We start from the raw sequence: 57671 nt of genomic DNA, 5'->3' as shown, positions 1-57671 counted from the left end.
GGCCCATATTGCTAGTTGTATTATGTATATCAATCAGCAGGTCTGTACTGGGCTTGGTTTTCGGGCCGTACCGTGCGTTAAACTCAAGAGCTAAGATGTGCTCTAAATTTTCACCAGATGGTTTGCTAAGTTTATCAAGCGTGAATTGTCTATTTAGGTCTTCCTCAACATAGCGACAGCGGTTCTTAATTGCTAAGTTGTTCACTAAAGTAAACTCGATGTTTAATTCACTCTGCTTTGGAATTAGGTTTGCGAGAATTTGCTCATTGCTTTGTAGGTTTCTCACATACTCAACACCCGACATTTCGTTGCCATGCGTGCCAGCAGTAATAAGGACTTTGTTTATGACAGTGCTTTTGGACATCGGTGATTTCACCTTCAAAAATAATTTGCTGACGAGGAGTTTACTGGAGACCTTATTCTTTAAAAAAGTCTTTTTCTTGCTGAGCTAGCAAAGCCTCAATGTCTTCTATATCAATATTCATAGAGCTTTCGGCATCTTTGTTTGCACCCGATGGGATCGCGTGCTCTTCATTGGCCCATTGGCCTAAGTCGATTAATTGACAACGTTTACAACAGAAAGGTCGAAACACATTTTCAGTTGAATATTCAATTTCTTTCTTACAAGTGGGGCAATTTACAATCATATTCTTTCTTTAATTATTCGTTGAATTGTTGAGTCGTGCTTAGCAACAAGCAATTTCAAATTTGATGTCATGCGGCACACTACCGGATGAACCTTCCTCAGGTACGAGTTGCATAAAACGAATCCCGTAGCGATATTTATTACCACTCAATACTGGATAATAACCTTCACTGTTGACGCATCGAACCCGAATTAAATCTATTTTATCGGTGACGACGCCTTGATAAAAGCCATTTTTACCTAAGACTTCTTCGTAACGGCCACGTTCACGCAAGAACTGCATGACTAAGGTGATATTTTCGCGCACAAGAGCGAGTTGATCTATCCACATCGCTATGTCTTTGCTTCTAACTTCTTTGCTTTGTTTAAGCCAGCAGAATAAATGGGGTAAATCGAAACTCATGGCCCCACCAGGGATGGAAAAACGCTGGCGTATACTACTTAAGAAACGGTCGTCTTTTAAACTTGAACCTAATTTGCTTGTGCGTTTCAACTCGGACAATAAACGATGTAGTTTCTTTAAGGTTGCTTCAAGTGCGGCAGTATCGATATTAGGGTGACTTGACCAGTGAACTAAGTTTTTTTCATGTACATCGATATCCCGAATAAAATCGGTGCGAACGTCAAGGCGTTCAAGTAAATCGAGAAGCGTGAAAAATACATCGAAGAAGTGCAAGCTTTCTAATTCGTTATCGAATGTTGCGGTATGATCCAGTTGATTGAAGAGTTGCTCTAATCGCAAATAGTTTCGCACTTTTTCACCAAGTGGAAATTCGTAAACTGCGATTGGCATTAAGCGCTCCCTATGCTTTTGACTATGTTTTGGATGTAATTTTTTAGTTCGACCTAGTTTACAGGTTTTCGTTCACAATGTTTAGGTACATTTTATGTAATTGCTCAACTTGAGTGTGTAGCCAGTTGAGGTCTTTGTTATTTGATATGACATCGTCGGCAGCAGCGAGCCTCGTCGCACGTGAAACTTGTGAAGCCATTATGCCCTCAATAACAGCTTGCTCGCTCTTATCTCGGCTCATGGCTCGCTCCAATTGACTACTTTCGTCGATATCAACAACTAAGGTACGGTCAACTAGTTCATGCAATTGGTTTTCAACTAGCAATGGAATACTCAAAATACAATAGGGTGATGTGGCTTGAGCTGTTTGAATTTGCATTTGTTCGCGAATAAGGGGGTGAAGGAGGGCATTCAGCCATTCTTTCTTTGCTGGCTCGGAAAAAACAATGTTGCGTAATGTTTGTCTATCGAGTGTCGAATCAGCAGTTAAAATATCTGGACCGAACTCATCCACAATGTCTTGCAAGCCCGGACTGCCTTTTGCAACCACTTCACGAGCAATGACATCGGCATCTATGATATCCACGCCATAGCTTGCAAAGCGATCGCTAATTGTTGTTTTACCCGATGCGATTCCACCGGTAAGTCCTATTACCAAGCTGCTCATGTGTTATTTTCTCGTTGTCTTTACAATCTAGAAATCTTCAATCTAGAAATCTTCAATCTCGTTACAGATATGCACCAAACAGTGCGCCAAGTAAACTAAGTAAATTCTACAGCGTAGATAAGTACCAGTCAGCAATCAGGTCACCGTAGAGCATTGTTAACCAACCTGCGGCTGCTAAGTATGGACCGAAAGGGATCGCTAAGTTACTGTCTTTCTTCTTCACGAACATCATGCTGATACCAACGACAGCACCCACAACGGATGACAACAAGATAATAATTGGCAAATGTTGCCAACCAACCCAAGCTCCTAAAGCTGCAAGTAGTTTAAAGTCGCCGTAACCCATGCCCTCTTTACCGGTTAGTAATTTGAAAGCCCAGTAAATTGACCATAAACATAAATAGCCAACCATAGCACCAATAATAGAGTCGATCGGCGATATCGTGTGTTCGAAACAACTAACACCAAGACCAATCCACATGAGAAGTAAGGTGAGTGAATCAGGGAGTAACATTTTATCAAGGTCAATAAAGGTCATCGCCACTAGCAACCAAGTACCAAAGATGAAAGCGGCACCGGTGATACCAAAGCCAAGCTGATAAGCAACAAGGGCTGACATCAATGCAGTAAGTAATTCGACTGCTGGATAACGTGCTGAGATTGGTTTGGAGCAAGCGCTACACTTGCGCCCTAAAATAAGCCAACTAATTACAGGAATGTTTTCCCAAGCTCGTATTTTATGTTTGCAATTAGGGCAAGTAGAATCAGGCTTCACTAAATTGAAGGTTGGGGCTGGCGCTAACTCTTTATCAGGGTTTTGAAACTGCTCAATATCACGTTGCCACTCTCGCTCCATCATAATAGGTAAGCGATAAATCACAACATTCAAAAAGCTACCGACTAACAAACTAATACAAAACGTAACAATGACAAATGCCAAAGGGGATTCAGCTAATAATTCAAACAACGCAATATTTTCCATGGGGCCGTCTTTTTACCTTTTAGTTTGTGATACTAGATTCGTTCTCATCATATTCTATCGGCTTGTTGAATAAAAGTGTTCAGCTTTTGTTTGCAATGCTTCTGCTCTCATTCATATGCATGAATATTGAAGGTCTGATGGGCATTCTTTACTTTATCTTTATTCAACAATTGCAGATAGTAAAAAGCCAGCATATTGCTGGCTTTCGTATTTTACGGTTTGGGCTTATACAACGTTACCCATTTCGAAGATAGGTAGGTACATGGCAACAATCAAGCCACCGATAACGACACCTAATACTGCCATTATCATTGGCTCTAGTAAGCTTGTTAAGCCGTCAACCATATCATCAACTTCTGCTTCATAGATAGTGGCTATTTTTTCTAGCATACCGTCAACAGAACCAGATTCTTCACCAATAGCAATCATTTGTGTCACCATCGGAGGGAATATATTAGTTGCACGCATTGCAACGTTCATTTGTAACCCGCCAGCGACTTCCTTTTTGACGAATAGTATAGCGTCTCTGAACACTGCATTACCTGATGCACCCGCTGCTGAGTCTAGTGCACCTATTAATGGTACGCCGGCTGCGAAAGTGGTTGAAAGCGTTCGAGTAAAGCGAGCTACGGCTGCTTTCTTAAGTATTTCACCAATAACAGGGATTTTAAGGATTTTTTTATCAACGCTGTCGCGTAGGCTTGGTGATTTTGCATGCGCTTTCTTGAACATGATAGCGCCTATAAATACGCCAACACCAATGAATGGCCCGTAGCTCTGCATCATATTGGATAAGCCAATAACGAATTGAGTGAACACAGGAAGTTCAGCACCGAAGCCTGCGAAAATTTCTTCAAACTGTGGAACAACAAAAACCAATAGTATCGTCGTAACAATAAAAGCAACAACGAGTACTGCGATCGGGTAAAACATCGCTTTTTTGATTTTTGATTTCAACGCTTCAGCTTTTTCTTTATATAAAGCGATACGATCGTAAATGGTTTCTAATGCACCTGATTGTTCACCCGTTTCAACTAGATCACAATAAAGGTCATCGAACTTATCAGGGTGTTTGCGTAATGAAGAAGAAAGTGGGTTACCCGATTTTACTTCGTTAGTAATTTCACCTAACAATTCGCGCATTGAGGCTTTAGAGTGGCCTGAGCCAATCATTTCTAAACTTTGAATTAAGGTAACACCTGCACCAAGCATAGTAGCAAGCTGTCGGGAGAGGACAGCAATATCTTGTGCAACGACCTTGTCTTTTTTTCCAAATAGTGGTTTGGCGAGTTTCTTGACTTTTGTTGCAGAGACACCTTGACGTCGCAATAAATTTTTCGCCTCTTGCAAGGAGCCTGCGCTAATTTCGCCTTTACCCGCTCTGCCGCTTTTTGACGTGCCAGACCAAGTATATGTTTCTGCTGTTTTTGCCATGATAATCTCAATAATTCTCTAGTTTTTTAGACAAAAAAGCCCAGATAATCTGGGCTTTCAAATCAATTTCTATATCTTAGGACTGTATTAGCACAAAGTAGCTGGCTTACATACTGCAGTCCAAGTAACATTACCGTTAGCTGCAACTACAGGAGTTAATGTGAAAGTTGCTGCAGCGTCGTCTGCTGGGTCTGTTAATCCAGAGTTAGTTGATGCAGTTGCAACGATTTGGCCGTTTGTAGTGGCCAAACCAACAACATCAGTACCAGCAGTTACATTAGCTGGGATACCTTTAGCGCCTGCATCACAAGCAGCTAGTTTAGCAGTTGAATCTGCACCAGAAGCAAGTTGTGCACATACTTCAACAGCAGACTTAGCTGCAGCAGTTGCATTAGTTACTTCAGTGAATTTTGCTTTTTGCGTGTAGCCCTGGTAAGCAGGAAGTGCGATTGCTGCAAGAATACCGATGATTGCTACAACGATCATTAGTTCGATTAGTGTAAAGCCTTTTTGAGCTGAATTTTTCATTTTGTCTCTCCGAGCGTGGTCAACGCGTTTTAAAATATTTGATTTAAAGTAAGTTAAAAAGGTAAGTGCGGTAATTGCTTACCTCCTTAACCTCGAGACCAAGTATAAGAGGAGAGTGAAGTTTGTGAAGTATGTGGGCGCATACTTAAGTCTTTGTTTCGACACTTCCTGTCATACGCAAGGGTAGAAAAAGGACGTGCCTCTAGTGCTTAACTTACCGTAACTAGGGATAAATCCACAGCTACTACATTCTTCGTTAAAGCGCCTGAAGACACATAGTCTACGCCGGTTGCAGCCAATTCTATAAGTCTGTCAAAAGTGATATTGCCAGACACTTCAAGCTTACACCTTCCAGCATTAATATCGACTGCCTTATAGATCCGTTCCGTGCTGAAATTATCCAACATTATGGTGTTGACACCTGAATCTATAGCTTCAATTAGTTCTTCTAAATTCTCTACTTCGACTTCTATAGGTAAACCAGGCTGCATTAATTTAGCCTTGGAGACCGCATTTTTAATGCCTCCGCAAGCATCAATATGATTTTCTTTTATCAAAAATGCATCATACAAGCCCATTCTATGATTTTGTCCAAGTGCGCATGCAACTGCATACTTTTGTGCTTGACGCATGCCAGGTATTGTTTTTCGGGTATCGAGTAGCTTAGTTTGGGAGTTTTCTAGATATGTTACATACCTTGCTGTGGTAGTTGCCGTGCCACTGAGTGTTTGTAAGAAATTTAATGCGCTTCGTTCTGCAGTTAAAATTGAGCGCGCGTTTCCTTTTATATAAACAATCGTATCATTTGCTTTGAGCACAGAGCCATCATCACACTGCCAATCAAGTACAACGTTTTTATCAATTTGCTTGAAAACTTCATTTACCCAAGCTCTGCCGCACACTACGCAATCTTCTCTAGTAATTATTTTGGCCGACATCACAGTGTCTTCTTCTATTAGCATTGCGGTAATATCATTCTGCATAGATATGTGTCCACCAAGATCTTCTAATAGTGCATCTTCGACTTGCTTTGGAATATTGAATTGGTATTGATTAAAGAGTGACATAATAATGAAAACTTCTAATTGAATAATGTGGAATGTAGGCCTGCGCTAAGTTTACTGGTTTACGCGCCGCAATGAAACCGCTATTAAACTAGATTTGCCTGTAAAATATAAACAATATATCAAGGAAATTGCTTTGCACTTTGCTTTGTCGCTCATATACTTAAGCTAATATCTTATATAAAGGAATGTCCATGACACTGATCTCGCTATTAATAGTAATGGCCTTGGAACGCGTCACATCAAAATCGCCTGAATGGCATATTCATTCTTTGGTAGGTAAGTATATCCAATTCCTACAAGGCCGCGATTGGTTCAGCGCTAGCGCGTCTATGCTGTCGGTATTACTTATCATTCTAGTACCTGCTTTCTTGGTCTTTTTAATTGAGATCATTTTTAGCAATGGTTTTGTAACCTTCTTGATGCAGTTAACAGTGCTATGGATATGTTTGGGTTGCCCAATTACACGAAAGAATTATAAACGCTATTTGCAAGCAGCAGTCAGGAAGGATTTTGAAGCGTGCTCACTACACAGTCTTTCTTTCGGTAATGAAAGTGGTGACCTAGATAAAGTTGGACAGCAACTAGTTTTCATCAACTATCGTCAATATGCAGCAGTTATTATCTTCTTCATCCTTCTCGGTATTCCTGGCGTTATTATTTATTCCATTGCGAAAGAGCTTCAACTGTTTATGCACAAGATGAGTCAATGTGATGATAAACCTGAAGAAGTTCATGACGAGGTAATGGGGGACTGCGAAGCAGATAATTCTGAGTTGCTTATAGATAAGGTTATGCACGTCATTGATTGGCTACCAGTCAGGATCACTGGTTTAGGCTTCCTGATTGTTGGGCACTTCTCTCGGGCACTCTCTATCTGGTTACCTTCCTTAGCAGATACACAATCAAGTGCGAAACAAATTCTCACTAGTATTGCGATTGCAGCTGAAGAGGTCGAAGCCGATCAAAAGAACTGTATAGACGAACCTTGTATTCTTGTTCGTCTCGTAAAACGTAATGTGCTCTTTATGTTGGTTGCAGTCTCTGTGCTTACAATGGTCGGAGCAGTTGCTTAGTACTTTATCTAGTAAACACTTTTCTAATCTAATTAAAAGCGACAGCCTTCATTAACAAAGGGCTGTCGCTTTTTTTTAAGCTACAGTTCCAAATTTTTGCGATAAAAAATCGTGCTCAGTTTAGGCAAATTCGGCTTTACTAAGCTATCTTGAATGAAACAATACTTGTCGAATTAGGAAAAGTTGCTTACACTATCTTGGTTAATTGGTATTACCATTTTTACAAAAGCGCGAAGTATTTCTAAATTTTGTTAACATTTTAACCAGAATGCGCTTATAAAAAGCACAGTTATATATTAAGGTTTCATGCATAAGCTGTTTCAATATAAATCTAAAGGAAGGCAATTGCAGTGCACGCAAGTATAAAACAGCAAAAGTTGTCAGACGTCATCACTGAACGTCTCGAGTCCATGATATTGGACGGAACGCTGGTTGCTGGTGAAAAGTTATTACCTGAACGCTTGCTAGCAGAAAAATTCCAAGTCTCAAGACCTTCATTGCGTGAAGCAATTCAAAATTTACAAGCGAAAGGCCTGATTGAGCGTAAACAAGGCGGTGGCACTTTTATTACACAGAATTTGAGTGCAAAAATGACCGATCCTTTATTAGCCTTGGTTGCATCGCGTCCTGAAACACAATTTGATTTGCTCGAATTTAGACACGCTTTAGAAGGCATGGCAGCTTACTACGCGGCTTTGCGTGGGCAACCCGAAGATTATGATGCATTGAATAAGGCTTTAAATAGCCTCTCCGCTTTGCATGAACAAAGCAGTCGAGATGAGCAAGGTAAAGAATTAGTCGATACCTCCTTGGAAGCTGAAGCCCTCGTTGAATTTTATCTTACTATGGCTAAAGCCTCACACAATATGGTTTTACTGCATGTCATGCGAAGCATGGAAGGTATGCTAGTTGAAAATATTAAACGAAATTTAGAAATGTTGCGCGATGGAGCTGATGTTGAAGAGAGAATCCGTTCACAACGTCACAGCATAGTTAAGGCAATCATTGCACAAGATCCAGAAGCAGCACGCAAAGCCAGCAATGAACATTTAGGCTTTGTGGAGAGTACACTATTAGACATAAACCAACGCGACGTTAAATTACAACGCGCGATGCGAAGAATGGAAGTAAAAGAAAGTAGCAAGACAGCTTCTTAATTGGCTGTAAAACTTTAAGCAAACAGAATCAGGCGCTATCACTGGATAGCTTGGTCTGATTTATCGTTATTACATAATATAGGAAAGCACCATGACCGATGTGATGCATCCAGATGTGGATCCAACAGAAACGCAAGAATGGTTAGACGCACTTGAAGCAGTTTTAGCAGAAGAAGGCGTTGACCGTGCTCATTATTTACTTGAGTCGTTGATAGAGAAAGCAAGACGAAGCGGGGCTCACTTGCCTTATGATGCAACTACCGCTTATATCAATACCATTCCTGCTGGCCAAGAGCCAACCATGCCTGGTGACCAAACTATCGAAACCAAGATTCGAAATGCTATTCGCTGGAATGCTATGATGATGGTACTGCGAGGTTCCAAGAAAGATCTTGAACTTGGTGGTCATATTTCAAGTTTTGCCTCTTCCGCTATGCTTTATGATGTGGGCTTCAACCACTTTTTCCGTGCACCAAACGATAAAGACGGCGGTGATTACTTGTTTGTTCAAGGTCACGTTTCTCCGGGTATTTATTCTCGCGCATTCATAGAAGGTCGTTTGTCTGAAGGTCAACTCGACATGTTCCGCCAAGAAGTAGGTGGTGAAGGTTTGTCTTCATACCCGCATCCAAAATTAATGCCTGACTTCTGGCAGTTCCCAACGGTATCGATGGGCTTAGGTCCAATGCAAGCCATCTACTTAGCTCGCTTCTTAAAGTACCTTACAAACCGTGGCTTAAAAGATTGTTCAGAGCAGCGCGTATGGTGCTTCATGGGTGACGGTGAAGTCGATGAGCCAGAATCATTAGGTGCAATCGGATTGGCTTCACGTGAAGGTCTTGATAACTTGACGTTTGTTATCAACTGTAACTTGCAAAGATTAGACGGCCCAGTGCGCGGTAATGGCAAAATTATCCAAGAACTTGAAGGCACATTCCGTGGCGCTGGCTGGGAAGTATTTAAAGTTATTTGGGGGCGCTATTGGGATCCATTGTTAGCACGCGATACATCGGGCAAATTACTCGATGTGATGAACGAAACAGTCGATGGTGAGTATCAAAACTATAAGTCGAAAGGTGGCGCATATACGCGTGAGAACTTCTTCGGTAAATACCCAGAATTGAAAGAAATGGTCGCTAACATGTCTGATGATGACATTTGGCGCTTGAATCGTGGTGGACACGATCCTGTTAAAGTTTATGCCGCTTACAAACGAGCGACTGAAACGGTTGGTCGCCCACAAGTAGTATTAGCTAAAACAGTTAAAGGCTACGGTATGGGCGCTGCGGGTGAAGGTAAAAACATTGCCCACAACGTTAAGAAGGTAGACGCTGATGGCGTGAAGCACTTTAGAGATCGCTTTAACATTCCTCTTTCGAATGAAGAAATTGCCGATTTACCTTACTACAAATTTGCAGACGATAGCCCTGAAATGAAATACCTTCGCGAAAAACGTGAAGCCTTACACGGTTATATGCCTGTTCGTTTGGCGAAGAGTAATCATGACTTGCCAGCACCGCCGTTGAAGGCATTTGAAGCTATCACCAAAGGGTCTGGCGATCGCGAAATTTCTACAACAATGGCATTTGTGCGTGTTCTTACCGTGTTGCTTAAAGATAAGCAAATGGGCAAAAACGTCGTACCAATTATTCCTGATGAAGCACGTACTTTCGGTATGGAAGGACTATTCCGCCAAGTGGGTATTTACTCAAACTCAGGTCAAAAGTACATTCCACAAGATAAAGACCAAGTGGCTTACTATCGTGAAGATAAGAAAGGTCAGGTTCTACAAGAAGGAATTAATGAACTGGGTGCAATGTCATCTTTCGTTGCTGCAGGTACTTCTTATTCAACCAACGACTTGCCAATGTTACCGGTTTATATTTACTACTCTATGTTTGGTTTCCAACGTGTAGGCGATATGGCTTGGGCAGCTGGCGATAGCCAATGTCGTGGTTTCTTAGTAGGTGGTACAGCTGGTAGAACAACACTTAACGGTGAAGGTTTGCAACACCAAGATGGTCATTCGCACGTGCAAGCTGGGTTAATTCCAAACTGTATTAGTTACGATCCAACTTATGGTTATGAAGTGGCAGTGATAACACAAGACGGTTGTCGCAGAATGTTAGAAGAACAAGAGAATGTGTTCTACTACATCACAGTGATGAACGAAAACTATGTTCAGCCTGAAATGCCGAAAGGTTGTGAAGAAGGCATCATCAAAGGTATCTACAAATTAGATACGGTAGGTGATAAAAAAGCGAAATTGAAAGCGAAACTGCTTGGCTCTGGAACGATCCTTGTAGAAGTTCGCAAGGCCGCTGATATCCTAGCTGAAAAATACGACGTTCAATCAGAAGTATACAGCGTGACATCGTTCAACGAAGTGACTCGTGACGGTATTGATTGCGAACGTTGGAACATGCGCAACATCGACAAGAAAGCTCGCGTACCTTATATCACTCAGGTCTTAAACGATGGTAATGATGGTCCTACGGTTGTTGCGACTGATTACATTAAGGCTTATGGCGAACAAGCTAGATCTTTCGTACCAGGTGCTTATAGAGTATTAGGAACCGACGGTTACGGTCGTTCGGATAGCCGTGAGAATCTACGTAATCACTTTGAAGTTGATGCAAATAACGTTGTGTTTGCTGCGTTGTATGAGCTTTATAAAGCGGGTGATTTTGATAAAAAGGCACTAGCAAAAGCGATTAAAGATTTGGGTATTGACCCAGATAAAATTAATCCGCTTTACGCTTAATTAGGGAGAATCAATATGGCAAATTTAGTAGATATCATTGTTCCTGATGTTGGCGGCGAAGAAGTTGAAGTCATTGAGGTCTTAGTGTCAGCCGGTGAAGCCGTCGACGCAGAAGCATCTATTGTGACAGTTGAAAGTGATAAAGCGAGCATGGATATCCCATGTGAAAACGCAGGTACTATAAAATCACTTAAGGTTAAAGTCGGCGATAAAATTAAGCAGGGTGATGTGCTTGGTCAAATGGAGTCTGGTGCCGAAGCATCAGAAACAGAGACTGATGAGCCTGCAGCAGAGGCTGAAAAATCAGAGCCTAAAAAAGCAGATTCTGAAAAATCAGAGCCTAAACAAGATGCAGAAGAAACTAAGAAGACTGAAGAACCTGCCGCAGCCTCTGGAGGCACCAAAACGATTGAAGTGACGGTGCCTGACATTGGCGATGCATCTGACGTCGACATTATTGAAGTCTTAGTTGCAGAAGGCGATAGCGTAGAGCCAGAAGATGGTTTAATCACGCTTGAAACTGATAAAGCCACTATGGACGTTCCTGCCCCTGAAGCTGGCAAAATTGTTAGCTTAGCCGTGAAGGTTGGGGATAAAGTTTCAGAAGGTTCTTTAGTATTAACGCTTGAAGTTGCTGGAGCGGAATCAGCTCCTGCAAAAGAAAGTAACGATGCGCCTGCTGACAGTGCTCCGGCACAAGCTGAAAGCGCGCCTTCAAAATCTGAAAGTGCACCCGCAGCAAGTGACTCGGCACCTAAAGCGCCACCAGTACCTCATCATCCTTCAGCCGGTGGAAATGTGAGTACAGGTAAAGTTCATGCGTCTCCTTCAGTACGTCGTTTAGCCCGTGAGTTCGGTGTTGACCTAACGCAAGTTCAAGGTTCTGGCCGTAAAAATCGCGTTCAAAAAGAAGATGTACAATCATATGTTAAGTATGAACTGTCGCGTCCGAAAATGAATCCTGGCAGCTCTGCGGGCACCGGTAGCACCGGTGGTGGCTTGCAAGTACTAGCTCAGCCGAAAGTGGATTTCGCGAAATTTGGTGAAGTGGAAGAAGTGCCATTAACGCGTATTCAGAAGCTTTCTGGTCCGAATTTGCACAGAAACTGGGTCACAATTCCACATGTCACTCAATTTGATGAAGCGGATATTACCGATCTAGAAACATTCCGTAAGGAACAAAATGCTATTGCTGAGAAGCGAAAACTAGGGGTGAAAATCACACCTTTAGTATTCATGATGAAAGCAGTTGCGGATGCGCTTAAAGAATACCCTGCTTTTAATAGTAGTTTATCAGCCTCTGGTGAAACACTGGTAATGAAAAAGTATTTCCATATTGGAATCGCAGTAGACACTCCGGGTGGACTTGTTGTACCTGTAGTTCGTGATGTCGATAAGAAAGGCATTATGGAAATTTCCAAAGAGTTAATGGAAATTAGTGTTAAGGCGAGAGATGGCAAATTAAAAGCGACAGACATGCAAGGCAGTTGCTTTACCATTTCAAGTTTAGGTGGCATTGGTGGAACAGCGTTTACGCCAATTGTGAATGCACCAGACGTTGCTATTTTGGGGGTTTCTAAATCAGAGATGAAACCAAAGTGGAATGGTAAAGACTTTGAGCCTCGCTTAATGTTGCCATTGTCATTGTCATATGATCACCGAGTAATTGACGGAGCATTAGCCGCTCGCTTCGCTGTTCATGTTAGTGGTGCATTGTCTGACTTAAGACGCATTTTGTTATAGTAATAAAAAATTTTGCAGGTTGGCGCGTGAATCGGTAAGATCCGCGCAAAGCATGCTTCTAACCATATAATTTTGAGGTCATAATGAGCGAGATAAAAACTCAGTTGGTCGTACTAGGCGCTGGTCCTGGTGGATATTCTGCAGCATTCCGAGCAGCCGATTTAGGCATAGACACAGTTATCGTAGACGTTCGTGAAACGCTAGGTGGTGTGTGCTTAAACGTGGGTTGTATCCCGTCGAAAGCGTTACTACACGTAGCAAAAGTTATCCAAGAGGCGAAGCATTTGTCTGCTCACGGTGTTACTTTTGGTGAACCAGAATTCGATCTTGATAAAATCCGTGGATGGAAAGACAGCGTTGTTACGCAATTGACAAAAGGCCTAGCTGGTATGTCAAAAATGCGTAAAGTAAAACACGTACAAGGTCTTGGTAAATTCACTGGTTCAAACACTTTGGAAGTTGAAGGTAAAGACGGTAAAACCACGATTACTTTTGATAACGCAATTATTGCTGCCGGCTCTGAGCCGGTAAACTTGCCGTTCATTCCTGATGATGAGCGTGTCATTGATTCAACCGGTGCGCTCGAAATGCGTGATATCCCGGGCAAAATGCTTGTATTAGGTGGTGGTATTATCGGCCTAGAAATGGGAACGGTATATCATGCGCTAGGTTCGGAAATTGATGTCGTTGAATTCCTTGATCAACTTATGCCTGCTGCTGACAAAGACATTGTTAAAGTCTACATGAAGACCATCAAAGGCAAATTCAATACTATGCTTGAAACGAAAGTGACAGGTGTTGAAGCTAAAGACGACGGTTTGTATGTTACTTTTGAAGGTAAACAAGCACCAGCTGAACCGGTTCGTTATGACCGAGTTCTAGTTGCTGTTGGTCGTAAGCCAAATGGTTCATTAGTTGCAGCTGAAAAAGCTGGCGTAACGGTAACTGATCGTGGCTTTATTGAAGTAGACAAGCAAATGCGCACAAATGTTTCTAACATTTTTGCAATCGGTGACCTAGTTGGCCAACCGATGCTTGCTCACAAAGCGGTACATGAAGGCCATGTTGCAGCTGAAGTGATTGCAGGCAAAAAGCATTACTTCGATCCTAAGTGCATTCCTTCAGTTGCATACACTGAGCCAGAGGTGGCTTGGGTTGGTCTAACTGAAAAAGAAGCGAAAGAGCAAGGCGTTAACTACGAGACTGCTGTATTCCCATGGGCTGCATCAGGTCGTGCTATCGCTTCTGCTGCAACTGACGGCATGACTAAAATGATTTTTGAAAAAGAATCTGGCCGTGTTATCGGTGGCGCTATCATCGGTACTAATGCTGGTGAAATGCTGGGCGAAATTGGTTTAGCAATTGAAATGGGCGCTGATGCAGAAGATGTTGCATTGACCATTCATGCTCACCCAACCTTAAACGAATCAATCGGCCTTGCCGCTGAAATATTCGAAGGCAGCATCACTGACATGCCAAACCCAAAAGCCAAGAAAAAATAACCTGGCTTAAAGCGTTAAGAAACTATAGCCGGTACTTCTGAAGTACCGGCTTTTTTTTGCTGTTTGAAAAAGACGTATCGTAGGGCCAGAGGGGAGCCTCCACCACATCAGACGCGCTGTTCGCCATCCCTGGCCGCTCTCTAATGGCGTCCTGCCATTAGAAGGTCTGATGTGGTGGAGGGTCCCCTCTGGCCCTACGATACGTCTTATCACGCCGTGGATCGCTAAAATGCGTGTAAATGTTGATTCATAACTAACCCTTGTGAAAACAACGTGCATAACTAGCAAGCTACACCGAAGAACCCCTCCACCAAAATTTTCAAAGGACAAGGACGTCCTTTGTAAGCGGTCAGGATGACGCACAGCGCATTTTGGTGGAGGGGTTCTTCGGTGTAGATTGCGGCCTACTATCAGCACAAGTTGATTTCGTATGCGGCCTACTATCAGCACAAGTTGATTTTGTTTGGAGTCTAGTAAAAGCAGAAGTCGTTATTACTGGCTTGAGAGAGCGAATAAATAGTAAAATGTACATTGATTTTATTCACATACAGGGTGAACCTGTGTTAATAATGTTTGATGCTACTGCCAAATCGACCCTTAGATTGAGAATTTTGCCATTATGAGCGATATGCAACAGTTAGAATTTTTTGCTATCCCAAGCCCTTGTATTGGCGTATGTCAATCTGGGCCTCGGGGGTATTGCAAAGGTTGCTTTAGAAGTCGCGAAGAGAGGCTGCATTGGTTGCAAATCGATGATCAAACAAAACGCATCATTGTCAAAGCCTGCAACCGACGAAAACAGTCATGGTTGCGCAAGCAAGAAGGGGCGAAAATGGAACAAGGGCGTGGAGAACAACAAGATTTATTTTAACACTGCTTTTATAGCTCAATAAAAGTCTAGTAAAAAAAATAACTTAGCGAGATCAGCACAACTTAAGGTATAGATTATTTAGGCTAGGTATTATCAGTGCAACCCAACAATAATGTGCATTTAGTATACTTATATACATTGTCCTAAACTAAGAAAGAAACCATGCCCATTAAGCCTCTTGTCAAATTTGCTTCAAAATCATTTACTCTGCCAGATACATGCGTGAATCTAAGAGCAGCTCTAGATGATCCGACAAAAGACTTAAGTGACATCGCTAAACTAATTTCCGTCGATCCTTCCTTAAGTGCAAAAATTCTAAAGCTCGCGAATAGCGCACTGTTTAGGTTTCCAAGTCAAATTGAGACTGTCGCAAAAGCACTCAACGTGATTGGCGGTGAAGCAGCTTATAACATTTCTATCGCAGAAACGGCGAATATTGCTTTTAAGACATTTAACTCACCAGTCATCGACTTTGCCAAGTATTGGAAACGGGCGGTTATGTGCGGCATCATTGCAAAAGCGATTGCCCAACAAAAACAGATACGCGGTAGTGAGCGATTCTTTGTTCTTGGTATTCTTCAAGGCCTCAGTGAGTTGATTGTCGCAAGCAAGCATACCGAGGCTTACACCAAATTCAAAAACGATCTGGATGAGACAGCCCCTTTGGCGAAACAAGCTAAGCACTTTGGTTTTACATTCCCAGAATGCAGTGGCTTTATCATTCAAGAGTGGAACCTACCGCAATCACTTGTACTCCCATTACAAAAACTTATTCATCCACCGAAAGGCGATATGAGTTTAGAAGAAAGCATCTTGTATTTTGCAATTTCTATATGCAGTTTTGAAGGTAAGGATATTGAAATTGCAGACCTCCCACAAATTAACCTGCAAGCGATAGAGACTGTTGGATTGAGCGACGAGGATTATGATATGATCATGAATTACTCGCGTTTGGAAACCTCCAAAATTGCGAATTTGATGAGCTCTTAAGAATAAACAAGTAAATACTAGCTCGAAGAAATAATCTCGTAAAAGTAAAAAGCTAAATCACAATATGTCTAAATTGAAACAAACAGCCTCGCTGGGGCTTTTTTGTGTGTGTCTCACTTTGTCTGCCCAAGCAACGGCGTCTAATGACATTCTCAAAAAGCTGTATCTAAAAGAAAGGCAGCAAAAACAAAAACCAGAAGGCATGTCAATGTCTGGTGAGTTTGGCGTTTTATCGGCTAGTGGTAACACAAATACGACGACCTTCAAAGCAGGCCTGACCGCAGATCACGAAACGCTGCAGTGGAGCAATCGTTACTACAGTGAATTAGTTTACAAACAAAATAAAGTCGATGGTGAAACGCTTGTAACGGCGCAGCGCTTGTTAGCTAATGTGCAACTTGATTACAAATTACCCTCTAAGAATAACCGTCTCTTCATATATGCAGAATACGACGATAATCGATTCAATGGATTTCGATATCAAAGCGCGATTGCAGCAGGTTGGAGCACTCACGCTTGGAAAAACGAAGATAGTCAACTTCGCTATAGTGTTGGTCCAGGATACTCATACGCTGAGCGTGAAGTAGTAGATACAGAAAATCACATGTCTTATGAAGTGTTTAAAGAAATGATTGTGCGTGCATCGCTTGATTACCGTTTGGCATTGAGTGATTCAGCAAGATTTCGACAGTTTGTTAGTACAGAAGCAGGACAGGAGACTAATCGCTCACGTGCAGAGACAACATTGACCACAAGTATCCTTGAATCCTTGGCCATGAAGTTATCTTTTGTGATGATATACAACGATGGAACTCTGCAAGAAAATGTAAACTTGAGCACGGAAACTAGCATATCTCTTGTTTATCAGTTTTTTTAGCTTGCGAAAAAAATAAATATCGCTACCATATGAGCGCGCTTTATGGGGGTTATGCTATTCGCTGTTTCTAACCCTCTTCAAATTAGTTAATGGGAAAAAATATGAAACTTTCAACTATATCGGCATTTGTTGCCTTTGGTATTTTTGCGTCTGGTGCTCAGGCTCAAGATGAAGATACATTTACAATGGACGGTGAGCTTGGTTTTATCTTCACCTCTGGTAATACGGAAACTACTTCAGCAAATGGTGCGTTAAACGCGAAGCAAGAGTTGGAGCAGTGGAGTAACGAATACACTTTAAAAGCACTCTACAAGAAAGATAAAGTTGATGGTGTTGAAACAACATCTGCGGACAAAAAGTTTGCTTCAGCTCAGGCGAATTACAAATTAGAGAATAAAGATCACCGTTTATTCGGCTTTGCTTCATATGAAGACGATCGCTTTAGCTCATTCGATTACCAAGCAACAATTGCGGCTGGTTGGAACCAAAAGTTGTGGAGCGACGATACAAGTAGCTTCGAATACAGCATCGGTCCTGGTTATTCATTCGCTGATCGTTTCGTTACTGATAGTGAAGGAAATGTCTCAACGGTTTCTGAAAATGGTGTGGTTGTTCGTGGCGCATTTGCGTACAAATATATAATTTCAGATTCAGCTAAGTTTACGCAATCATTCTCGACGGAAGTGGGTGCTGACAATACAAAATCACGCGCAGAAAGTGCAATAAGCGCTAAAATTGCTGGTGGATTGTCAATGAAAGTAGCTGTTAAGTTTGACCATAACTCAGATGTAACTGGCACTCGTGAAAACTTAGACACAGAAACGTCTGTGAACTTGGTTTACACTTTCTTCTAAAAACGTGTATATAAAGTTACGCTGAACTCTTTCGAGAAAACGGCAAACGACTTTTATGGATGATATAAAAAAGCTCCGCTTCAATTTATTTGAATGCGGAGCTTTTTATTTTTAATTGTTTAATCGCACTAAATTTACTAACGCTAATAAAGCTACTAAATCTACCAATGCCGCTAAAGTTTATTTCAACTAAATTTTTGCCCTAAAGTTTAGTGTAATAAACGCGTTTTGATTGTGCCTTCTATAGCTTCAAGTTGTGCGAATGCATCATCCGCTCTATCTGCCTCTACATCTACCACGACATAACCAATTTCTTCGCTTGTTTGCAGGTACTGAGCCGCGATATTGATGCCTTGATCTGCAAATGTTTGGTTAATCTGAGTTAACACACCTGGACGGTTTACGTGGATATGTAATAAACGCGAGCGATTTATATGCGATGGTAGCGAAACTTCAGGGAAGTTTACGGCAGATAAGGTTGAGCCGTTATCGCTGTACTTAGCAAGTTTGCCCGCAACTTCAATGCCGATATTCTCTTGTGCTTCTTGAGTACTACCACCAACATGTGGCGTTAGAATGACGTTATCAAAAGCTCGTAATGGCGATTCAAATTCTTCACTATTGGACTTCGGCTCAACTGGGAATACGTCGATGGCAGCGCCATTCAGTTTTCCAGATTCCAATGCTTTCACTAAGGCATCGATATCAATGACCGTGCCACGTGATGCATTGATAAGAATTGCACCATCCTTCATTTGCCCAAGTTCTTTACTGCCAATCATATTACGAGTATGAACTGTTTCAGGCACATGTAGTGAGACAATGTCAGAATTTGCTAGTAGCTGTTTTAATGATCTTACTTGGGTTGAATTACCAAGGACTAGTTTGTCTTCGATATCATAAAACTGCACTCGCATACCTAAATGTTCTGCTAAAATACTAAGCTGAGTACCAATGTGTCCATAGCCGATGATACCGAGTGTTTTGCCACGGGCTTCATATGAACCGATCGCTGATTTATCCCACTCACCTCTGTGCGCTTTCGCATTTTTAGCAGGAATGCCACGCAGTAGAATAATGATTTGACCCAACACTAACTCCGCAACAGAGCGCGTATTAGAGAACGGCGCATTGAATACTGGAATACCGCGCACCAAAGCTGCGTTTAAGTCGACTTGATTTGTACCTATGCAGAAACAGCCTATTGCGACTAGCTTTTTGGCAGATGCGATAATCTTTTCGTTTAACTGCGTTCTCGAACGAATACCAATGAAGTGTACATTTTTGATTTTCTTAATCAGTTCATCTTCAGGTAGGGATGTTTTCAAGGTTTCAATGTTGGTGTAGCCATTGGCCTGCAGGGTTTCTAAGGTACTAGGATGTAAACCTTCGAGTAAGAGGATTTTAATTTTTTCTTTGGGAAGCGACACTTTAGTCATGGAGCAAAAACCTTAACACGAGTTAAATACATTCAGACATCTAGACGTCTGCTTTTGGGTGAGCTAGCAATATAGCAAATAAAAAGCAGACTGCACAGAGTTTATTCAAGCTTTGTTAGCTCTTTTTTACGCCCTGTTCTGTGCCGGTTAATACAACATCAGCACCTCGGTTCGCAAACAATCCGTTGGTAACAACACCAACAATGTTATTTAGCTTATTTTCTAGCTCGACAGGATTCAAGATCTCCAGGTTATGAACATCAAGAATGATGTTTCCGTTGTCGGTTACTACACCTTGGCGATACTCAGGATCACCGCCTAATTTAACAATTTCACGTGCAACGTAAGAGCGAGCCATTGGAATGACTTCAACGGGGAGTGGGAAGCTTCCTAAAATCGGAACATGCTTTGTATCGTCAATAATACAGATGAATGTTTTGGCTACAGCTGCAACAATCTTTTCTCTCGTTAAAGCTGCACCACCACCCTTAATCATGTGCTTGTGCTCTGTGATTTCGTCGGCACCATCAACATAGATATCAAGATCGTCTACGGAGTTTAAGTCAAACACTTCAATACCAAGATTTTTTAACCTTTCTGTTGAAGCATCAGAGCTTGAAACTGCGCCAGTAATTTCATTTTTTTTGCTAGCCAGCGCGTCAATGAAATAGTTAACCGTCGAGCCTGTGCCTACGCCTACTATACTGTCGGCTTGAACGTATGCTAACGCTGCTTCTGCGGCTGCCTGTTTCTTCTGATTTTGGTCCATTTTGATTATCCTATTGCGATTCTGAAGGGCAAAAATTGAGGAAAGCTAAAAAGCTTAATTTCTTGATCCAAATTTAATCCTTTACAGGCTCGAATACAAAGGGTTTAAGTAAAAGAATACAGTTTATTTGGTGTGAGTATGTATGGAAGTGGAATATCCCATGCTTCAGTCGGTAGGTGTGGGCTTAATTGTATATCGTGAGCGAGCCCGGTAAGGATTGGTGAAGTCTCGTTTGAACTTGATTGCAAACTAGCAAGCGTGCGGTCGTAAAAGCCTCCGCCCATACCTAAACGATTCCCTTTGATATCGAAAGCGACTAGTGGTGTAAAGATGACATCTAAATCTTGAATTGGGCATAGATATCTAACATCTAACTTCGGTTCTGCTATACCAAAGCTATTCAGCCGCATTTGGCTGTGTGCGGTAAATTCTTGAAACAGCAAATGGCCAGCACAAAATGGATGCAAAATAGGAACAAAGACCTTGCATCCTGCAGACCAAAGATAATCTATCAAGGCCCGTGTGTTCAGTTCCCCATTGAAGGAAAGATATATAGCAATATTGCGAGTGCCTTTAAAAATAGCATGTTGCTGATATTGCTCGACCAACTGCAAGCCGGCTTGATTTTGTTGTTCAGGCGAGAGAGAAAGGCGTTTATCGCGAAACGCCTTCCTTAGTTCATGTCTTGTTGCGGAGCCACTCATTCATGCGTCCCGTAGGTAAACCTGACTATTTAAACAACCACTAACTGCACCTCGAACGCTCTTTACAGAGCGTAGGTGTTGATGAATAGCTCAGTCAACTTTGGATGATCAACTTTGGTAGCGACGTTGATGGTAGACGCTTCTAACCAATCAGGGCTGGCTGTGGTGCCAAAAGGAGCGAAGCTAGTTTGACCTTGATTCAGCTTATCAGTTGAAACACGCACATTCCCCTCGGTCATCTCAAACAGTGAAGGTTCAAGGATGTAGGCAATCGGGAATGCATCGTGAAAATAGCACTGCCTGGTATCTTTGCCTTGCGAGTAAAAATCGGTGTAAAACTGGGATGCTCTATTCACGAAACCACCCAGTGTCGGGTTCTTTTCCGCTAAAATATCAATGAAGTTTGGAGCGAATGGAAGATCGTAAGTCACATCTAAGCCGAACATGTTTAGTTCCCAATCGGCTGCGAACACAATTTCGGCAGCGTAGGCATCATTCCAAATATTAGCTTCAGCAACGGGTGTTACATTACCCGGTACGAATGCTGCTCCGCCCATTACGTTAACCGCTTTCAGCAATTTAGGTAGCTCTGGCTCTAAACGCAGTGCGAGTGCTAAATTACCCAAAGGACCAACAGCAACTAAGGTAATTTCGCCAGGATATTTGCGCGCCATTTCAATGATAAATTCAGCTGAGCTTCTTGGATCAATCTTACCTTTTGGATCTGGTGGATTAATATTACCGAAACCATCATCACCGTGCACAAAATGCGCGTACCCAGACTCTGGGCCAACCCATGGCATTGCTACACCTTTACAAACCGGTATGTCTAATTCCGCTAGTTCACAGAGTATGAGAGCGTTTTTGGCAGCCATAGTGACCGGCACATTGCCAAATACAGTTGTTAAACCTAGTACTTCAATTTCTGGCGATTGAAATGCGAAAAAAATCGCCATTGCATCATCAATCCCTGGATCGGTGTCTAAAATAATCTTGTGTTTCGTCATTTTCTGAGTTCCATTTTATCGATATCTGCACATGGCAAATATTCTTTTTTATTGTTAGTTCTTATCGCTTTTTAATTGTGATTTTTTAAAAATTGCTCAACTTCATTCACACTTGGAATTGAAGGAGCTGCACCGGCTTTCATGACAGCTAATGCTGAAGCGGCACAAGAATACTTGAGGGCATCGGCTATATTAGCGTTAGCTTGATATGCTGCAAGGAAGAAACCAATAAAGGTGTCGCCCGCCGCAGTTGTATCAAGCGCTTCAACTTTAAATGCTGGACAAAACTCTTCCTCATCTCCAGCTACAAACCATACCCCAGCTTTTCCTAGAGTCAGTAGTATCTTAGTATCGGGGTAGTTGCTTGTCAGGGATCGCTTGATTGCTTCGACATCAGCCTCTCCTGTCAACTGCTCAGCCTCTACCTCATTAACTATGAGTAAGGTAAGTTTGTTTAAAGGGAGTTGTTTTACCGAATCCGTCATTGGAGCAGGATTAAATGCAATATTTAGGCTGCGCTTATGCGCCTCTTCTATCACCGTATCAATGGCATTGGTTTCGTTTTGCAAAAGCACCCAATCCCCTGATTTTGCTTTGGCTAATGCGGTGGCAATATGATCATCGCTGAGCGTTTGATTCGCGCCACCAAATAAAATAATGTTGTTTTCTGCATCGGGTGTTACTTGGATTATGGCGTGACCTGAGGCGACATCACTCAACTCACGCACTAATTCACAATTCACGCCTGCTTCAACCATTTGATTCTTGAATGCACTGTCTGTGGCACCAATAGCACCAACGTGGAAAACTTGATTGTTTGCTTTTGCTAATGCAACAGATTGGTTTGCTCCCTTGCCACCTAAGATTGATTGGTAGCCGCTGGAGGATAGAGTTTCGCCGGGTTGTACAAAATGAGGAACAGAATACACGTGATCAATATTAATTGACCCAAAGTTAAACACCGCCATGGTTATACCTTGTAGAATCAAGTGCTGAAATTGAAATGGTGCTTCCCAAAATGTCGCCGTACATTTTTCGTCGTGTGCCGATAAGGACACGGTGGATGTATCTACATTACCTCAGGTTTCTCGATACGGGTCGAGCATACACAATAGTAATAGTGTCAACGTCCGAAGTTTTAAGCATCGGCAAGGAACATGAAATGCACTCGCAAACACCCCAGGAAGCATTGAACCCTACGAAGTTCGTTAGGGGCAGTAGATATTACATGAAATGAGCGATTGATTGAAGTGTTTCTCCGTACAGTTTGATTATCTTTATGCTTTTTTGTTTACATCTGTATGAAAGTTAAACGTAAAAATGTCGAAAAAATTTACACAAAAGCTAAATGTTTTTTTGTAATTTAGATAACTAATTGATTTTATGTGGTTTGTTTTGTTTGCAATGGCCTTTGCAAGAAAAATCAAAACAACAAAATAGAAGCAATTTAAAAAAAACGTAAGAAATTGACATAGGCAAATTTAATAATAATAAAATCTATGTCGAACCATGTTGAATTTAAGCCACCTACTGGGTGGCTTTTTTTTGTCTGTAATAGTTTGCAAGGCCGTGTGTTGAATATATCGGTGACGATTCCACTTTGAGCGCCTATTTGCTAACATGAGCGAATCATCGAAAAAAGGACAATTTTGTGTCAAATACCCCTACAGATTATGAAACTTTCTCTGCCATGCTTTCTCAAGAGAACATTATTGTGGATGCTGCCGAAGTACAAGGTATCTTATGTGGCATGTTAGCTGGCGGTATGACTGCTGACGATCAGTCTTGGATTGAAGCCTTAAGTGATGTTATCAATCAAGGTGATGGTTTTAGTGGAAAAGTGAAAACTCAAATCGTGGCGATGTTCAATGAGATTTGTCAGCAATTCGTTGATCCGGATTTTGCCTTAGCATTATGTTTGCCCGATGACGCTGCGCCAATCAATGATCGAGGCACGGCCTTGTTACAGTGGGTTCAAGGCTTTCTCTTAGGATTTGGCTTGCATCAAGCAGACCTAACTCAATGCTCGGCAGATGTAAAAGAAGGACTGGAAGATTTCACTGAAATAGCTCGCATGGATGAAGAAATGAGCGAAGATGAAGAATCAGAACAAGCCCTTTTTGAAGTGATGGAATACGTTCGCATTACCGCGATGCTGTGCTTCAATGAATTAGGTAAATCGCCTCTTGAATCAGATAACGAAAGCAACTCAGTTCATTGAGTCAGTAGCTCTTTAAAGGATTTCCCCTTAATATGACAATATCACTGTCAGAATTTCAACAGCGCCGCGCTCGATTATTAGCAAATTGCGCTCCCAATAGCATTTGCATCATAGCGGCATCATCCCTAGTAACGAGAAGTAACGATACCGAATATCCTTTCAGACAAGATAGCGATTTTTGGTATTTAACGGGTTTTAATGAGCCAAATGCGTTTCTAGTTTTATCAAATAAATCGATGCCTAATGCAGAACAAGCAACAAGTGCTTCACAACATTATTCAGCAGTTTTCGTGCAAGCGAGCGATGAGAATGCCGAAATATGGCATGGCAGAAGACTCGGTGTGGCAAAGGCTGCGAGCAAGCTTGGTACCGATGCCGCTTTTGATGCCGATGAGATTGATGATCTACTGGTGGACTTAATTGATGGTCACGAGCATATCTATTACTCGCTGGACGCCGAACCACGTGTAGATGCTACGATAACGATGGCCTTATCAGAATGTCGAAATGCACCAAAGCAAAGTAAAATTGCACCTTCCTCAGTGCATGATATTCAACCTGTTCTACATGAAATGCGTTTAATTAAATCCGAAGCGGAAATTGAGATAATGCAGCGAGCTGCAGATATATCCGCAATGGCGCATGTAAGAGCAATGCTTTTCAGTCAAGCCGGTAAATTCGAATACCAACTCGAAGCCGAACTTCATCACGAGTTTACTATGCAAGGTGCGCGTTATCCCGCCTATGGCACTATTGTAGGTAGTGGTGAAAATGCCTGTATCTTACACTATACAGAGAATGCTGATGAGCTTCGTAGTGGTGACCTCGTCTTAATAGATGCAGGGTGCGAACTGGCTGGTTATGCCGCTGATATTACTCGCACTTTCCCTGTAGATGGCCACTTCAGTCCTGTTCAAAAACAACTGTACCAATTAGTGTTAGATGCCCAAATTGCCGCACTAGCTTGCTTAAAGCCTGGAGGGACAATCTCTTCGGCGATGCTTGCCTGCGTTAGAGTGGTGGTGGAGGGCTTAGTGGAACTAGGTATTTTGAGCGGGTCTATTGAGGCGAATATCGAGAAGGAAACATGGCGTAAATATTTCATGCATGGCCTAGGTCATTGGCTTGGATTGGACGTGCACGATGTAGGCATCTATAAAATTGATGGAAAAGATCGACCATTAGAAATTGGCATGGTGATGACTGTTGAACCCGGGCTATATATACCAGCTTCAGCCAATGTCGATGACAAATATAAAGGTATCGGCATCCGCATAGAAGATGATATTGTGATCACTGCGGGCGGAAATCATGTAATGACAAGCAAGGTGCCCAAAGAAATCAAACAAATTGAAGCGTTGATGGCAAAATAAATGGCAAATTCGGACTATGACATAGTTATTGCAGGTGGCGGTATTGTAGGCTGTGCAGCGGCCTTGGCGCTGTCTAATGCAACCTCATATTCCATTGCAGTGATAGAAGCCTTTGAGACCGAAGCGAAAGCTGAAAATAATGAAAAGGTCAAAAAAGGTGAGTCGGCTAAAACAACAATCATGCACCCGAGTTTTGATGCTAGAGTTGTTGCACTCGCAAAAGAGTCCTTTAAACAATTAAACCAATTTGGCATCGGTTTGAATGAACAAGCTGTAGATTGTTGCCCAATAAAACACATTCACGTATCGGACCGAGGTCATTTAGGCCAAGTTCAACTGCAACAATCAAATAATCAAGATACTGAAGATGACCTTGGCTACGTCGTGTCACTGGCTGAGCTCGGTCAGCAAATGCTAGCGCAGTTGAAACACACAAATGTCGATTATCTTTGCCCAGAAAAAATTACTTCACTTGTTCGATCTCAGGACAAAACAGACTTACAACTTTCGAATAAAACGATAAGCGCAAAACTAGTACTTATCGCGGAAGGTGGGCAATCTCCATCACGAGAAATGTTTGGCTTATCGGCAAGTGTTGAGGAATACGCTCAATCCGCCATTATTGCTAATGTGATAACGCAGCTTCCTCATAACAATAGTGCGTTTGAACGCTTTACTTCGCAAGGGCCTATAGCACTGCTGCCAATGCAAACTGATGCCGGTAATCAGATGTCGTTGGTGTGGACTATCGATCAAGATAAAACTGACGATGTGATGGCGTTGGGCGAAGCTGAATTTTTAAACAAACTACAACAGTTATTTGGAGACAAATTAGGTCGTTTCCAAGCCGCATCAACGCGTTATGCTTATCCCTTGTCTCTAATGCAAGTAAAGCAATTTGCAGCCCATAGAGTGATTTGTTTAGGTAATGCCGCACAAAGCCTGCATCCGATTGCTGGGCAGGGTTTTAACCTTGGTATACGCGATATCAAAGGCTTACTTGATATACTGGCAGGCAAAGGAAAAGAGGCTGATCCTGGCGAGTTTTCAGTTATCAACGCATACAAAAAAGTGCGGACTCAGGATAAAGAGAGTGTTATTGCTGCAACGGATGCATTGGTAAGGGTCTTCTCTAATCAGTATTTACCCTTCACCATCAGTCGTAACCTAAGCTTGATTGCATTGAATCATAACTCGGCATTAAAAAATTCATTGGCAAGTTTTGCTATGGGAGAACGCTAAATGAGTGTCGTAAATGTTGATATTGCAATTGTTGGAGCGGGTATTGCTGGGCAAACCTTAGCGCTGGCACTGGCTCAGGATGATTTTGCAGTGGCAGTTATCGATGCCAATAAAATTTCTCAATCGATTAGCGATGAATTCTCTCCAAGGGTGAGCGCTATTAGTAAAACTAGTGAGCGAATATTCAAGAATGTGAATGCGTGGCAACATATTCATCGCATGCAAGCTTATACCGATATGCAAGTGTGGGAAGACCAAGCGTTTGGGCGCATTGCATTTTCGGCACAAGAAAACAAACTCGAGAGTTTAGGTCATATCATTGAGAACAATTGCATTACACAGGCCTTATTCGAAACGGCGAAGGATCAAGAGAATATCCAGTTTTTCAGCGGGGAGAAAATCGCTAATATAAACCGTAGCGATGAGCAGCAATTCATCAACCTAGAGAACGGTGACATGATTGCCGCGAAGCTTATTGTAGGTGCAGATGGTGGTAATTCTTTTGTTCGTAAAACTGCAAAGTTTGCATTGACGTTTTGGGACTATGATCACATTGCCATTGTCGCTAACATTGAAACAGAACGCCCACATGAACTGGTTGCACGACAAGCTTTTACACCAACAGGTCCTCTGGCTTTCTTACCTTTATCAACACCTAAGGCATGTTCTATTGTATGGTCTCAAGATACGCAAGAAGCTGAGCGCTTGTTAGGCTTGAGCGATGAAGAGTTTTGTAAGTCTTTGCAGGTCGCACTAGATAATCAACTCGGTAAATGTGACTTGTTAAGCAAACGCTTTAGTTACCCATTAAAAATGCAATACGCACAGCAATGGGTTGATAATGGGATTGTATTAGTTGGCGATGCCGCGCATACAATTCACCCCTTAGCTGGTCAGGGGGCCAATTTAGGTTTACTGGACGTGGCTACGTTGGCGCAGGAATTGGCTACGCTCAAACAAGCAGAAAAGGCATTTCATACTAAAAAAGCCTTGCGACCTTATGAGCGATGGCGCAAAGCCGAAGCGGCCAAAATGATTGCTACTATGGAGGGATTTAAACGTTTATTTAGCGGTAAAGACCCTGCTCTTAAGCTTGCAAGAAACTTGGGCTTAGCAACAGCAAACACACTTCCCCCCATCAAAAGCTTTTTTATTGAACAAGCAATGGGTAGCGCAGGAAAGTTACCTGAATTAGCTCGTTCGACTATTAAAAAGTAGTCCAAAACAATCGATAGCGGCTTGAAATAAAGCCGCGCATATCAAAACCTCGCAAAACAAATCGGCACTAAGAAATACAAATTCGATGCATATCGTTTATTTTTTTCGTGGAAAAAACTAATAAAAGTCATACGCTTAAAAAATAACCAGCAATAGCTTAAAAAATAAGCTTGCGTAATGCCTGCTTGACTCCTATATTTTTGAATAGTAGTTGTTAATTTTTGTTGTAAGCAACCGCCAAAGACATATGTTTAATTGCTTGTATCAAGCCGTCACAAGCCCAGCTAACTAGATGTTAATCATTTACAGGGAACGTGGTGGCAGACAATGCAACAAAGTGCTCAGATTCAAGTTCAAGGAATAGGTCAAGCAAATGTTCTTGCGATAGCAAAGCATCACGAGCTACTTGGCTTGAGTAAAAGATCCTGCATCGAACTTATCTTAAACGCCCCCAGTATATTCAAAACGAAACTCAATCGTGAGACCGCTGTACGCCTTTCATCTGCATTAGAAGATGTGGGCTTGCCTTGTCGTGTGCTGGACCAAACCAACCCAAACTTGAATGCATCCGCAAATGTAGAAACCACGCAAGATAAATATGAGATTGCAGCTTACATAAATGACTTCAGCGCGATAACGGAGTTTGCAAGCAAAATAGCAGCCTTCACCGGTCAATCTGGCGAAGAGGTCATTAAAAGCCTTTGCAATACTCCAGCAACTCTACTCGGTAATTTATCTGAAACCGTCGCAAATGAACTCGCTGAACGCTTCTCAATTGAGGGTGTTGATGTTTTGGTTTCGTGCCCGAAAAAAGCAAAATATACACTCGTCGCTTTTGCCTTAGATGACTTACAAAGTGTGCAGCAATACTACGCTCAATTGGGTATGACGAGGGAGCGCTCAAAAGAAGGCTTGATGCAGTGGCAAGCTCAAAACATTGATTTTGACAAAGCATATGGTGCTTGGCGTAAAGCAAATGAGTTTCATCTTCCGATTGTTCTGCAAAATCATGATTACATGCGCTTTGATGTTCGTTTATTGCCAACAGAGCAAAGCAATACGGCTACTCTAAACATAGAAATGTTAACTCCAATCCTCGCTGACATGTGTGGTATCCCGGCTGTCGTTCATGAAAAATTATTAGCAAATTTACCGATGCTTATTGCCCGATGTATCGATTGGGATCGTACTCAAGAATTACTCGCGCAATTGCATCAATGCGGCGTTAATGCCGAAGCTAACCTTATATCGAGTAACAGGTTTGATCTTAGTTTTCCTAATTGGGAAGAGAGTTACGCTGGGTTGTTAACGCAATTATGCCAAACCATTATGGGCAAGCAAATTCCTATAAAAATATCTAAGAATCAATCATTGTTACTTCCAGTTAATGCAAATTCACACCAAGCACTATGGCTGCAATACGAATGTAAACGTTCAAACATTCACTGCCTGTTAAGTCGAAGGTAAAGTGAAATGACGATGAAGAAAACACCTCAAGAAAATGTTAAACACACTGGTTTTCAAGAACCAAATCAGATGAGCGTGAAGCTTTATGACGTACTTGAGGAAGTTGCTAAGAAATTACGCTATAGCCGTTTCGATGAAGCAATCAAATTACTACAGATATTAATGCGAGCTAGTATGCAGCAGAACCTCGCCTTAGTTCTGCAAAGATACCTAGCTGAGTTATCGGTCGAGTGTATTGAGCTATCCGGCGACAACAAAACGGCGATGCAATATGTTGAACAGGCACTCAGCAATTACGAAGGAAAAGAATTGCAAAGTCCGGAAGCAAAAAAAGACAGAATAATTTTGATGCTTAAAAAAGCTTATTTGTTAATTAAGTTAGATGAAAAAGAGCAACTTCATGAACATTTAGCAATTTTAAATCAACACCTTATCGATAAAAAAACGAGAAAAATCCAGGCAATGTTGCAACGTATGCAATACCTCAACAGCGCCGCAGAGCAGTCAATTCTCGCGGAACAGCGGCAGTTAGGACTGTTTCAACTTTCTGAACAACTCAAGAAACAGGGCGCAGGCCTTGTATGCGGAGTGAGATAACATGAATTTTGATAATCAAGTAGCACAAATGACGCCTGGGCAGGCTTTAATGGATGTCCCTATACCCAAGCTCATTGAAAACACGGCAAAGGCGATTGCTTCAGCACAATACGAATTAGATTCATCATCCGTTCGTGCGGCAACATTGCTGAGTGAAACGCGCATTACATTCAATGATGCAGATGGCACCTCGCGTGAGCGAACATTGTTAGAGCTAGGCTTCATTCCTCAGTTTTATCATTTCACTGAAACCGAGATGGAATTTAAAGTAACGATATCCGTCAGGGTTGAGTCAGGCATCGATTTTGGTTTAGAAGCGGGCTTGGGTACTGAAGAATCAGCGGGTCTACCTGTTGCCTTTGCGGGCACCATATCGTTCGACTTACATCATAAGTATGAATTTGATATGGAAGCCGTATCACGCATAAAAACAACGATGCGAAGCATACCGCCTCCTCAAGCTTTTCTGGAGGCCTTGCGCCAGCATGCTAGTTCTGGAGGTGGCAGCATTGAAGCACCTGAGCCGCCCGAGCCAGCGGTTGAAGAGCCTGATCCGCCAGCACCAGGACCTGAGCCAGAACCAGAACCAGAGCCTGAACCCGAGCCAGATCCGGAATAGGATGTAAATTATGTCTGAAGCGAAAGTCATGGCCTCATTGGAGCAGTCACCGCTACCTTCTTTGCTAAATCAGCTGGGAGGCGCAATTGCTGGGGCACAACGAGCGTTAGATCTCAATTCAATTCATATGGCGATGCAACTGGGTGATGCTGAGAATCATGGGGTGGATGTCGATAATGAGAAAAAATCCTTAATTGAATTGGGCTTTGCGCCAGTTTTCTATCACTTTACTGAAGCCACTATAGATATCCGTGTTTCGTTGTCGACATCAACGAGCACTGAGGCGAGTTTATCGACATCTGCTACCGTTGGTGGTGCAGTGTATTTTGTCATGTTTGCTGCAACGGTAAGTGCGTCGTTCGCCACAAAATACAGTTTTAAATCAGAAGCAAGTAGCTCGATAGTTGCTCGCATTTCCTCAATCCCGCCGCCAAATGCTTTTCAAAACTGGCTGGCAAGTCGCCAAGCTACTGCGAACAACGATGCAGAAGGCGACGAAAGCTAAACACAAATTTAATTAACAGTGAAAAGGAGTTACATCTATGTCACTTGCTAGAAACTTAGGTAGAGATCTACTCAATGTCCCGATGGGGGAAATGATAAGCAGTATGGCGCTGGCTATTGCAGATGCTCAATACGACCTTGATTCCGCTAGTATTCGAGTTGCTCAATTGATGGGCGGCCGCATGCCAGTATTTGATGACGAGGGTAAGCAAACTGGAGAAGAAGATACTCGTGTGTACTTCGGTCTTAATGACGACGGCGCTCCACAAAAAGTAAGTATGTTAGAGCTTGGCTTTTCACCTACTTTTTACCAATTTACGAACAACATCATTGAAGTGAAGATCGCAATTAAGATGACTTATGATCGTGAATATACACATACGGTGAATACCGTGACCAATTCTAATAAGAAGCGTAACCGCGGCATTTTCAGCATTTTTGGCGCAAGAAATAGCACCACCACGCGCACAACCACAGTTGACGCTTCCTATTCCAGCAAATACAGCTATAGCGCGGAAGGTAGCAGCTTGTTGAGATGTAATTTAGTGCCTATTCCACCGCCTGCGATTTTTGAAGAGCGGGTAAGAGACTTATTTGAAAGCGATGAAGATGATGATGCATAAGCGTTCGCTATAAACAGGAGATAAATCATGCCTAGAGTAAACATAGGTAGAGAACTCAGTGATGTGCCATTTGGTGAGATGATCACAAGTATGGGGCTTGCTATAGCCGAAGCTCAATACGCAATGGATGAGACAGGCTTGCGTTTAGCACAGATGATGAGTGGCGAATACGAAACTGTTGAGTTTGACCCTGAAACGGGGGAGAGCGAAGTTGTCACACACAAGTCGATGGTGAAGTTTGACGGCGAAGAAATGTCGCTCATCGAGCTTGGCTTTACGCCAACCTTCTATCAATTCACTGAAGCAACCATTGAGATAAAGATATCCATTAGCTTTAGTGAATCGAGTGAATTTGAGCGTAAGCGCAGTACAAAAACTGTTTCGGCTGGCGCTATTGGTTTCGGGTTTGGCGGTTACGCGAAAGCTAAAACAACCTCCGTAAGTGCGCGCTATGCCAATAAATACAACTACTCAGCTGAAGGGTCTAGCCTGATGCGGGCGAAAATAATGCCGATACCTGCACCGTCTATTCTGGAAGAGCGCATTCGTGCCATTATCGAGAAAAACAAGCCGGCTGACGGCGGTTAGACGAGCTATGTGATGTCTGATAATTATCTCGACTGGACTTCTTTATTAGAGAAGGAGGATAAGCCATCTGAGCCTGCTATTGCAGTTGACTTCGTTAAGCAGCCATCAAGCGAACAAGCTGAATCTGCAAAAGAGCTAAGTGAATTGCTGCAGCGGGATGATGTGTCCGAGCAAGTAAAAGAGTTAGTGAAGGAGCACATTGAATTAAAGCAAAATTTGGATTCCCTTACAGGAAAAGCGCCTGCTGAAGACAATAAAAATTGGAATGAACAGCGATTTGGGTTTCCACAACATACAGTCCAAAGCCGTATTAAGGATCGAAAGCGAGTGCGTTATGAAGAGCGCCTGCGGATGCTAGATAAACGCAGACTTGAGAACGCTAAATTGGGTGAAAAGCAAGTCTTACGAAATGAACAGTTGAAGCAAGAACGCTTGCGCGATTTAGCAAACCAGCGTTCCCTAGCGAAAAGCAAAACGCTGGAGGCTGAGCTGCAATCAACGTTTCGAAAGAATGAGCAATTAGCGAAACAGAAAGCTAAGGAAAAGGAAGAGCAGCAAAGGCTAGAGTTGCGACAAAGACAACGCTTAGCAAGCATCATGAAAACACATCAAGAGCAAAAGGAAGTATTTGAAAACTTACAAAGGAGCAACACACGAAAGGGCTTACTTCAGAGCAGCGTTAGAAGCGAAATTGAGGAAAGACGCGCCCACGAAGAAGTGTTGGACAATAAGCGCCAAACATTAATCGAGCAAAGCAAAACAACAAAACGTGAAAAGCTAGAGCAAGAGCGCATTGAACAACGAAAGCGAGAGAGTTTAACTCAGGCAAGACTGAATAAACTGAAAAGGAATGCCCAACTCTCTCAGCAGGAACTTAACAAGAAAGAAGACGCATTAAGAAATTCACGTCAAATGCGTCGACAGGAAATCAATCAACAGGAGCGAGAGGCCCGCCGCAAAGCAGAAGCCATACAAAGGCGTCGCGAACAACGGGCCGAATTTGATAAATAAGGAATTGAAAGAATGGCTGACAACATTAAAACAGGTGAGAATCTCGATGATTTCTTAATTAATTTGGCCGACGGACTTGCACAAGCCCAGAACCGCCTTAATCGCTCGCCTGTCTCAAATGCAATGGGTCAGGAGACCATGATTTATCATATTCCAAAGATGGAATTTGAATTACATCTGGAGATGACTGCCACGCAAAGTAGTGAAGGGAGCAACAAGTCGCGTTTAAAGTTTTTACCCAGTGGCAAAACAACAACTAATCAAAGTGAAAGTGCCAGTAGTATTATTAAAGGTACGATGATTGCGACACCAGCCGGTGCTGGGTTGCCCATGCCGAAGTTAACAATAAGTGCTAGTAAAACGACGGCGCGAAACGCAAAAGTGGTAGTGAAAGGCTTCACTTCCGACGGAAACCCGATGTTTGGCGCTTCGGTCGAACTTAATGTGGATAGAGAGTTGTCGAGCAAACTCAATAAACAAGAGGGGCGGGCACAAGAACTAAAGCCAGGTACTCAACTGAGCTTGTCGGAAGTCATATTGAATGAGCAAGGGGAAGCGGAGGCTAATCTCGTCATCTCAGCCCAAGAAACGAAGGGCAACCTGATTGCAATCATCGCTGATTTTTCAAGTGCGACTGAAACCTTACTGTTCAGATTTGAATAAGGGACAAAAATCATGCCGATTACTATAAAAGCGACTTTAATAAACAATAACGATAAAAAGCCCATTGCGAACACATCGGTTGCGCTATTTTTCTATCAACATATTCGTGGCAGAGTTCGTCCAGTGCAGGTGGCGAAAGGCACAACCAATGTTAAAGGCCAGGCTTCATTCACGTCTAGTACTGAAGTCGGTGGTTTTCTACCAAGGGTCTTGTTAAAAGCGATTGTAAACAACAAGTGGCAAAATCTTACGGCTTTACCAAAAACCTATACAGCTGCGTTGATTGACTTTGGTTCAGTCAATATCAATACAGTACAAGCAGTCAGTGTTGGTAGCATGCGTTTTTTCGGTATGGCAAACATGACAGCAGCGAAGCCCGCGGCGGCTGTGGATACGAATAAAATAAAGTTAATTGAAAACGAAAAAACAGCTTTAGCCCTACAACTGAAAACAGTGAACGAAGAAAAGGCGAAACACTTGGCCGAATTAAACCTTAAAAAGAAAGAGGTTGAAAAGGTTCAAACAGAGAAGAAAGCACAACAAGAGAAAAACAAAACTTTGGCTGAACGTTTAGCTGCAAGTGAAGCGCTAAAAGAGACGCAACGAAAAGAGCTACTGAGCGTGCGTGCCGATTTAGCTGGACTAAAAGGTAATGCAACAATTAAGCCTGGAATTGAAAGCCTTGCTCCTGGCAAAAACCCAAAACTCGCTACCACAAGCATGAAAGCCGAGGCGGTATACATGCAAGCCGTTAAAGCCGTTAATAAGGCGGATGAGAAAGGTGAAAGTGAAGGCCGCTTTCGCATTAGTGATGTGAAAATGACATTAAAAGTATTATCAGGCGAAAAAGAGGATGAAGTTAGGCTAATTAAAAACGCCAACGAGTTCAAAGTTATTCAGCCAGAAATGCTGTCGGTTATAGAATTCAATTTAGCAGACCGCGGTAACGCTAGACCGAGCGCTGGCGAGGCAAACGATGCGCCGGTATCGAAAATGCCAAAACTGACTGGCTATACGGAATCCATGGCGTTGCGCAAACTGTCAGAAATTGGACTGCGAGCGAGCGTTTATCAACAACAGCTCAGTCAGGAACAAATTGAAAAGCAACCTAATCTCGCAGGGCAGGTAATTCAGCAGCATCCAGCCTCAGGAAAAAATGTGACTAACCCAAATGATATCTCACTTATCATCGGCGTATTCTCAGGAGAATCGTAAATGGCTTCTAACCCACTATCGCAAGTACTTTCTGCTCCATTGGGCGACATCATCTCAGAAATGGGAATGGGGATTGCTCAGGCGCAGTATGCTATAGACGCGAAAACAATTGAAAATATGAAGATGATATATTCGCTCGAAGACGATGTCGTTAAGGAGTTGCGCAATATCGGATACCGTCCTAGTTGGTACGTCATTCCCGAAGCACATGCCGAAATTAATATCGCGCTCACTGTTGGGCAAACAAACACTCGCTCCGGTACAAGAAAAACTCAGTTATTTGGTGCGACCGTGGATGCCAGCTATCAAAATCAATACGACTATAAAATGCAGGCTAGTAGCACCTTAAAAATTAAATTTGCCCCTGTGCCAGCGCCGGTACAAATGGACAGCATGGAAATTGTGCCGAACATTATTGGCATGAGTTTCGCTTCAGCAAAAATTATTTTAGCGCGTTTAGGACTTGAGTTCACAAGCCCTGCGAGCATGAAAGACAATACGGTTATCACAAAAACCACCCCAGCAGCCGGTGAATTTATTGAATCTGAAACAGCGATAGCCTTGAAATAGTGCAAGTGCTTTTTAGTACTTATTAATGGGGAAAAATAATGTCATCAAGCGGAAGAAGAATATCGCAAGTTATGCGACAAATCGCGAGTAATCAAAACGCACCAGCAGGAAGCGGATTTGGCTTACCTAGCCCTATTGCCAGAGGTTTGGGAAGAGCGGGTGAAATTTCTAGTATGAACAGTAGCTTACCCAACCAATCAGGTTTCGGGCAGATGTTGGCTTCGCTTCAATTGCTTCGAAATATGCCCAATATCAACGTTGGTGAACTCAGTAGCTTGGTGGGGCAATCGCAAGACTTACCTTTAAGAGGTGATTTAAGCGAACCGGATTTAAGTGAATTTGATACTGATGATATCGACGAAGATGATGACTCTGATCCAGAACCTGATCCTGAATGAACGGCTAGGATGGTCCTAATAGATGGTCCCAGTAAGGAAAAATATTTATGTGCGAAACACAAGAGTGTCCAATCACCGAAGAGGATGTTTATAGCCCTGGCGCAGACATAGCGAGTAATTTGGTTTGCTTAGGAAATGGCGTAAACGAATCTGAAATTCTTAATCAGCAAATGGAAGCGGTCAGGAATACAGAGGGAAATCCAAGTACTCATGTCGCGGGTGTTTATTTGCATTCAGTGCCTTATCGACAAGGTTCATTGGCTTTGGTTAGAGTCGAGTTATCAGAGTTTCCACAGACGACCATCGGTGAGCTTGCAACCGCCTTACAAATGGAACGACGTCAAGTGTTCAATTATATTTTGAATTGGCACCAAGGACCTAATAGACACGTTATCGACTACCTTTACCGGAGCATTATCAACGGTAATGAGACTGATAGGGCGCAAAAAATTCTAACATTAAGAGATGTAATGAATGGCTCGCCAGATGAAAATATTCCTCGTTATCATCGTTGGCGTTTGCCTAGAAGGCAAAATAGAAGAGTGCTGCTTCCTCGTTCTCCAGAGTTTCAAGAGTCTGTCGTGAATCGTCGAACTGCATTGGTGACTGGTCGTGTAACTGGCGCGATAGGGCGTTTAGATAGTGCTTTAGACGTGGTGCTGGAGGTTGCTCGAAACTTGAGCCGCATAAGCGAGCGCTGTGGTGAGCTGTTGGTGCCATATCAACAAGAGGCTGGCATTATCAATGTAATGCATAATTTTATGGCGATAGCAGAACGCACGCCTGCATCCTCAATTGATAGTAGTGATTACAACACGCTGCAAGCAAAAATTGTCGCGCTTAAAGATGAAGCGCATGACAAGTTCACTTCAGAACCAACACAGACTATTGCTCAGCAACAACGCCAAATAAGAAACTTAAGTAATAGCCTGTACGAACATCTACAAAATCCAGATAGTGAGTTAAACCAAGCGATTGCTGCGATTGTAGCGCAAGAAAATACTGTACTACCAAGCTATATCAACGAAGCATGCCAAAAATTAAGTGGTTGCTATCGCGTGTTATGTCGCAGTCGTCGTGGGGAAGACTTTATTCGCAACGGCTTAATGCCGGTATTGGAATTTATTGCTCAACAAAATGACAATGAGCCAACGCAAGCTACCTTTGCACGTTTTCGGACTGGTATTGGCGCTGCTGCCGCGTGGTTGAGCTATATCCCTACGATTGCTGGGAATTTACCGGGCCCACCTTCCTTGTTAATGGTTGCAATTGAGTCATCTATTTCCATCACCATTAAAATTGGGGCAGGTCAAAGAGCATTCGCTTTGTTATTCCAAAATAATGCGAGCACGACTTTGGGTCGTTTGTTAGGCGTCACCGACGACAATATGCCTGCATTCTCAAGAATGTTAAGAACTTCTGATGCTAATGAGTTGATGACATGGCGCGCAAGCCTTAAAAGAGGAAGTTCCAATATAGTAAATAGCGAAGTGATGAACTCGCCCGGGTGGGGCGTGTTTATGTCAGTCGTTAGTGGGTTTCTATTCCTAAACGCTGTTTGTCAAGCAAGTCAATGGAATGAAGCAAGTATTAGCACGCGAATACGGCTCGCCGCAGATGTCGCTGGCACCGCAGCAAATACGCTTTTGAGTGTGGGTGTCGCCATGCGTAATAGTGGGCGAATTGCTCAACTGGCACCTGGAGCTTCATTAAGTAATCGCTTAGGGTTGTTTGCGGCAATTGCAGCAACGGTGTCGAGCAGTGCTGTACTTTATGAAGAGTACAACACTCAAGACTACACAGGCGCAACTATTGCCTTTATTGGTGTCGCAAGCGGATTGTTAGCTGTAGCAGGTTGGTTGGCAGTTATGGGGGTTATCACCTCTTGGGCTGGAATTGGGGAGGTGTTACTAGTCTTATCATTTGTACTCGCCATAGTCGCCGGTGTGCTAAGTTGGATTACCGGTGACACAAATAGTGACGCACTATTCGAAGCCTTGGTTCAAAACCTAAAAGAGCAACCTAAGTTTAGTCGTTTTTGCAGAAATGGAAGCGGTCATGGTGGTGTGCTCAATAGGAAGTTTCTTGAAGTTGAGCTTTACCATCATTCAGTGGAAATTCAAGACATGACGAATGCTGCTAGACCAGCATTAGAGGCATTATTTGGTATCGACCAGATCACTGATCGTTCTAATAGAGAATCTATGCAAGAAGCTATCGATAGCGTTATTGCTTAGCGTTAGCTTGCAAAAAGAAGTGCCTTGTTTTGCTTTCAATGTGAGTGCCACTGCCGACGAGCTAAGGAACTAGCTCAACGAAACGACAGTGGCAATACGATGTATGGCTAATTAATAGCTTTGTTAACTATTAACTTCGCTACTTGCTCGGCTCCGTTACTTGCTCTCTTTCGCTGCTTTGACCATTACTTTTACGTCATTTAATAGTGCTTTGGCATCATACACAATGCCATCTTTGATGGTGTAATCAACGCCACCACGGTTAGTAGGCTGGTTGTTCTCATCAAGTTGATAATGACCTGTGCCATAAAGTACCTTGAAGTTGCGTAATGGGTTTTCTTTGATTATGACCATGTCGGCTAGCTTGCCAATACTAATCGAACCAATTTCATCGTCCATGCCGAGTGCTTGAGCGCCATTTAAAGTTGCTGCTTGGATCACTTCATAAGGATTGAAGCCTGCCTCACGCAAAAGCTCTAACTCGCTAATGTAACCAAAGCCGTATATCTTATAAATGTAACCCGAGTCAGACCCTGTAGTCACGCGACCGCCGTTGTTTTTAAAGTCATTTAGAAACTGCATCCAAATACGGTAGTTTTCTTTCCACGCAATTTCTTCATCAGTGGTCCAATCAAACCAGTAAGAACCGTGTGCATAACGACTTGGTGTAAAGAAATCCCAAAGAGTCGGCAGGGTATATTCATCGTGCCAATCAGCATTGCGCTCACGCATCAAGTCACGGCTAGCTTGGTATATAGTCATCGTTGGGTTAATAGTGAAATCTAACTCGATAAGTTCATCACGCACTTCATTCCATTTATCCGAACCGAAGGGTGCAGCTTGTTTCCATAATTTACCTGCTTCTGAGAATCGGTCTTGTTCGTTGTTATAGTTGTAAGTTGCAGGGTAATTTTGAATGACTTGCTCTTCAAACAGCGCCTCTGGCAATCCATACCAATGTTCCATTGTGGTTAGACCTAGTCTAGCTGAATCGACAACATTCATGCTCATCACGTTTAGTTGCGCATGATGCATCATCGTACCTAAGTTTTGTTTCTTCGCTTCATCAAAAGCGGCTTTCATTACTTTAGGCGTTGCGCCAAAGAACTTGATACCTTTTGCGCCTTGCTTGGCTGCTTTCTTCACCCACTCGCGTGCTTGTTTGGCTGTATAAATGGGCTTATCACTGCCCATTCCAAAGCCTAAATAGGGAACAATTCGTGGTGCTACGATAGTGTTCTTTTCACTACGTTTAACGTGGTCAAGTACCCAGTCCAAACCGTTGAAACTACCCGGTTCGCGCACAGTAGTAATACCGTGACCTAACCATAATTTAAATACATACTCGGCAGGAATGTTGTCTGCAGAACCTCCAATGTGACCGTGCATATCAATAAAGCCCGGCATTACGTAGTAACCAGGGAGAACCATTTCTTTGTCGCCGTCACGCAATTCAGGACGATTTTTTGATTTAATGGGTACGCCTGGGTGACCTACATCGACAATTCTAGTAATACGGTTTTTTTCGATCACGATGTCGACAGGACCGCGTGCAGGAGCGCCTTCACCATTCACAATAGTTACTGCCCGCAAAATGAGTCGATTATATGGACCATCTCCTTCACTGGATTGTTTGTTTGGCGCAGAGGCTCCGGGCGCTGCAAATGCTGTGCTTACACTTAGGCTTAATGCCAAAGAAAGAATGCCAGCAATAACTGCTTTGTATGAAAAGAGAGACGTAAATTTAGTTGTCATGGTTCCCTACCTTTTTATTGTTTTTGCTAGTATACGACGAAAAGGCTGAATGGTCATGACAAGTTCTAGAGCCTCTTTTCCTTGCTTATTATCCTATATTTGGCGTATATTTTTGTTTCACTTGAAAGCCATTATCAGTAACTGATCAGTATTAAAGCTGATTTTGCTAGTTTTTTGCACTGTACTTTAGGTTCGTTGCTAGCAATTTTTGCGTTTCTCTTGTGCAAAAATAATTTCGTTTTTAACAAATTTATTTCATTTTCCTCTACAGTTACATATTAACAAGGATGTTTACATGCTTCTCAATAGCAGATATTTTTTAATAATCTTCAGCTTATTTTCTCTACTTTCAATAAACGGCTGTGCAACAAAACACGTCCATGAAACAGCATTAAGAGACGAGGTTTTCACCCTTGCTTTTGCCTCGTGTGCTCGCCAAGATCAGCCTCAGCCTATATGGAACGAAATTGCTAAAGTTAATCCTGAGGTGTTTTTGTATATTGGCGACAATGTTTATGCTGACGTGTATGAGGTTGATGGTAAAAGAAGAATGCAACCTGTTAATTCAAAGGCTCGCTTTGAGGCTGCATATGCAGAGGCCAATAGCATTCCTGAGTTCGCGGCATTCAGAGCCCAAGTTCCGATGATGTTAGGCACTTGGGATGATCATGATTATGGGAAGAATGATGGTGGAAAAGAATTCGTATTAAAGAAAGAAAGCCAAGAAGCTTTTTTAGATTTCTTTGAGTTTGCAAAAGATGACCCAATTCGCCAGCAAGAAGGCATTTACCATTCTCGAATCGTTGAGGACGCGGGACGTAAAGTTCAAGTGATCATGCTTGATACACGTTACCATCGAGACGAGTTAGTGAAAAATCCTGCAGGAAGGCCCCAAAACAAAGGACCGTATTTGGTAAACCAAGATACAAGCTCTACGATACTGGGTGAAAAGCAATGGCAATGGTTGGCGCAAGAGCTAGAAAAACCTGCAGATGTACGCTTTATTGTGACCAGCATTCAAATCGTTGCATACGAACATTCATGGGAAGGTTGGGGATTGTTCCCGCATGAACGTGATCGCATGTATCAACTAATCTCAGATAAAAAAGCGAATGGCATCGTATTTATCAGCGGTGATCGTCATCTAATGGAAATTTCAAAAGATGAAGGTCAACTTGGGCATAGTGTGCCTTACCCAATTTGGGACTTCACTTCTAGTGATATCACTCGCAATTTTTCTGTGGTAAATGAAGATAATAGCTTCAGACAAGGTGCCGTTGTGCGTGACACTAATTTTGGTGAAATAATTGTAAATTGGGCTGACAATACGCTTGATTCAAATATTGTTTTAACAGCTAAAGATCGCAATGGTGATGTGTTGAACCAACAAATCCTTAAATTGCGAGATTTACAGTTGTAGTTTGTAAACATAGAAAGAAGGTTAGATGTAGCTTGTTTCATATCTCCTTCATTTATCCCTTTTAGGTAATTCTTGACCGAATATAGTCTGACAAGGTTTTGCTAACTTGGGGATGCTGTGTATCTTGGTTAAACAAGCAAATTTTAATTTTACCTAACGGCGGCAATCGTTTGTTTTTGAGAATCTCGAGCTCTGGCGGTACGCTACTTTTTGCTAATACCGTAACACCAAGACCTTGTTTGATTGCGGCGATAAGTCCATATAAATCGGCATTGGTATAGCTGATTTTCCATGCATTGGTTTGTTGCTTTAACTGCTGAATAACGCGTGAACGATATACGCAGCCATCTGGCGCAAGCACGAGTGACAAGTTGCTGGAGTTAAGCGCTTGTTTTGCATCGCCGACCCAAACTAAATCATCCTCAATGAGCAATTCGCCTTCCATTGGTTCTTCTGGGTTTACGAGGGCCAAAATTAGGTCGAAGTCTTTTCTGTTGTTGGCGTTTAGCAAATGTCGACTCAGCGCTGAGGTAACGTCAAGGGATACATCAGGGTAGCGAACGCTAAATTCGCCAACAATACTCGGTAATAGTCTGGTGGCAAATTCTCCTGGAATGCCAAGCCTTAGGCGACCTCGTAGTTGCCCATCTTCTAAACGACGAAATACGTCGTCATTAATCGCAAGCATTTGCTTTGCTTGGTCGTAAAGCCATTGGCCATCGGCGTTGGCTTGGTAGCGCTGTCCGACTTTATCGAAGAGTTTCTTTCCGAGTTGTCCCTCTAGCTTTTTAATTTGCAGGCTGATTGCGGGTTGCGATCGACCGAGCAATTCGCCAGCTTTGCTATAACCGCCAAGTTCGATGATGCTGACGAAGGTGCGCAGGTTGTCTAGTGATAACTGTTTCATTTGCTTCTCATGTTGTTCTTTTCCGAAATCTCGTCACCTTTTTTAAACTCGTTTAGTGCATCTATTCCGAACCCCAAGTGCTGGCTTTGAGGGCTAAAAAGGCGCTGCGAGCACGTCCGTGTGGCGCTTGGCAATCGGCGTCCTGCCGATTGACACTTTTTAGCCCTCAAAGCCAGCACTTGGGGTTCTAGTTTTGTGCGCTGGCGTTTGGTTTCGTTTCTTCGAAATTATTTATTTGTTTAAATTTTTATTATCAGCAGTTCAAATGCATTCGCTATAATACATTTAAAAAACAAATGTATCCATTAGGACTTTTAATTGGATATTCTGCTATTGCATTTCTATACTTTGCTCATTGTTTTTTAATTAGAGATACTGCAAATGAATACAACGGCACTTCATGGCGCTCACATCAAAGCTGGCGCAAAAATGGTTGATTTTTTTGGTTGGGATATGCCAATCAATTATGGTTCACAAATTGAAGAGCATAATGCTGTTCGTCAAGATGCTGGTATGTTCGATGTATCTCACATGACAATTGTTGATGTTGTCGGTCCTCAAGCGAAAGAATATTTACGTTACTTGTTAGCAAATGACGTTGAGAAACTTCAGGTTAAAGGTAAAGCTCTTTATAGCGGCATGCTGAATGAAGAGGGCGGTGTTGTTGATGATCTTATCGTGTATCACTTCGAGTCAACTAACTATCGTTTAGTGGTAAATTCTGCGACTAAAGAAAAAGATTTAAATTGGTTGAATAAAATCGCTGATGGCTTTGATGTTTCTATTAATGAGCGTGATGAATTCGCTATGATTGCGGTGCAAGGGCCAAATGCTCAAGCGAAAGCGCAAAGCTTATTCTCTGCAGCTCAAAAAGAAGCGGTCGCGGGTATGAAGCCGTTCTTTGGCGTGCAGGCGGAAGATTTATTCATTGCTACTACAGGCTATACGGGTGAGGCAGGCTATGAAATTATGGTCCCTGTTGCACGCGCTGAAGAATTTTGGGACAGATTATTAGCGGCAGGCGTTGTTCCTTGTGGTTTGGGTGCTCGTGATACTTTGCGCTTGGAAGCAGGTATGAACTTGTATGGCCAAGATATGGATGAAACTGTTTCTCCTTTAGCGGCAAACATGGCTTGGACTGTTACTTGGGAACCTGCTGATCGTGATTTCGTGGGTCGCAAAGCATTAGAAGCGCAAAAAGCTGCGGGCCATGACAAGTTAGTAGGCTTGGTAATGACTGAAAAAGGCGTACTTCGTGCAGGTCTTAAAGTAATTACTTCGAATGGTGAAGGTGTTATTACTTCAGGTACGTTCTCGCCAACGCTAGGTTACAGTGTAGCGATGGCTCGTGTTCCTGCAGGCACTGAAATTGGAAGTACCGTTGAAGTTGAAATGCGTAAAAAGTTAGTGACAGTGAATGTCGTAAAAGCTGGCTTTGTTCGTAACGGTAAAAGCGTTTTATAAGCAATATCTATAGACTGCCAGTTTTTTAGCTGGCAGTTCTTTTAAAAAACTATTGATCGTTCATTGAAACGTGCTCAATATGGCACAGCCAAGAACAGACATTAATTATTTAACAACAGTTAGGAAAGATTATGAGCAATATACCAACAGATTTACGTTATGTTAGCACTCACGAGTGGGTTCGTTCAGAAGGTGACGGTATCTTTACTGTAGGCATCACTGAGCACGCACAAGATTTGCTTGGCGATATGGTGTTTGTTGATTTACCAGACGTTGGCGATGCAGTTATCACTGGTGATGACTGTGCTGTTGCAGAATCTGTAAAAGCAGCGTCAGATATCTACGCGCCACTTACGGGTGAAGTGATTGAAGTTAACGAACAGCTAGAAGACTCACCTGAGCTAATCAACTCTGATGCTTTTGGCGACGGTTGGTTGTTTAAAGTCAAAGCTGAAGATCCAGCTGAAGTTGAAGGATTGATGGACGCTGAAGCATACGGCGCTTCAATCGACGAAGATTAATATTCGCTTCAGGCTATTTGTGATGTGAGTTGAAGTAACTCACTTTCAAGCTAATAGCCACAGCTTTTCATGCTCAAACCGAGCTTCCACACTTTGTTTAATGACATTGTGAGAAGTTCGGCTTTCTTATTTTTAAATTTTTGTTTTTAGGTCGCTTGTTTATGAATAATTCAAATACACCCGCTTCGTTGTTGGAACTTGAACAACCAAACGATTTTATCCGCCGCCATATTGGTCCAGGCAAGGGTGAGATGGAAGAGATGCTGACCTTTGTTGGTGCTGATTCACTTGACGATTTGATGAAGCAAACTGTTCCTGCTGGTATTCGTTTACCTGAGCCATTATCAATTGGTGAAGCGAAAACAGAGGTTAACGCTTTAGCAGAGCTCAAGGCTGTTTCGAAGAAGAACGTGATCAATCGTTCGTTCATCGGCATGGGCTATAGCAATACTCACACTCCTAACGTGATTTTACGAAATGTGCTTGAAAATCCAGGTTGGTATACAGCGTATACTCCTTATCAGCCAGAGATTGCGCAGGGTCGTTTGCAGGCCATCTTGAATTTCCAACAAGTCACCATTGACTTAACAGGCCTGCCTTTGGCATCGGCATCTTTGCTTGATGAAGCAACCGCTGCAGCTGAAGCAATGGGTTTGGCAAAACGTGTTTCTAAAAATAAAAAATCAAATAGCTTTTTCGTATCAAACGGTGTTCACCCGCAAACACTCGACGTAGTTGAAACACGCGCAGAAATGTTTGGGTTTGAAGTCATCGTAGGCGACGCTTTCGAAGCTGCTCAACATGACGTCTTCGGTGCATTGTTACAATACCCAAGCTCGACAGGTGAGATTAAAAATATCTCGAAAGTGATAGCTGACGTGCAAGCCAATAAAGGTATTGTTGCGGTTGCATCTGATCTGATGGCATTAACCATGTTAACACCTCCAGGTGAGCTTGGTGCCGACGTTGTTCTAGGCAGTGCTCAACGTTTTGGTGTGCCAATGGGATACGGTGGTCCACATGCTGCATTCTTCGCAACACGAGACGAATACAAACGTTCTTTGCCAGGTCGTATTATTGGTGTTTCAAAAGACACCCGCGGTCGTCCAGCATTGCGCATGGCATTACAAACGCGTGAGCAACATATCCGCCGCGAAAAAGCGAACTCGAATATTTGTACGGCTCAAGTACTTCTTGCGAACATGGCCTCGTTCTACGCGGTATACCACGGTCCAGTTGGCCTAACGACCATTGCAAATCGCATGCATCGTTTTGCTGATATCTTAGGTGCTGGCTTGGTAAGTAAGGGTATTGAATTAGCACATGACACTTGGTTCGATACACTGACTGTAAAAGTGCAAGATAAAGAAACAGTATTAGAAAAGGCTCTCGCCAAAGGCATGAACTTAAGAGCCGATCTTGAAGGCAGTGTGGGAGTCAGTTTAGATGAAACGACCACTCGTCAAGACATCCTAGATTTGTTCGAAGTCTTCTGTGGCGAAGGTCACGGTTTGGATCTTGAAGCTTTAGATCAGCAAATTATCGAAAACGGTTCAAGTTCTATCCCTCAAGACTTGGTTCGTACAAGCGCATTCTTAACGCACCAAGTATTTAACAGCTATCATTCAGAAACTGAGATGTTGCGTTATATAAAATCACTTGAGAATAAAGATTTAGCACTAAACCACAGCATGATTTCTTTGGGCTCTTGCACAATGAAGTTGAACGCTGTTGCGGAAATGATCCCGGTAACATGGCCTGAGTTTGGTCAACTGCACCCATTCGCGCCAGTTAACCAAGCACTTGGTTACAAGCATATGATTGATGAGCTGAGTGAATGGTTGATAAATATTACAGGTTACGACTCGCTTTCAATGCAACCAAACTCTGGTGCACAAGGTGAATATGCTGGCTTACTCGCTATTTCTCGTTATCATGCAAGCCGCGGTGAAAGCCACAGAAACGTATGCTTGATCCCGCAGTCTGCTCACGGAACTAACCCAGCTTCAGCTCAGATGTTGAGCTTAAAAGTAGTCGTGGTTAACTGTGATGCGAAAGGTAACGTCGATCTTGCTGACCTTCGTGCAAAAGCAGAAGAAGTGAAAGATAACTTAAGCTGCGCCATGATCACATACCCGTCCACTCACGGTGTATATGAAGAAACCATCAAAGAAATTTGTGACATTGTTCACAATTATGGTGGTCAGGTTTATATGGATGGCGCGAACATGAACGCTCAAGTGGGCGTAACGTCTCCAGGCTTAATTGGCTCTGATGTTTCTCACTTAAACTTACATAAAACATTTTGTATTCCACACGGCGGCGGTGGCCCAGGCATGGGTCCAATAGGTGTGAAATCACATTTAGCCCCTTTCTTGCCAAGCCATTCAGTTATTGGCTTGGAAGCCGGTGGAACGGGTGAAAACCTAGGTACTAACGGTGCGGTTTCAGCAGCGCCATGGGGCAGTGCATCTATTCTTCCAATTAGTTATATGTACATCAAGATGATGGGTAGCGAAGGCTTGAAGAAAGCTACGGAAGTCGCGATGCTTAACGCCAACTACATTGCTAAAAAGTTAGAAGGTCACTACCCAGTTCTTTATAAAGGAAATAACGGCCGCGTTGCACATGAGTGTATTATCGACCTACGTCCATTAAAAGAATCATCGGGTGTGACAGAAATGGATGTAGCCAAACGTCTTAACGATTACGGTTTCCATGCGCCAACAATGAGCTTCCCAGTAGCGGGCACGCTGATGATTGAACCAACAGAATCTGAAGCAAAAGCTGAGCTAGACCGATTCATCGAAGCAATGGTGAGCATTCGCCACGAAATTGCAAAAGTAGAATCAGGTGAATGGGACCCAACGGATAATCCATTACACAACGCACCACATACACTAGCTGATATGTGTGATAGCAACTGGAACAGAAGCTACGACCGTCAATTAGCCGCTTATCCGGTTGATGCTGTCGCTAAAGACAAATTCTGGCCAACAGTGAATCGTATCGATGACGTGTATGGTGATAGGAATTTAATATGTTCTTGTCCGGATTTGGATAGTTATAGGGATTTTGCTGAGTAGTTGACTGGTAACATTATAGTTTGGGAACAGTTCACAAAGTTTGGGAATGCCATTAAAGTTTGGGAATGCAACATTAAAGTTTGGGAAATATTGCCACGAATTTTATGAGAAGGGCCGAAAGGCCCTTTTTTAGGTATTATTAGGTGTCGATCTGTTATTAAGATTGTGACTACTTTTTGAAATGGTGCGCTTTAGTGCACCATTTTTGTTTCCGCATTTTCCAAGTGACTACTTACTATTTTCCATCAATTATCTATTGAACATATTCTCCGGATTCATTCGTCACTTTAATATACGAGTGTCCCATTTGAATTGCTCCTTTGAAGTGGCTTTACCAGTAGCTGCTGCGGATGTTGAAGGATTCATTTTCTTGAAGTCTGATATCATCGATGATCTTCTTCCGACTTAGTAGTCATTAAGTGTTTACTAGTGGTAATCAAACAATAGTTAGCAAAAGGTGATGACTATGAGTAAACACTATTTGTTTACCAAGTGAGGATTCATCGACCGATACAGTTGTCAAACTCTATCCGCTCAAACAGGCAGTTACCTGAAGTTGAGTTTGAGTGTGAAATAACTGCAATGCCCTCGATTAGCGATCACATTAGTTTTTTAAGTGTTGTTACCATAAAGCCCCATTTAGCCATTTTGGCTGACCGTCGCTTGCACGGCAATTGCAGACAGTCGCCGAATTTTATTGGAGGGCTCTGGAAAAAACTTAACACGTTGGAGTTTTGAAAACCCTACAACATCAAAATAAGCCACTTAAGCAGAAAAGAGGACATTATTTGAGATACACTTTTCAGTAATCTAATTTCAATACGATTAAAAATCAGCGCTTAGGTCAACTAACCCTCATGTTTACGACGGTTTTGGCCGCCGTTATTACTATGCCGTAATAGTAACCGCAGAAAAAGTGGTGGCAATTATTATCAAAAAGTTGGTAAGGTATTGAAGATAATAAAGTATAGATAGTTTATTTAATGACGGCATCCCGCTATCGCTATGAAGTCCTCATAAGAAGTTATTATCAATAGCTTTGTAGGTGTAAAATCCTTCATTTTTTTGCGGATGAGGATGGCTATATCGATTTATTGGCGCTCGGCTCTGTTTTAGGTTTAGGCCAGAGGAAAGTCAACTTAATCGTAAATTTTGACTACGTTGGCATGGGCAGTCCATCAGGAGAGCCGTTTGTTGATGTATTCCCGGTAGACGCTGATGGTTTTCCCGACTATATCAATAGCCCCATAGATACTTTAGTAACACCCGCTATGGTTAATCAGGTACCAGTGCATGGGAGAAGTACCTTGTTGTTACTTGGGTTCTTAGCTTTGTTAGGAAGTAGGGTTCAACGCCTAAAAAATAAGACGCGGAGCTAAAAACGCAGTTTTAACCAGTAAATCAAACGATATCGTTAATACTCAAGTGTTTACGGTATCGTTTAACATCAAACTGAATATTTATGGTTGAGGTATTGGCTTTTCGGTTTTGACCGGCTTCAATTTAATAGAGTAACCGCTCTCACTGACTTCCCTATTGTCAATTTCTATATAAAAATATTGGTCAAATCCTGTGTTCAAAGTTGGCTTTGCAACGGCTAACTCAGTACCTTGATTTTCTTCTATTAACACGACAGTTACACGTGCCATTTCACCCTCGTCCTCCACGGTTATTTTTAGAATGTGCCCAAACGTAGTGTCATGGATAAAGGTCTCTCCAAAACTAGCCCAATAGCTTAATTTTCCACTTAAATTATTCTCAGTATCCTCGGATAATGCCGTTCTAATATTATAAATTACCTCAACCAAGGTACCGATTTCTCCATTAGCTTTATCTGAAACCTTTTGAGTACTTTCTCTCATCAAATTACTGTTTAGTGACATGGCAATCACGCTGGCAGAGACCAAGGCGAAACCAAATGCTAATATCAAAGAAATTAAGGTTCTTTTTACTGTAGTCATAGCGGATTTTTCCTGTAAGAGTTGTAATCGTTGAATATTTTGGTTTCCTGTCGTTACAGCGGGGCTGACAAGGTGACTCTGTTGATAAGAGTTTTTTAGCATAAGTTTTGCGAACAATGCTGAATACTCGTTAACACCTGTAATTTCACTAGTTTTTCGATCACATTTAGCTTCAATGTATAGCTGATTAATTGCGGCTAGTTTTCTCACAAATGGATTGAACCAAAAAACACACTGGATAAACCGAGTAACGAATAGCTTCAAATTGTCGTGATTTTTGGCGTGACATTTTTCATGTTGTATCACTAACTCACAAAGCTCATCATCACTGAGTGATTGAGCGACAAAGACTTTGGGTGAGAACACCCCAAGTAAAAATCCAGCCTGAGGTATATCGGTTCTAAACACCGGGATACCATGTTTTTCACTTTCTGGTTTTAAGAACCTTGTTGAATTGTGACCTTGGAGTGCTTTGGTGAAAATATAATGGCGGTAGATAATTCGACAAAAATTTGCTAGTCCAATAACACTGAAAAGCCAGAATAAGTTTGAAAACCAAGGAATCTGCAATTCCGCCAAGTGAATTTCTTGCATCACTTGATTGGAGACTATCATTGGAGTTGCAGATAATAATATTGAGTTTGATATCGTGTTTGGTATTGCGTTGCTTATCAACGAAAATGGGACAATCCAACACAGTAAAGCAATTGCGCTCAGTATATAGTTTAAAGTAACTCTAGCTTTCGCAGAATACACTATGGCTATAACGAGCATTGAAATACAAACGTTGATGGTGAAATATTCAATCATCGTTTTATCTCTTTCTTACGCTCTTTAAGTATTTTCTCTAGATATTCAATATCAGATTCAGTGAGTTCAGTTTCACTTATTATATGAGCAGCTAGTGGCTGACTCTTTCCCATAAAAACACGATCGATAAAATTCTTCACCATCGGTAATCTTGCTTTTTGTTTTTCTAATATTGCGTCATAGAATATTGTTTTCCCCTCTATTTTTGTGCGTTTGATAGCATTCTTTACTTCGAGACGATCAATTATTGTTTTAACAGTAGAGTAGGAGACTTCTCGCTTGGTTTTTATTGATCTATGCATTTCTGGCGCTGTTAGAGTGCCTTGCTCCCAAAATATCTGCATGAGTTCGAGTTCAAAATCGGAAAGTGAAATAGGTTTGCTTAACATTGGTCGCCCGAATTGTTGGTATTTTTTAAGTAGTTGAGATTACACTACAACTGTAGAGATCATGTTAATCTACAACTGTAGAGAATGCAACATTGATTCAGAAGGATGCTTTGATTTTATTCATGCTTACTGCCGCGAGCACAAATCCTCACCAATACCTAAATTATCAAAACAACTCACTGGTTGTGGCGAGGTATTAACTGGGGAGTATTTTATGATTACCGTATCATTTGGAGTTGTGAGTGGAGCTTCAAAATTAGTTTCTCGCGGCACACTAAAAATGGCTTTATTTAGAAGTGCGCCATCACTGTCGACTAAAAATAAGATACTGTCCGACATAATGGCTATACGTTTAATATTCGCCCGTATTGTAAATTGCGAACCGCCTGATTGAGCTAGGTCTGAGCCGGTTTTATTACTTAAAAGTTTGTTCAAACAGGCGCGACGGGCGATTTCTGGGGTCTTTCCGGTAGCAAATATGTCACGGTTATTATAGGCGACCATACCGTAACCTTGTAGATTTCCATTACTGTCTTTTAGAATGCTGACGTACGTAGTAACGCCATTTACGTTATAAGGTTGTGGGTTCGAAGCCATGTAGTCTGCTTCTTGCACCGCTCCTTCCATTAGAGTATAAGAAGAAGAAAAGCAGCCTAATGCGTTTGAAAAGGCCGACCAAAAGTTTCATTCTATTATTGCTAACGCCTGTCAAAACAGTGCCATTTCGTCGGTTGTTGATTGGCTATGGCAACTGCGAAATGAGTCTACCTTAAGTACCTCGTTTTTAAAACGTATACGCGAAGAAGGTGTTCACCCCTCAATTAGCGAACATAAACGTATTTTGCTTGCCCTAGAACAACGTAATCCTGAAAAGGCACGTATGGCAATGAAAGATCATATTGATTTGTATGCCGACCGTCACCTTCATGCCTTTTTTGCCTGATTAGGTAAGCTCGTCATATTGTATTTTTTGCCACATTATAACGGGCTCCAATACGGCATAAGGGGACATATGCCGCTCAAAGGTGTTTACTATTAATTGTAGCAATCCATTAATACTCTTAACCATTCAATCAATTGTTTTTAATTCAGCATAAGAAGAAGTAAGTTGTATTGATTCAGCGGTAGTTTTGACCGACATAGTGTTTAAAGATATCTCGAAGTGAGATGTAGTTACCTTCACATCGCCTTCAAAAGTATTTAAGCCGTTACCAACAGTTTGTGAATTAGACTGAATTTCTGTCATTTGACCATTTGGTATTTGGATTATTACATTTCCAAAATAACGATTAATGCCTGTTTGAGAGTTCACTTCCACCCTTTCTGCCTCGATAAAGAATTTTTCATTAGTTGTTAAACTTTCAAATTGTGGCGGATTTTTTGTGCAGGCAGATAAAAGACTTATCAGTGTAAAAAATCCAACAAATAATGCAAGCGTGGTGAATTTTTTGTAAGGTTTAGCGGCGTTAATTTGGTTTATTCTTTCGCGTATCATATTTTTAGCTCCATGGTTTCCAAACGTCAAGTGCGTTACAAACACTGGCTGTCTTTCAAATGTATTAACCAATGCATGTGCGTACTGTTGTTTGTCAAAGGTGGTTTTATCAAGTAAAACCGCATAGTCACAAGAAAGCTCTTGGTCTTGTTTAAATTTACGTAACGCGAACCAAGAGAGTGGGTGAAACCAATACACACTGGTTAAAACGAGTGCGCATAGATTCCAAAAAATATCACCGCGAGCGTAGTGATGACGCTCATGTGCGATGATGAGTGCCTGTTGAGACGGGTTATAAATTGATTCAAAGTTTGCTGGTAAAATGAGCTTTGGTTTAATAAAACCAAGTAGCATTGGCCCTGTTACCTTTTCACTTTTAAAAATAAGCAACTCATTCTCAACCGTCTCATCAACTCTTTGCTTTAATCTTAGAGGTGAAAGTGACGGGCTTATGCGGAGGTGAAAAAGCAAGTGTGATACAATCATCATTGATAGCACTATCGACACGCCAATAATCCATACGATTAAAAACCAATTTGTACCATCAAACGTAGGCACCACAGATGGAAGTAAAGTAACTTGATAAAAGGGATTGTTCGTGTTTACTTCAGCAATAAACATGTTGTTGATAGGCAACAGCGTGACACCAAGCAACAGCGGCACCAATGCCCACATTTGGTAGCAAAAAAGCGCCCCCATCCGCGACAGCAAGTATTTGCGCAAGAGTAATAAAACAATAAGCGAAATCGTTAGTGGAAAAAGACTATGGGCAATCATGCTAGTCATTTTTATCCTCCCACTCTTGAATTAGTTTCTTCAAATCTTCAATATCGTCCTTTTTGAGGATGTCATGAGAAGCGAAGTTAGCGACTAATGGTGAAACTTTTCCATCAAACATTTTGCTCAAAAAGTGTTGGCATTTGCGCTTCACATAATTTTCTTTTTCAATTAAAGGGGAGTATTTGAATGCCCGGCCGTCCTTCTGATATGAAATGGCTTGCTTTTTTACCAAACGGTTTAGCAAAGTATTGACGGTTTTAGGATGAAACTCTTTGGTCGTGTTCAAACGCTCCAAAATGTCTTTTGCGGTAGCTGGATGAGCGTCCCATATTACGCTTATCACTTCATATTCAGTATCTGATATTTCCGCTTGCATATTATATCTCTTACAATTGTAATACATTAAATATTACACATGTAATAGGTTGTGGCAAGTTTTTTATTTTCGCTAGGACAAAATATAGTGAAGTATCTAATAATATATAAATCAGCAGCTTTTCAAACATCTACCTTCAATTAAGGCCCTATTGTCGAACAGCGCTTTAATAAAATGCTAGGTAGCTCCAAGTTACATATTTTCTGAGTGGACAAGTTGTTCGTCTAGGTTCCTTTGAATTATGAAAAACCGATTGAATATGACAAGATTATCAAAATCAGCAACGGCAGGAAACTGCCCTTTTTTGCCTGATTAGGTAAGCTCGTCATATTGTATTTTTTGCCACATTATAACGAGCTCCAATACGGCAAAACGGGTCATACGCCATTACTATCGATATATTTCATATAGTCATAACGCACCGTAACTGGCCTAAGAACTTCACACTTCAGGTAGATACTGAAGAACCGGAGTTCCTAACGTTGGTAAATCTGGTTTCCCGCCAACGATTCCATATGAATCTTTTAAAATGCCGTTTACTTCTGTGACCTTTTCACTATCAGCTTGTTGAATATAAGCTTCCCGCTTTAAATTTAAAGCTTCAATTTTAACGTTTTGGTTTTCACTAACAGAAAGTATTTTGTCAACATTAGCAATCACGGCGCTATAATTTGCAGATGCTAATTGAGCATGCGCAATCAAAAGTAGCGTCCCATCTTTTGGTTTTGGCTGCCGCTGGGCGACATCAACCATTAAGTCTGTCGCTTTCTCAGGCATGCCCATTTTAATATAAGCCAATGCCACATGATGTTTTAAAAATAGTTCTTTTTCAATGGGCCGATCAGGAAATATATCATCATAGGTCTTAGGGATCTCGTCAAAACGCCCTCGTTTATCTAGTAAATATGCAGTAATGGTAAAGCCCATGATTCCTAACGAGCGCTCTAGTTGATTATTTGGGTGCGTTTTCCTTGTTAAGTTCCACTCAGTCAACGCTTGCAAAACACCGTCTATTGTTTCAGGTTCTTCGCTTTTAGCGTTCTGCGCTGCAAGTAGTAGTTTGTCGATTAGTCCGTTATACATTTCATCGTCACGATAGAGAGCGTTCTTTGCACGATGATTTTGTTCACTATCTATTTTAATAGCTTTGTTTGCCGGTGTGTTTTCTTGATAACTGACTGTAGCTGCAACAAAGCTACTCATGCCTAGTGCAATGAAAAGAACGACTAGATACTTAGATTTCATTTGATGCTCCTTGCTCAATGTTTGTAATCTTTTAATATTGAAATTTTTGCTATTTTTTATTGTCACCGTTGCTAAATGATTATTGGATGATTTCACTTCCGTGAGAAAGATTTCGGCCAAATCACGGGGATAGTCTCCGTCCAATTGTTCATTGCATTTCTCATCGCAACTGAGCTCTATTTGCTCTCTCGCAACCTTCGACAGTGTTCGCACCACGGGATTCCACCAAAACAGACGTTGCATGAAGGCAAGACACCACATCCACATTGTATCATTTTGCAGTATATGATTGAGCTCGTGAGTAAGGATCGTCCTAGTTTTCGCATCATTTTGATAGCTTGGATTGAGCCAGACAATTGGCTTGGTAAAGCCTGTGGACATAGCTACACCACAATTATTTAATAAGCGTATTGGCACCCCATGGCTTTTTAAAGCATTGTTATGCCAAAGACTATTATCTTGGTGGGAGTGCTTCGTCCAGAGCTGAAGTTGAGTGCGATAATTCACGATATCTTTGATGAACAAAACCATACCAGCAGCAAATACAAACAATAAAACTGAGATATCCGCGACTAGCGCTTGTATGACGTTTTTAATGGTATCTATTACGGAATTTTCTGATTGCGCAACGGATATGAGGTTGCTTTCCGTTTGCAATGCTCCGGTATTTTCAAGCCAAAATAGTGGAATAATCGTGTCTATATCAATAGGACGAATTGCATCTGACACTATAGTAATAGTAGATACTAGATGCCAAGGAATGAGCCAAGCTATTAAAGCCGTAAGCGCTACGTAAAAACGTATTCTTGCAGGTGAATTCTTCAATAAGACTAACACCAAAAATGCGATAAAGCTCAGGATGAAATTTGTTACAAAGTAATCTGCCATATCTACTTCTGCGCCTCGTTTTTTCGTTCGGCGATAAATTTTTCTAAATCCAGAATGTCCTCTTCAGTCAATTTGTCACTGTTAATTAAATGAGCCATCAAATGGCTTGTATTCCCATGAAAAAATCGCCTTACCAAATCTGGAATTAACCTCTTAGATATATCTTCTTTTTTAATATTCGCGGAATACATAATAGAACGCCCAACCAGCCGATCACGATGTATCGCTCCTTTTTTTTCAAGACGATCAATAATCGTCTTTACGGTGTTGTATGCAACCTTTTTATCCTCGCTCACCCATTTGTGTATAGCTGGTGCTGAGCTAGATCCTTCATCCCAAAAAAATTGCATTACATCCAATTCGAATTCACTTAATTTCATATTGTATAGCGCCTTATAACTACATTTGTAGTAGCTAGTTACTACAAATGTAGTTATTGCTCCCGACTTTGTCAAGAACTTTAACAAAGAGAACTCAACGGCTCCTATTGAGAGATCACGTTCCAGTCACGTTTTATTCAATCGTATAACTATAATTCGCTCATAATGGAAGTCGTTAGTAAAAACAACTATGACCGCTAACTGCCCAAAACGGTCTATCATGCATCAGGTTCTCAAGAGTAAAAAACTTATACTAATTTGCTCGAAATTTTAATAGTCTATGTTGTCTTTAGGCTCACAGAAACTTTTCAGAGAACTTTTGCTCAACAGCTGCAAAAGAAGCAGCTCGGTCTATCAAAACCCAACCAATACCAGTTGTTTTTATCATAGACCAAATAAAGTATTAAACAGAAATAAAGGAAATAATTTATTGAAAATAACATTAAAAATGTAATAGTTATAATTTACAATAAAATCAATAGGGTAGAACATGTTGCATGTAACGACGTATATTTAATTTATGATAAACTTTAGTGATTTTAAGTGTTTAACCAAACCAGATATTCATAATATTATCGATTTAGCAGAAAAAGCTAAGAACTCAAGGTCAATTAGCACGGGTACTAAATCAAATTTGAGTGTTAAAAGAGCGACTCTTGAGGAACTGGATCTATTAAATAAGCTAAAAGGGATGACATTTCAAAAGCGGGTAGAAGTTTGCGCTCTCATGTTATTAGGCCGATCTACAAAAGAAGAAGACACTGAGCCAGTTAGTTTTAAAGACCTCATTGAAGAGTCTGAGCGGGTCGGAAAAGAAGGTATTGTTCATTATTTATTTGAAAAGCCATTAGACGATTATCTCAGGGACGGTCTACTGAAGACGTTTCCCTAATGATTGGCAATCGACCTAAGGTGATCGTGCTTTGCTGGTATCGTTGTAACTACCACCTTAATTAAAGCACCACACTAGCGTTTAAAAGTTCGTGACATGTAATTAGTGCAAGTATAAATATCAGCGCTCAAATATATACTATATTGAGTTTTCGGCACTTTTTGCACGCTACTACTTTTGGCTTATTTCGAATTCTAATTTAAAATATTACAGACCAAGGTAAAAACAAGTTTGATATGAGGCTAAATCATGTTCAATACAACTCAAAAACAAATACTTCGCGGTGTGAACGTTGCTAAGGTTGATGTGCTTGCTAAACGTTTTTCAGTCAGTATAGAGGAAATGGCTAATATTTTGGGCGTTTCTCCGCGCGTGTTACAGAAGAAAAGCGCAGGAAAAACACATATCCTAGATAAAAATCTTTCTGAAAGGTGTATAAATCTTGATAATTTATTCAATCTTGCTGTCAATTATTTCGGGTCTGAAAATAGTGCATCATTGTGGTTTCGTAACGAAAATATAGGACTCGGTTCGGTGACACCATTTTCGCTTTGTGAAACATTTTTTGGTATGCAATGTGTGGAAAATACTATCATTAAATTGACGTATGGGATGACTGCCTAGCCCAAGCTGACTGAAGCGCATATTCCCTTGTTGGGATCTAAACTGTATCCCAAACTTTATCTTGGTGTTAGTGATTATAAATATCAGCTCCCAACGTCGTATTATATTTACCAAGTGCACAATATTACCGAAATACTAATCCTCTAATAGTTGCAACACTCCGCATTCTTTCACCTTATTATTGTCATTGCAGGCCTCAACCATTTCCGCAAGGGTGGACTTCAACTCATTAAGTTCAGCTATTTTCTGGGATACCTCAACCATG

54 protein-coding genes, 1 other RNA gene and 1 pseudogene (1 of these 56 running past the window's edge) are annotated in these 57671 nt (G+C 41.8%); 33 read left to right on the top strand and 23 right to left on the bottom strand.

The window, feature by feature from the left end; translation table 11 throughout:
- The 8 genes from ACKLNX_RS04405 to nadC all read right to left on the bottom strand — a co-directional run.
- A protein-coding gene (locus tag ACKLNX_RS04405) for an aspartoacylase (protein ID WP_412971374.1) crosses the window boundary here: on the bottom strand, positions 1 to 364 show its start. It extends 536 nt beyond the left edge of the window; 364 of the gene's 900 nt are visible here — the first part of the coding sequence; the start codon lies at positions 362 to 364; the stop codon falls past the left edge of the window.
- 52 nt (positions 365 to 416) lie between these two features.
- On the bottom strand, positions 417 to 647 hold the full coding sequence (gene yacG, locus ACKLNX_RS04400) for a DNA gyrase inhibitor YacG (RefSeq protein WP_412971373.1): 231 nt from the start codon (positions 645 to 647) through the stop codon (positions 417 to 419).
- Positions 648 to 686: 39 nt separating this feature from the next.
- A complete protein-coding gene (zapD, locus tag ACKLNX_RS04395; protein ID WP_411693108.1) occupies positions 687 to 1439 on the bottom strand; it encodes a cell division protein ZapD in 753 nt (250 codons plus the stop codon).
- A gap of 58 nt (positions 1440 to 1497) precedes the next feature.
- Entirely contained in the window at positions 1498 to 2106 is a 609-nt protein-coding gene (gene coaE, locus ACKLNX_RS04390) for a dephospho-CoA kinase (RefSeq protein WP_412971372.1), read from the bottom strand.
- 106 nt (positions 2107 to 2212) lie between these two features.
- Positions 2213 to 3088: a prepilin peptidase gene (locus tag ACKLNX_RS04385; RefSeq protein ID WP_412971371.1), complete on the bottom strand. Its 876-nt coding sequence runs from the start codon at positions 3086 to 3088 to the stop codon at positions 2213 to 2215.
- 225 nt (positions 3089 to 3313) lie between these two features.
- The gene (locus ACKLNX_RS04380) at positions 3314 to 4522 is read right to left on the bottom strand and encodes a type II secretion system F family protein (RefSeq protein WP_412971370.1); all 1209 of its coding nucleotides are present in this window, start codon (positions 4520 to 4522) and stop codon (positions 3314 to 3316) included.
- Between the two features lie 87 nt (positions 4523 to 4609).
- The gene (locus ACKLNX_RS04375; RefSeq protein WP_412971369.1) at positions 4610 to 5050 is read right to left on the bottom strand and encodes a pilin; all 441 of its coding nucleotides are present in this window, start codon (positions 5048 to 5050) and stop codon (positions 4610 to 4612) included.
- 209 nt (positions 5051 to 5259) lie between these two features.
- Complete coding sequence (gene nadC / locus ACKLNX_RS04370) at positions 5260 to 6117, bottom strand: carboxylating nicotinate-nucleotide diphosphorylase (protein WP_412971368.1); 858 nt, start codon at positions 6115 to 6117, stop codon at positions 5260 to 5262.
- Between the two features lie 191 nt (positions 6118 to 6308).
- Between nadC and ampE the strand changes: the two genes are divergently transcribed.
- The 9 genes from ampE to ACKLNX_RS04325 all read left to right on the top strand — a co-directional run bounded on the left by ampE (position 6309) and on the right by ACKLNX_RS04325 (position 17948).
- Positions 6309 to 7190 (top strand): beta-lactamase regulator AmpE, encoded by an 882-nt coding sequence (gene ampE / locus ACKLNX_RS04365; RefSeq protein ID WP_412971367.1) that lies wholly within the window; start codon positions 6309 to 6311, stop codon positions 7188 to 7190.
- A gap of 362 nt (positions 7191 to 7552) precedes the next feature.
- Positions 7553 to 8347, top strand: coding sequence for a GntR family transcriptional regulator (locus ACKLNX_RS04360; RefSeq protein WP_412971399.1), 795 nt, complete (start codon positions 7553 to 7555; stop codon positions 8345 to 8347).
- 91 nt (positions 8348 to 8438) lie between these two features.
- Positions 8439 to 11111 (top strand): pyruvate dehydrogenase (acetyl-transferring), homodimeric type, encoded by a 2673-nt coding sequence (gene aceE, locus ACKLNX_RS04355; protein ID WP_412971366.1) that lies wholly within the window; start codon positions 8439 to 8441, stop codon positions 11109 to 11111.
- A 15-nt stretch (positions 11112 to 11126) separates the two neighbouring features.
- Positions 11127 to 12854, top strand: coding sequence for a dihydrolipoyllysine-residue acetyltransferase (gene aceF, locus ACKLNX_RS04350; protein WP_411693100.1), 1728 nt, complete (start codon positions 11127 to 11129; stop codon positions 12852 to 12854).
- An 83-nt stretch (positions 12855 to 12937) separates the two neighbouring features.
- Positions 12938 to 14356 carry a dihydrolipoyl dehydrogenase gene (gene lpdA, locus ACKLNX_RS04345; protein ID WP_411693099.1) on the top strand — a complete coding sequence of 473 codons (1419 nt, stop codon included), beginning with the start codon at positions 12938 to 12940 and terminating at the stop codon, positions 14354 to 14356.
- A 619-nt stretch (positions 14357 to 14975) separates the two neighbouring features.
- On the top strand, positions 14976 to 15227 hold the full coding sequence (locus tag ACKLNX_RS04340; protein ID WP_412971365.1) for a DUF1289 domain-containing protein: 252 nt from the start codon (positions 14976 to 14978) through the stop codon (positions 15225 to 15227).
- 162 nt (positions 15228 to 15389) lie between these two features.
- Positions 15390 to 16217, top strand: a complete 828-nt coding sequence (locus ACKLNX_RS04335; protein WP_412971364.1) for an HDOD domain-containing protein — start codon at positions 15390 to 15392, stop codon at positions 16215 to 16217.
- Between the two features lie 64 nt (positions 16218 to 16281).
- Complete coding sequence (locus ACKLNX_RS04330; protein WP_412971363.1) at positions 16282 to 17094, top strand: YdiY family protein; 813 nt, start codon at positions 16282 to 16284, stop codon at positions 17092 to 17094.
- 101 nt (positions 17095 to 17195) lie between these two features.
- Positions 17196 to 17948 (top strand): YdiY family protein, encoded by a 753-nt coding sequence (locus tag ACKLNX_RS04325; protein ID WP_412971362.1) that lies wholly within the window; start codon positions 17196 to 17198, stop codon positions 17946 to 17948.
- Positions 17949 to 18157: 209 nt separating this feature from the next.
- Here the strand turns inward: ACKLNX_RS04325 and serA are convergent, their stop codons facing one another.
- From serA to ssrS, 6 genes are all read right to left on the bottom strand, one after another.
- Entirely contained in the window at positions 18158 to 19387 is a 1230-nt protein-coding gene (gene serA, locus ACKLNX_RS04320) for a phosphoglycerate dehydrogenase (RefSeq protein WP_412971361.1), read from the bottom strand.
- A 115-nt stretch (positions 19388 to 19502) separates the two neighbouring features.
- A complete protein-coding gene (gene rpiA / locus ACKLNX_RS04315) occupies positions 19503 to 20156 on the bottom strand; it encodes a ribose-5-phosphate isomerase RpiA (RefSeq protein ID WP_411693092.1) in 654 nt (217 codons plus the stop codon).
- A gap of 104 nt (positions 20157 to 20260) precedes the next feature.
- Entirely contained in the window at positions 20261 to 20860 is a 600-nt protein-coding gene (locus ACKLNX_RS04310; protein ID WP_412971360.1) for a 5-formyltetrahydrofolate cyclo-ligase, read from the bottom strand.
- 62 nt (positions 20861 to 20922) lie between these two features.
- Positions 20923 to 21867, bottom strand: coding sequence for a nucleoside hydrolase (locus tag ACKLNX_RS04305; protein ID WP_412971359.1), 945 nt, complete (start codon positions 21865 to 21867; stop codon positions 20923 to 20925).
- Between the two features lie 71 nt (positions 21868 to 21938).
- A complete protein-coding gene (locus ACKLNX_RS04300) occupies positions 21939 to 22835 on the bottom strand; it encodes a ribokinase (protein ID WP_412971358.1) in 897 nt (298 codons plus the stop codon).
- Positions 22836 to 22873: 38 nt separating this feature from the next.
- Positions 22874 to 23056, bottom strand: a non-coding RNA gene (gene ssrS, locus ACKLNX_RS04295) — 6S RNA.
- Between the two features lie 462 nt (positions 23057 to 23518).
- Between ssrS and ACKLNX_RS04290 the strand changes: the two genes are divergently transcribed.
- The 16 genes from ACKLNX_RS04290 to ACKLNX_RS04215 all read left to right on the top strand — a co-directional run bounded on the left by ACKLNX_RS04290 (position 23519) and on the right by ACKLNX_RS04215 (position 38413).
- Positions 23519 to 24088 (top strand): UPF0149 family protein, encoded by a 570-nt coding sequence (locus ACKLNX_RS04290; RefSeq protein ID WP_411693088.1) that lies wholly within the window; start codon positions 23519 to 23521, stop codon positions 24086 to 24088.
- 32 nt (positions 24089 to 24120) lie between these two features.
- On the top strand, positions 24121 to 25461 hold the full coding sequence (gene pepP, locus ACKLNX_RS04285) for a Xaa-Pro aminopeptidase (RefSeq protein ID WP_412971357.1): 1341 nt from the start codon (positions 24121 to 24123) through the stop codon (positions 25459 to 25461).
- Positions 25462 to 26703: a 2-octaprenyl-6-methoxyphenyl hydroxylase gene (ubiH, locus tag ACKLNX_RS04280; protein ID WP_412971356.1), complete on the top strand. Its 1242-nt coding sequence runs from the start codon at positions 25462 to 25464 to the stop codon at positions 26701 to 26703.
- Positions 26704 to 27921 carry an FAD-dependent monooxygenase gene (locus tag ACKLNX_RS04275; RefSeq protein WP_412971355.1) on the top strand — a complete coding sequence of 406 codons (1218 nt, stop codon included), beginning with the start codon at positions 26704 to 26706 and terminating at the stop codon, positions 27919 to 27921. It begins immediately after the preceding gene.
- 327 nt (positions 27922 to 28248) lie between these two features.
- Positions 28249 to 29388, top strand: coding sequence for a hypothetical protein (locus ACKLNX_RS04270; RefSeq protein ID WP_412971354.1), 1140 nt, complete (start codon positions 28249 to 28251; stop codon positions 29386 to 29388).
- A gap of 6 nt (positions 29389 to 29394) precedes the next feature.
- A complete protein-coding gene (locus tag ACKLNX_RS04265; RefSeq protein ID WP_412971353.1) occupies positions 29395 to 29985 on the top strand; it encodes a hypothetical protein in 591 nt (196 codons plus the stop codon).
- A gap of 1 nt (position 29986) precedes the next feature.
- The gene (locus ACKLNX_RS04260; protein ID WP_412971352.1) at positions 29987 to 30604 is read left to right on the top strand and encodes a hypothetical protein; all 618 of its coding nucleotides are present in this window, start codon (positions 29987 to 29989) and stop codon (positions 30602 to 30604) included.
- Positions 30605 to 30614: 10 nt separating this feature from the next.
- Entirely contained in the window at positions 30615 to 31109 is a 495-nt protein-coding gene (locus tag ACKLNX_RS04255; protein ID WP_412971351.1) for a hypothetical protein, read from the top strand.
- Between the two features lie 37 nt (positions 31110 to 31146).
- Positions 31147 to 31731, top strand: coding sequence for a hypothetical protein (locus ACKLNX_RS04250; protein ID WP_412971350.1), 585 nt, complete (start codon positions 31147 to 31149; stop codon positions 31729 to 31731).
- 27 nt (positions 31732 to 31758) lie between these two features.
- On the top strand, positions 31759 to 32319 hold the full coding sequence (locus tag ACKLNX_RS04245; RefSeq protein ID WP_412971349.1) for a hypothetical protein: 561 nt from the start codon (positions 31759 to 31761) through the stop codon (positions 32317 to 32319).
- Between the two features lie 12 nt (positions 32320 to 32331).
- Positions 32332 to 33330 carry a hypothetical protein gene (locus ACKLNX_RS04240; RefSeq protein WP_412971348.1) on the top strand — a complete coding sequence of 333 codons (999 nt, stop codon included), beginning with the start codon at positions 32332 to 32334 and terminating at the stop codon, positions 33328 to 33330.
- A gap of 12 nt (positions 33331 to 33342) precedes the next feature.
- On the top strand, positions 33343 to 33993 hold the full coding sequence (locus ACKLNX_RS04235) for a hypothetical protein (RefSeq protein ID WP_412971347.1): 651 nt from the start codon (positions 33343 to 33345) through the stop codon (positions 33991 to 33993).
- Positions 33994 to 34005: 12 nt separating this feature from the next.
- Positions 34006 to 35208: a PASTA domain-containing protein gene (locus ACKLNX_RS04230; protein WP_412971346.1), complete on the top strand. Its 1203-nt coding sequence runs from the start codon at positions 34006 to 34008 to the stop codon at positions 35206 to 35208.
- Complete coding sequence (locus tag ACKLNX_RS04225) at positions 35209 to 35778, top strand: PASTA domain-containing protein (protein WP_412971345.1); 570 nt, start codon at positions 35209 to 35211, stop codon at positions 35776 to 35778.
- A 38-nt stretch (positions 35779 to 35816) separates the two neighbouring features.
- Positions 35817 to 36176, top strand: coding sequence for a hypothetical protein (locus ACKLNX_RS04220; RefSeq protein WP_412971344.1), 360 nt, complete (start codon positions 35817 to 35819; stop codon positions 36174 to 36176).
- 47 nt (positions 36177 to 36223) lie between these two features.
- Positions 36224 to 38413, top strand: a complete 2190-nt coding sequence (locus ACKLNX_RS04215; RefSeq protein ID WP_412971343.1) for a hypothetical protein — start codon at positions 36224 to 36226, stop codon at positions 38411 to 38413.
- A 156-nt stretch (positions 38414 to 38569) separates the two neighbouring features.
- On the opposite strand, the gene ACKLNX_RS04210 is transcribed toward ACKLNX_RS04215, so the two are convergent.
- Positions 38570 to 40168 carry an amidohydrolase family protein gene (locus ACKLNX_RS04210; protein WP_412971342.1) on the bottom strand — a complete coding sequence of 533 codons (1599 nt, stop codon included), beginning with the start codon at positions 40166 to 40168 and terminating at the stop codon, positions 38570 to 38572.
- A 295-nt stretch (positions 40169 to 40463) separates the two neighbouring features.
- Between ACKLNX_RS04210 and ACKLNX_RS04205 the strand changes: the two genes are divergently transcribed.
- On the top strand, positions 40464 to 41588 hold the full coding sequence (locus tag ACKLNX_RS04205) for an alkaline phosphatase D family protein (RefSeq protein ID WP_411693071.1): 1125 nt from the start codon (positions 40464 to 40466) through the stop codon (positions 41586 to 41588).
- Between the two features lie 61 nt (positions 41589 to 41649).
- Here the strand turns inward: ACKLNX_RS04205 and ACKLNX_RS04200 are convergent, their stop codons facing one another.
- A complete protein-coding gene (locus tag ACKLNX_RS04200; RefSeq protein ID WP_412971341.1) occupies positions 41650 to 42495 on the bottom strand; it encodes a LysR family transcriptional regulator in 846 nt (281 codons plus the stop codon).
- Between the two features lie 381 nt (positions 42496 to 42876).
- Between ACKLNX_RS04200 and gcvT the strand changes: the two genes are divergently transcribed.
- The 4 genes from gcvT (at position 42877) to ACKLNX_RS04180 (ending at position 48945) form a co-directional block, all read left to right on the top strand.
- Positions 42877 to 43959 (top strand): glycine cleavage system aminomethyltransferase GcvT, encoded by a 1083-nt coding sequence (gcvT, locus tag ACKLNX_RS04195; protein ID WP_412971340.1) that lies wholly within the window; start codon positions 42877 to 42879, stop codon positions 43957 to 43959.
- 131 nt (positions 43960 to 44090) lie between these two features.
- Positions 44091 to 44480, top strand: coding sequence for a glycine cleavage system protein GcvH (gcvH, locus tag ACKLNX_RS04190; protein WP_412971339.1), 390 nt, complete (start codon positions 44091 to 44093; stop codon positions 44478 to 44480).
- A gap of 161 nt (positions 44481 to 44641) precedes the next feature.
- Positions 44642 to 47566, top strand: a complete 2925-nt coding sequence (gcvP, locus tag ACKLNX_RS04185; RefSeq protein ID WP_412971338.1) for an aminomethyl-transferring glycine dehydrogenase — start codon at positions 44642 to 44644, stop codon at positions 47564 to 47566.
- A 1094-nt stretch (positions 47567 to 48660) separates the two neighbouring features.
- Positions 48661 to 48945 (top strand): hypothetical protein, encoded by a 285-nt coding sequence (locus tag ACKLNX_RS04180; protein ID WP_412971337.1) that lies wholly within the window; start codon positions 48661 to 48663, stop codon positions 48943 to 48945.
- 81 nt (positions 48946 to 49026) lie between these two features.
- Here the strand turns inward: ACKLNX_RS04180 and ACKLNX_RS04175 are convergent, their stop codons facing one another.
- The 3 genes from ACKLNX_RS04175 to ACKLNX_RS04165 form a co-directional block, all read right to left on the bottom strand.
- Positions 49027 to 50337: a M56 family metallopeptidase gene (locus ACKLNX_RS04175; RefSeq protein WP_412971336.1), complete on the bottom strand. Its 1311-nt coding sequence runs from the start codon at positions 50335 to 50337 to the stop codon at positions 49027 to 49029.
- A complete protein-coding gene (locus ACKLNX_RS04170; protein ID WP_412971335.1) occupies positions 50334 to 50726 on the bottom strand; it encodes a BlaI/MecI/CopY family transcriptional regulator in 393 nt (130 codons plus the stop codon). The genes ACKLNX_RS04175 and ACKLNX_RS04170 overlap by 4 nt, the downstream gene beginning before the upstream one ends.
- 126 nt (positions 50727 to 50852) lie before the next feature.
- Positions 50853 to 51323 carry a hypothetical protein gene (locus tag ACKLNX_RS04165; RefSeq protein ID WP_412971334.1) on the bottom strand — a complete coding sequence of 157 codons (471 nt, stop codon included), beginning with the start codon at positions 51321 to 51323 and terminating at the stop codon, positions 50853 to 50855.
- A 58-nt stretch (positions 51324 to 51381) separates the two neighbouring features.
- On the opposite strand from ACKLNX_RS04165, the pseudogene ACKLNX_RS04160 reads away from it, so the two are divergent.
- Positions 51382 to 51669: pseudogene (locus tag ACKLNX_RS04160) on the top strand (FadR/GntR family transcriptional regulator); the annotation flags it as partial.
- 126 nt (positions 51670 to 51795) lie between these two features.
- On the opposite strand, the gene ACKLNX_RS04155 reads toward ACKLNX_RS04160, so the two are convergent.
- From ACKLNX_RS04155 to ACKLNX_RS04140, 4 genes are all read right to left on the bottom strand, one after another.
- On the bottom strand, positions 51796 to 53007 hold the full coding sequence (locus ACKLNX_RS04155) for a M56 family metallopeptidase (RefSeq protein WP_412971333.1): 1212 nt from the start codon (positions 53005 to 53007) through the stop codon (positions 51796 to 51798).
- Positions 53000 to 53377 (bottom strand): BlaI/MecI/CopY family transcriptional regulator, encoded by a 378-nt coding sequence (locus ACKLNX_RS04150; RefSeq protein ID WP_412971332.1) that lies wholly within the window; start codon positions 53375 to 53377, stop codon positions 53000 to 53002. The genes ACKLNX_RS04155 and ACKLNX_RS04150 overlap by 8 nt, the downstream gene beginning before the upstream one ends.
- 441 nt (positions 53378 to 53818) lie before the next feature.
- Positions 53819 to 55510: a M56 family metallopeptidase gene (locus ACKLNX_RS04145; protein ID WP_412971331.1), complete on the bottom strand. Its 1692-nt coding sequence runs from the start codon at positions 55508 to 55510 to the stop codon at positions 53819 to 53821.
- 2 nt (positions 55511 to 55512) lie between these two features.
- Entirely contained in the window at positions 55513 to 55890 is a 378-nt protein-coding gene (locus tag ACKLNX_RS04140; RefSeq protein WP_412971330.1) for a BlaI/MecI/CopY family transcriptional regulator, read from the bottom strand.
- A 520-nt stretch (positions 55891 to 56410) separates the two neighbouring features.
- Here ACKLNX_RS04140 and ACKLNX_RS04135 point away from each other — a divergent pair.
- Together ACKLNX_RS04135 and ACKLNX_RS04130 are read left to right on the top strand one after the other, a co-directional pair.
- A complete protein-coding gene (locus ACKLNX_RS04135) occupies positions 56411 to 56782 on the top strand; it encodes a DUF3775 domain-containing protein (protein ID WP_412971329.1) in 372 nt (123 codons plus the stop codon).
- A gap of 249 nt (positions 56783 to 57031) precedes the next feature.
- The gene (locus ACKLNX_RS04130; protein ID WP_412971328.1) at positions 57032 to 57406 is read left to right on the top strand and encodes an antitoxin Xre/MbcA/ParS toxin-binding domain-containing protein; all 375 of its coding nucleotides are present in this window, start codon (positions 57032 to 57034) and stop codon (positions 57404 to 57406) included.
- The last annotated feature ends 265 nt before the right edge of the window (positions 57407 to 57671 follow it).

It is taken from the genome of Glaciecola sp. MF2-115 (assembly GCF_047250385.1).
In the GTDB taxonomy this organism is placed as follows: domain Bacteria; phylum Pseudomonadota; class Gammaproteobacteria; order Enterobacterales; family Alteromonadaceae; genus Glaciecola.
This window is presented reverse-complemented; position numbering and strand designations above follow the sequence as displayed.

What these genes read in the sequence shown, in the direction of transcription:
- ACKLNX_RS04385 (WP_412971371.1), bottom strand. Translation starts at nt 3,088, where the DNA reads ATGGAAAATATTGCGTTGTTTGAATTATTAGCTGAATCCCCTTTGGCA.
- ACKLNX_RS04240 (WP_412971348.1), top strand. Translation starts at nt 32,332, where the DNA reads ATGTCTGATAATTATCTCGACTGGACTTCTTTATTAGAGAAGGAGGAT.
- coaE (WP_412971372.1), bottom strand. Translation starts at nt 2,106, where the DNA reads ATGAGCAGCTTGGTAATAGGACTTACCGGTGGAATCGCATCGGGTAAA.
- aceE (WP_412971366.1), top strand. Translation starts at nt 8,439, where the DNA reads ATGACCGATGTGATGCATCCAGATGTGGATCCAACAGAAACGCAAGAA.
- lpdA (WP_411693099.1), top strand. Translation starts at nt 12,938, where the DNA reads ATGAGCGAGATAAAAACTCAGTTGGTCGTACTAGGCGCTGGTCCTGGT.
- ACKLNX_RS04220 (WP_412971344.1), top strand. Translation starts at nt 35,817, where the DNA reads ATGTCATCAAGCGGAAGAAGAATATCGCAAGTTATGCGACAAATCGCG.
- ACKLNX_RS04130 (WP_412971328.1), top strand. Translation starts at nt 57,032, where the DNA reads ATGTTCAATACAACTCAAAAACAAATACTTCGCGGTGTGAACGTTGCT.
- ampE (WP_412971367.1), top strand. Translation starts at nt 6,309, where the DNA reads ATGACACTGATCTCGCTATTAATAGTAATGGCCTTGGAACGCGTCACA.
- ubiH (WP_412971356.1), top strand. Translation starts at nt 25,462, where the DNA reads ATGGCAAATTCGGACTATGACATAGTTATTGCAGGTGGCGGTATTGTA.
- ACKLNX_RS04380 (WP_412971370.1), bottom strand. Translation starts at nt 4,522, where the DNA reads ATGGCAAAAACAGCAGAAACATATACTTGGTCTGGCACGTCAAAAAGC.
- ACKLNX_RS04260 (WP_412971352.1), top strand. Translation starts at nt 29,987, where the DNA reads ATGAATTTTGATAATCAAGTAGCACAAATGACGCCTGGGCAGGCTTTA.
- ACKLNX_RS04300 (WP_412971358.1), bottom strand. Translation starts at nt 22,835, where the DNA reads ATGGCGGTGTTTAACTTTGGGTCAATTAATATTGATCACGTGTATTCT.
- ACKLNX_RS04140 (WP_412971330.1), bottom strand. Translation starts at nt 55,890, where the DNA reads ATGAAATTAAGTGAATTCGAATTGGATGTAATGCAATTTTTTTGGGAT.
- yacG (WP_412971373.1), bottom strand. Translation starts at nt 647, where the DNA reads ATGATTGTAAATTGCCCCACTTGTAAGAAAGAAATTGAATATTCAACT.
- serA (WP_412971361.1), bottom strand. Translation starts at nt 19,387, where the DNA reads ATGACTAAAGTGTCGCTTCCCAAAGAAAAAATTAAAATCCTCTTACTC.
- ACKLNX_RS04235 (WP_412971347.1), top strand. Translation starts at nt 33,343, where the DNA reads ATGGCTGACAACATTAAAACAGGTGAGAATCTCGATGATTTCTTAATT.
- ACKLNX_RS04270 (WP_412971354.1), top strand. Translation starts at nt 28,249, where the DNA reads ATGCAACAAAGTGCTCAGATTCAAGTTCAAGGAATAGGTCAAGCAAAT.
- ACKLNX_RS04310 (WP_412971360.1), bottom strand. Translation starts at nt 20,860, where the DNA reads ATGAGTGGCTCCGCAACAAGACATGAACTAAGGAAGGCGTTTCGCGAT.
- ACKLNX_RS04230 (WP_412971346.1), top strand. Translation starts at nt 34,006, where the DNA reads ATGCCGATTACTATAAAAGCGACTTTAATAAACAATAACGATAAAAAG.
- ACKLNX_RS04205 (WP_411693071.1), top strand. Translation starts at nt 40,464, where the DNA reads ATGCTTCTCAATAGCAGATATTTTTTAATAATCTTCAGCTTATTTTCT.
- gcvP (WP_412971338.1), top strand. Translation starts at nt 44,642, where the DNA reads ATGAATAATTCAAATACACCCGCTTCGTTGTTGGAACTTGAACAACCA.
- ACKLNX_RS04215 (WP_412971343.1), top strand. Translation starts at nt 36,224, where the DNA reads ATGTGCGAAACACAAGAGTGTCCAATCACCGAAGAGGATGTTTATAGC.
- gcvT (WP_412971340.1), top strand. Translation starts at nt 42,877, where the DNA reads ATGAATACAACGGCACTTCATGGCGCTCACATCAAAGCTGGCGCAAAA.
- ACKLNX_RS04265 (WP_412971353.1), top strand. Translation starts at nt 29,395, where the DNA reads ATGACGATGAAGAAAACACCTCAAGAAAATGTTAAACACACTGGTTTT.
- ACKLNX_RS04250 (WP_412971350.1), top strand. Translation starts at nt 31,147, where the DNA reads ATGTCACTTGCTAGAAACTTAGGTAGAGATCTACTCAATGTCCCGATG.
- ACKLNX_RS04150 (WP_412971332.1), bottom strand. Translation starts at nt 53,377, where the DNA reads ATGCAAGCGGAAATATCAGATACTGAATATGAAGTGATAAGCGTAATA.
- ACKLNX_RS04375 (WP_412971369.1), bottom strand. Translation starts at nt 5,050, where the DNA reads ATGAAAAATTCAGCTCAAAAAGGCTTTACACTAATCGAACTAATGATC.
- ACKLNX_RS04155 (WP_412971333.1), bottom strand. Translation starts at nt 53,007, where the DNA reads ATGACTAGCATGATTGCCCATAGTCTTTTTCCACTAACGATTTCGCTT.
- ACKLNX_RS04255 (WP_412971351.1), top strand. Translation starts at nt 30,615, where the DNA reads ATGTCTGAAGCGAAAGTCATGGCCTCATTGGAGCAGTCACCGCTACCT.
- nadC (WP_412971368.1), bottom strand. Translation starts at nt 6,117, where the DNA reads ATGTCACTCTTTAATCAATACCAATTCAATATTCCAAAGCAAGTCGAA.
- ACKLNX_RS04340 (WP_412971365.1), top strand. Translation starts at nt 14,976, where the DNA reads ATGAGCGATATGCAACAGTTAGAATTTTTTGCTATCCCAAGCCCTTGT.
- gcvH (WP_412971339.1), top strand. Translation starts at nt 44,091, where the DNA reads ATGAGCAATATACCAACAGATTTACGTTATGTTAGCACTCACGAGTGG.
- ACKLNX_RS04175 (WP_412971336.1), bottom strand. Translation starts at nt 50,337, where the DNA reads ATGATTGAATATTTCACCATCAACGTTTGTATTTCAATGCTCGTTATA.
- ACKLNX_RS04170 (WP_412971335.1), bottom strand. Translation starts at nt 50,726, where the DNA reads ATGTTAAGCAAACCTATTTCACTTTCCGATTTTGAACTCGAACTCATG.
- aceF (WP_411693100.1), top strand. Translation starts at nt 11,127, where the DNA reads ATGGCAAATTTAGTAGATATCATTGTTCCTGATGTTGGCGGCGAAGAA.
- ACKLNX_RS04135 (WP_412971329.1), top strand. Translation starts at nt 56,411, where the DNA reads ATGATAAACTTTAGTGATTTTAAGTGTTTAACCAAACCAGATATTCAT.
- ACKLNX_RS04165 (WP_412971334.1), bottom strand. Translation starts at nt 51,323, where the DNA reads ATGGCTTCGAACCCACAACCTTATAACGTAAATGGCGTTACTACGTAC.
- ACKLNX_RS04305 (WP_412971359.1), bottom strand. Translation starts at nt 21,867, where the DNA reads ATGACGAAACACAAGATTATTTTAGACACCGATCCAGGGATTGATGAT.
- ACKLNX_RS04225 (WP_412971345.1), top strand. Translation starts at nt 35,209, where the DNA reads ATGGCTTCTAACCCACTATCGCAAGTACTTTCTGCTCCATTGGGCGAC.
- ACKLNX_RS04245 (WP_412971349.1), top strand. Translation starts at nt 31,759, where the DNA reads ATGCCTAGAGTAAACATAGGTAGAGAACTCAGTGATGTGCCATTTGGT.
- rpiA (WP_411693092.1), bottom strand. Translation starts at nt 20,156, where the DNA reads ATGGACCAAAATCAGAAGAAACAGGCAGCCGCAGAAGCAGCGTTAGCA.
- ACKLNX_RS04325 (WP_412971362.1), top strand. Translation starts at nt 17,196, where the DNA reads ATGAAACTTTCAACTATATCGGCATTTGTTGCCTTTGGTATTTTTGCG.
- ACKLNX_RS04145 (WP_412971331.1), bottom strand. Translation starts at nt 55,510, where the DNA reads ATGGCAGATTACTTTGTAACAAATTTCATCCTGAGCTTTATCGCATTT.
- ACKLNX_RS04210 (WP_412971342.1), bottom strand. Translation starts at nt 40,168, where the DNA reads ATGACAACTAAATTTACGTCTCTCTTTTCATACAAAGCAGTTATTGCT.
- ACKLNX_RS04330 (WP_412971363.1), top strand. Translation starts at nt 16,282, where the DNA reads ATGTCTAAATTGAAACAAACAGCCTCGCTGGGGCTTTTTTGTGTGTGT.
- ACKLNX_RS04275 (WP_412971355.1), top strand. Translation starts at nt 26,704, where the DNA reads ATGAGTGTCGTAAATGTTGATATTGCAATTGTTGGAGCGGGTATTGCT.
- pepP (WP_412971357.1), top strand. Translation starts at nt 24,121, where the DNA reads ATGACAATATCACTGTCAGAATTTCAACAGCGCCGCGCTCGATTATTA.
- zapD (WP_411693108.1), bottom strand. Translation starts at nt 1,439, where the DNA reads ATGCCAATCGCAGTTTACGAATTTCCACTTGGTGAAAAAGTGCGAAAC.
- ACKLNX_RS04335 (WP_412971364.1), top strand. Translation starts at nt 15,390, where the DNA reads ATGCCCATTAAGCCTCTTGTCAAATTTGCTTCAAAATCATTTACTCTG.
- ACKLNX_RS04200 (WP_412971341.1), bottom strand. Translation starts at nt 42,495, where the DNA reads ATGAAACAGTTATCACTAGACAACCTGCGCACCTTCGTCAGCATCATC.